General features: G+C 68.5%; 46 protein-coding genes. 25 read left to right on the top strand and 21 right to left on the bottom strand.

The window, feature by feature from the left end; translation table 11 throughout:
* Positions 1-153: 153 nt before the first annotated feature.
* The 3 genes from ACZ5ZX_RS40755 to ACZ5ZX_RS40745 form a co-directional block, all read right to left on the bottom strand.
* Positions 154-300, bottom strand: coding sequence for a hypothetical protein (locus tag ACZ5ZX_RS40755; protein ID WP_465507356.1), 147 nt, complete (start codon positions 298-300; stop codon positions 154-156).
* 366 nt (positions 301-666) lie between these two features.
* Positions 667-1,923 carry an HNH endonuclease signature motif containing protein gene (locus ACZ5ZX_RS40750; RefSeq protein WP_465507355.1) on the bottom strand — a complete coding sequence of 419 codons (1,257 nt, stop codon included), beginning with the start codon at positions 1,921-1,923 and terminating at the stop codon, positions 667-669.
* A gap of 229 nt (positions 1,924-2,152) precedes the next feature.
* Positions 2,153-2,617 (bottom strand): hypothetical protein, encoded by a 465-nt coding sequence (locus ACZ5ZX_RS40745; protein WP_465507354.1) that lies wholly within the window; start codon positions 2,615-2,617, stop codon positions 2,153-2,155.
* Positions 2,618-2,818: 201 nt separating this feature from the next.
* Between ACZ5ZX_RS40745 and ACZ5ZX_RS40740 the strand changes: the two genes are divergently transcribed.
* The 4 genes from ACZ5ZX_RS40740 to ACZ5ZX_RS40725 all read left to right on the top strand — a co-directional run bounded on the left by ACZ5ZX_RS40740 (position 2,819) and on the right by ACZ5ZX_RS40725 (position 6,279).
* Positions 2,819-3,790 (top strand): tetratricopeptide repeat protein, encoded by a 972-nt coding sequence (locus ACZ5ZX_RS40740; RefSeq protein ID WP_465507353.1) that lies wholly within the window; start codon positions 2,819-2,821, stop codon positions 3,788-3,790.
* A gap of 80 nt (positions 3,791-3,870) precedes the next feature.
* Positions 3,871-4,701 carry a peptidoglycan-binding domain-containing protein gene (locus tag ACZ5ZX_RS40735; protein ID WP_465507352.1) on the top strand — a complete coding sequence of 277 codons (831 nt, stop codon included), beginning with the start codon at positions 3,871-3,873 and terminating at the stop codon, positions 4,699-4,701.
* Positions 4,702-4,825: 124 nt separating this feature from the next.
* Entirely contained in the window at positions 4,826-5,449 is a 624-nt protein-coding gene (locus tag ACZ5ZX_RS40730) for a cyclodeaminase/cyclohydrolase family protein (protein ID WP_465507351.1), read from the top strand.
* Positions 5,446-6,279 carry a bifunctional 5,10-methylenetetrahydrofolate dehydrogenase/5,10-methenyltetrahydrofolate cyclohydrolase gene (locus ACZ5ZX_RS40725; RefSeq protein WP_465507350.1) on the top strand — a complete coding sequence of 278 codons (834 nt, stop codon included), beginning with the start codon at positions 5,446-5,448 and terminating at the stop codon, positions 6,277-6,279. The genes ACZ5ZX_RS40730 and ACZ5ZX_RS40725 overlap by 4 nt, the downstream gene beginning before the upstream one ends.
* A gap of 45 nt (positions 6,280-6,324) precedes the next feature.
* On the opposite strand, the gene ACZ5ZX_RS40720 is transcribed toward ACZ5ZX_RS40725, so the two are convergent.
* Positions 6,325-6,909, bottom strand: coding sequence for a TetR/AcrR family transcriptional regulator (locus ACZ5ZX_RS40720; RefSeq protein WP_465507349.1), 585 nt, complete (start codon positions 6,907-6,909; stop codon positions 6,325-6,327).
* A gap of 50 nt (positions 6,910-6,959) precedes the next feature.
* Here ACZ5ZX_RS40720 and ACZ5ZX_RS40715 point away from each other — a divergent pair, with 50 nt between their 5' ends.
* Positions 6,960-7,763, top strand: coding sequence for a class I SAM-dependent methyltransferase (locus tag ACZ5ZX_RS40715; protein ID WP_465507348.1), 804 nt, complete (start codon positions 6,960-6,962; stop codon positions 7,761-7,763).
* Positions 7,764-7,806: 43 nt separating this feature from the next.
* On the opposite strand, the gene ACZ5ZX_RS40710 is transcribed toward ACZ5ZX_RS40715, so the two are convergent.
* The 3 genes from ACZ5ZX_RS40710 to ACZ5ZX_RS40700 form a co-directional block, all read right to left on the bottom strand.
* Positions 7,807-9,249 carry a cellulose binding domain-containing protein gene (locus ACZ5ZX_RS40710; protein WP_465507347.1) on the bottom strand — a complete coding sequence of 481 codons (1,443 nt, stop codon included), beginning with the start codon at positions 9,247-9,249 and terminating at the stop codon, positions 7,807-7,809.
* The gene (locus ACZ5ZX_RS40705) at positions 9,246-11,573 is read right to left on the bottom strand and encodes a cellulose binding domain-containing protein (protein ID WP_465507346.1); all 2,328 of its coding nucleotides are present in this window, start codon (positions 11,571-11,573) and stop codon (positions 9,246-9,248) included. The genes ACZ5ZX_RS40710 and ACZ5ZX_RS40705 overlap by 4 nt, the downstream gene beginning before the upstream one ends.
* A gap of 215 nt (positions 11,574-11,788) precedes the next feature.
* On the bottom strand, positions 11,789-12,154 hold the full coding sequence (locus ACZ5ZX_RS40700; protein WP_465507345.1) for an RNA-binding S4 domain-containing protein: 366 nt from the start codon (positions 12,152-12,154) through the stop codon (positions 11,789-11,791).
* A gap of 277 nt (positions 12,155-12,431) precedes the next feature.
* On the opposite strand from ACZ5ZX_RS40700, the gene ACZ5ZX_RS40695 reads away from it, so the two are divergent.
* The gene (locus ACZ5ZX_RS40695; RefSeq protein WP_465507344.1) at positions 12,432-13,940 is read left to right on the top strand and encodes a GMC oxidoreductase; all 1,509 of its coding nucleotides are present in this window, start codon (positions 12,432-12,434) and stop codon (positions 13,938-13,940) included.
* A 56-nt stretch (positions 13,941-13,996) separates the two neighbouring features.
* Here ACZ5ZX_RS40695 and ACZ5ZX_RS40690 read toward each other — a convergent pair whose 3' ends face one another.
* Complete coding sequence (locus ACZ5ZX_RS40690; RefSeq protein ID WP_465507343.1) at positions 13,997-14,476, bottom strand: carboxymuconolactone decarboxylase family protein; 480 nt, start codon at positions 14,474-14,476, stop codon at positions 13,997-13,999.
* Positions 14,473-15,552, bottom strand: a complete 1,080-nt coding sequence (locus ACZ5ZX_RS40685) for an NAD(P)H-dependent amine dehydrogenase family protein (protein WP_465507342.1) — start codon at positions 15,550-15,552, stop codon at positions 14,473-14,475. The genes ACZ5ZX_RS40690 and ACZ5ZX_RS40685 overlap by 4 nt, the downstream gene beginning before the upstream one ends.
* Before the next feature lie 351 nt (positions 15,553-15,903).
* Between ACZ5ZX_RS40685 and ACZ5ZX_RS40680 the strand changes: the two genes are divergently transcribed.
* On the top strand, positions 15,904-17,052 hold the full coding sequence (locus ACZ5ZX_RS40680) for a Cmx/CmrA family chloramphenicol efflux MFS transporter (RefSeq protein ID WP_465507341.1): 1,149 nt from the start codon (positions 15,904-15,906) through the stop codon (positions 17,050-17,052).
* Positions 17,053-17,096: 44 nt separating this feature from the next.
* Here the strand turns inward: ACZ5ZX_RS40680 and ACZ5ZX_RS40675 are convergent, their stop codons facing one another.
* Positions 17,097-17,645: a DUF1062 domain-containing protein gene (locus ACZ5ZX_RS40675; protein ID WP_465507340.1), complete on the bottom strand. Its 549-nt coding sequence runs from the start codon at positions 17,643-17,645 to the stop codon at positions 17,097-17,099.
* Between the two features lie 189 nt (positions 17,646-17,834).
* Positions 17,835-18,416 carry a GNAT family N-acetyltransferase gene (locus ACZ5ZX_RS40670; RefSeq protein ID WP_465507339.1) on the bottom strand — a complete coding sequence of 194 codons (582 nt, stop codon included), beginning with the start codon at positions 18,414-18,416 and terminating at the stop codon, positions 17,835-17,837.
* Between the two features lie 53 nt (positions 18,417-18,469).
* On the opposite strand from ACZ5ZX_RS40670, the gene ACZ5ZX_RS40665 reads away from it, so the two are divergent.
* Positions 18,470-19,081, top strand: coding sequence for a formylglycine-generating enzyme family protein (locus ACZ5ZX_RS40665; protein WP_465507358.1), 612 nt, complete (start codon positions 18,470-18,472; stop codon positions 19,079-19,081).
* A gap of 82 nt (positions 19,082-19,163) precedes the next feature.
* On the top strand, positions 19,164-19,421 hold the full coding sequence (locus ACZ5ZX_RS40660; protein ID WP_465507338.1) for an amphi-Trp domain-containing protein: 258 nt from the start codon (positions 19,164-19,166) through the stop codon (positions 19,419-19,421).
* Between the two features lie 510 nt (positions 19,422-19,931).
* Here ACZ5ZX_RS40660 and ACZ5ZX_RS40655 read toward each other — a convergent pair.
* A complete protein-coding gene (locus tag ACZ5ZX_RS40655; RefSeq protein WP_465507337.1) occupies positions 19,932-20,714 on the bottom strand; it encodes a helix-turn-helix domain-containing protein in 783 nt (260 codons plus the stop codon).
* A 195-nt stretch (positions 20,715-20,909) separates the two neighbouring features.
* Here ACZ5ZX_RS40655 and ACZ5ZX_RS40650 point away from each other — a divergent pair, with 195 nt between their 5' ends.
* The gene (locus ACZ5ZX_RS40650) at positions 20,910-21,128 is read left to right on the top strand and encodes a DUF397 domain-containing protein (RefSeq protein WP_465507336.1); all 219 of its coding nucleotides are present in this window, start codon (positions 20,910-20,912) and stop codon (positions 21,126-21,128) included.
* On the opposite strand, the gene ACZ5ZX_RS40645 is transcribed toward ACZ5ZX_RS40650, so the two are convergent.
* The gene (locus tag ACZ5ZX_RS40645) at positions 21,101-21,943 is read right to left on the bottom strand and encodes a helix-turn-helix domain-containing protein (RefSeq protein ID WP_465507335.1); all 843 of its coding nucleotides are present in this window, start codon (positions 21,941-21,943) and stop codon (positions 21,101-21,103) included. The two genes, ACZ5ZX_RS40650 and ACZ5ZX_RS40645, sit on opposite strands and share 28 nt — an antisense overlap.
* 106 nt (positions 21,944-22,049) lie before the next feature.
* On the opposite strand from ACZ5ZX_RS40645, the gene ACZ5ZX_RS40640 reads away from it, so the two are divergent.
* Together ACZ5ZX_RS40640 and ACZ5ZX_RS40635 are read left to right on the top strand one after the other, a co-directional pair.
* Positions 22,050-22,802: a hypothetical protein gene (locus ACZ5ZX_RS40640; RefSeq protein WP_465507334.1), complete on the top strand. Its 753-nt coding sequence runs from the start codon at positions 22,050-22,052 to the stop codon at positions 22,800-22,802.
* A complete protein-coding gene (locus ACZ5ZX_RS40635; RefSeq protein WP_465507333.1) occupies positions 22,796-23,632 on the top strand; it encodes an RDD family protein in 837 nt (278 codons plus the stop codon). The genes ACZ5ZX_RS40640 and ACZ5ZX_RS40635 overlap by 7 nt, the downstream gene beginning before the upstream one ends.
* 2 nt (positions 23,633-23,634) lie before the next feature.
* On the opposite strand, the gene ACZ5ZX_RS40630 is transcribed toward ACZ5ZX_RS40635, so the two are convergent.
* Positions 23,635-24,360: an SDR family oxidoreductase gene (locus ACZ5ZX_RS40630; RefSeq protein ID WP_465507332.1), complete on the bottom strand. Its 726-nt coding sequence runs from the start codon at positions 24,358-24,360 to the stop codon at positions 23,635-23,637.
* 92 nt (positions 24,361-24,452) lie between these two features.
* Between ACZ5ZX_RS40630 and ACZ5ZX_RS40625 the strand changes: the two genes are divergently transcribed.
* Positions 24,453-25,133, top strand: a complete 681-nt coding sequence (locus tag ACZ5ZX_RS40625; protein WP_465507331.1) for a TetR/AcrR family transcriptional regulator — start codon at positions 24,453-24,455, stop codon at positions 25,131-25,133.
* Between the two features lies 1 nt (position 25,134).
* Here ACZ5ZX_RS40625 and ACZ5ZX_RS40620 read toward each other — a convergent pair whose 3' ends face one another.
* Both ACZ5ZX_RS40620 and ACZ5ZX_RS40615 read right to left on the bottom strand, forming a co-directional pair.
* Positions 25,135-25,992 carry a fructosamine kinase family protein gene (locus ACZ5ZX_RS40620; RefSeq protein WP_465507330.1) on the bottom strand — a complete coding sequence of 286 codons (858 nt, stop codon included), beginning with the start codon at positions 25,990-25,992 and terminating at the stop codon, positions 25,135-25,137.
* Positions 25,993-26,042: 50 nt separating this feature from the next.
* On the bottom strand, positions 26,043-26,876 hold the full coding sequence (locus ACZ5ZX_RS40615) for a helix-turn-helix domain-containing protein (RefSeq protein WP_465507329.1): 834 nt from the start codon (positions 26,874-26,876) through the stop codon (positions 26,043-26,045).
* A gap of 58 nt (positions 26,877-26,934) precedes the next feature.
* Between ACZ5ZX_RS40615 and ACZ5ZX_RS40610 the strand changes: the two genes are divergently transcribed.
* The gene (locus ACZ5ZX_RS40610; RefSeq protein WP_465507328.1) at positions 26,935-27,801 is read left to right on the top strand and encodes an alpha/beta fold hydrolase; all 867 of its coding nucleotides are present in this window, start codon (positions 26,935-26,937) and stop codon (positions 27,799-27,801) included.
* Positions 27,802-27,937: 136 nt separating this feature from the next.
* Positions 27,938-28,693 (top strand): thioesterase II family protein, encoded by a 756-nt coding sequence (locus tag ACZ5ZX_RS40605; RefSeq protein ID WP_465507327.1) that lies wholly within the window; start codon positions 27,938-27,940, stop codon positions 28,691-28,693.
* A gap of 84 nt (positions 28,694-28,777) precedes the next feature.
* Here the strand turns inward: ACZ5ZX_RS40605 and xylA are convergent, their stop codons facing one another.
* Complete coding sequence (gene xylA, locus ACZ5ZX_RS40600; RefSeq protein WP_465507357.1) at positions 28,778-29,947, bottom strand: xylose isomerase; 1,170 nt, start codon at positions 29,945-29,947, stop codon at positions 28,778-28,780.
* A gap of 95 nt (positions 29,948-30,042) precedes the next feature.
* Between xylA and ACZ5ZX_RS40595 the strand changes: the two genes are divergently transcribed.
* Complete coding sequence (locus ACZ5ZX_RS40595; protein ID WP_465507326.1) at positions 30,043-31,224, top strand: ROK family transcriptional regulator; 1,182 nt, start codon at positions 30,043-30,045, stop codon at positions 31,222-31,224.
* On the opposite strand, the gene ACZ5ZX_RS40590 is transcribed toward ACZ5ZX_RS40595, so the two are convergent.
* The 3 genes from ACZ5ZX_RS40590 to ACZ5ZX_RS40580 form a co-directional block, all read right to left on the bottom strand.
* Complete coding sequence (locus ACZ5ZX_RS40590) at positions 31,181-31,642, bottom strand: hypothetical protein (RefSeq protein WP_465507325.1); 462 nt, start codon at positions 31,640-31,642, stop codon at positions 31,181-31,183. The two genes, ACZ5ZX_RS40595 and ACZ5ZX_RS40590, sit on opposite strands and share 44 nt — an antisense overlap.
* A 127-nt stretch (positions 31,643-31,769) precedes the next feature.
* Entirely contained in the window at positions 31,770-32,201 is a 432-nt protein-coding gene (locus tag ACZ5ZX_RS40585) for a hypothetical protein (protein WP_465507324.1), read from the bottom strand.
* Between the two features lie 801 nt (positions 32,202-33,002).
* Positions 33,003-33,482 carry an Lrp/AsnC family transcriptional regulator gene (locus tag ACZ5ZX_RS40580; RefSeq protein WP_465507323.1) on the bottom strand — a complete coding sequence of 160 codons (480 nt, stop codon included), beginning with the start codon at positions 33,480-33,482 and terminating at the stop codon, positions 33,003-33,005.
* A 134-nt stretch (positions 33,483-33,616) separates the two neighbouring features.
* On the opposite strand from ACZ5ZX_RS40580, the gene pdhA reads away from it, so the two are divergent.
* The 6 genes from pdhA (at position 33,617) to ACZ5ZX_RS40550 (ending at position 39,390) form a co-directional block, all read left to right on the top strand.
* Positions 33,617-34,714: a pyruvate dehydrogenase (acetyl-transferring) E1 component subunit alpha gene (gene pdhA / locus ACZ5ZX_RS40575; protein ID WP_465507322.1), complete on the top strand. Its 1,098-nt coding sequence runs from the start codon at positions 33,617-33,619 to the stop codon at positions 34,712-34,714.
* Positions 34,714-35,712: an alpha-ketoacid dehydrogenase subunit beta gene (locus ACZ5ZX_RS40570; protein ID WP_465507321.1), complete on the top strand. Its 999-nt coding sequence runs from the start codon at positions 34,714-34,716 to the stop codon at positions 35,710-35,712. The genes pdhA and ACZ5ZX_RS40570 overlap by 1 nt, the downstream gene beginning before the upstream one ends.
* Positions 35,705-36,892: a dihydrolipoamide acetyltransferase family protein gene (locus ACZ5ZX_RS40565; RefSeq protein ID WP_465507320.1), complete on the top strand. Its 1,188-nt coding sequence runs from the start codon at positions 35,705-35,707 to the stop codon at positions 36,890-36,892. Before ACZ5ZX_RS40570 ends, ACZ5ZX_RS40565 begins: the two co-directional genes overlap by 8 nt.
* Positions 36,893-36,973: 81 nt before the next feature.
* A complete protein-coding gene (locus ACZ5ZX_RS40560; RefSeq protein ID WP_465507319.1) occupies positions 36,974-38,362 on the top strand; it encodes an MFS transporter in 1,389 nt (462 codons plus the stop codon).
* On the top strand, positions 38,289-38,546 hold the full coding sequence (locus ACZ5ZX_RS40555) for a VOC family protein (protein WP_465507318.1): 258 nt from the start codon (positions 38,289-38,291) through the stop codon (positions 38,544-38,546). The genes ACZ5ZX_RS40560 and ACZ5ZX_RS40555 overlap by 74 nt, the downstream gene beginning before the upstream one ends.
* A gap of 76 nt (positions 38,547-38,622) precedes the next feature.
* Positions 38,623-39,390, top strand: coding sequence for a PE-PPE domain-containing protein (locus tag ACZ5ZX_RS40550; protein WP_465507317.1), 768 nt, complete (start codon positions 38,623-38,625; stop codon positions 39,388-39,390).
* Between the two features lie 96 nt (positions 39,391-39,486).
* Here the strand turns inward: ACZ5ZX_RS40550 and fusA are convergent, their stop codons facing one another.
* Positions 39,487-41,538: an elongation factor G gene (fusA, locus tag ACZ5ZX_RS40545; protein ID WP_465507316.1), complete on the bottom strand. Its 2,052-nt coding sequence runs from the start codon at positions 41,536-41,538 to the stop codon at positions 39,487-39,489.
* A gap of 394 nt (positions 41,539-41,932) precedes the next feature.
* Here fusA and ACZ5ZX_RS40540 point away from each other — a divergent pair, with 394 nt between their 5' ends.
* From ACZ5ZX_RS40540 to ACZ5ZX_RS40530, 3 genes are all read left to right on the top strand, one after another.
* Complete coding sequence (locus ACZ5ZX_RS40540) at positions 41,933-42,952, top strand: sigma-70 family RNA polymerase sigma factor (protein WP_465507315.1); 1,020 nt, start codon at positions 41,933-41,935, stop codon at positions 42,950-42,952.
* Between the two features lie 69 nt (positions 42,953-43,021).
* Entirely contained in the window at positions 43,022-44,437 is a 1,416-nt protein-coding gene (locus ACZ5ZX_RS40535) for an MFS transporter (RefSeq protein ID WP_465507314.1), read from the top strand.
* Positions 44,434-45,183: an isocitrate lyase/PEP mutase family protein gene (locus ACZ5ZX_RS40530; RefSeq protein ID WP_465507313.1), complete on the top strand. Its 750-nt coding sequence runs from the start codon at positions 44,434-44,436 to the stop codon at positions 45,181-45,183. The genes ACZ5ZX_RS40535 and ACZ5ZX_RS40530 overlap by 4 nt, the downstream gene beginning before the upstream one ends.
* Positions 45,184-45,312 lie beyond the last annotated feature (129 nt).

The following is a 45,312-nucleotide window of genomic DNA, read 5'->3' as shown; positions in this document are numbered from 1 at the left end:
ATCACCGCCCACGCCCGATCCGTCAGCTCACCACGACCCACCACACAGTCATTGTCTGCACACGATCATGAACAAGATCCGCAGGACACGCCCTACGTCAAGTCTGCTTTGAGTGCTTGGTAGATGGTGTTGGTAAGGTGGCGCCCTGCCCGATCAGGGTGCGGACCAGGCCCGCAGCCGGAGCAGTCCCTTGTCGTCGGAGCGGACGGTCTTGCAGGCCAGTTTCCGTCCGGCCTGATCGACAGCGACCGCGGTATGACTGGACTTGTGCGGACCTATCCCGATGACCACCATGGACACGCGCGTGTTCCTTCCCTAGCCGGAGAACAGGTGCACCTTTCCGGGCCGGGCTGGTCAGACACACCTCAGTCGAGGTCGATGGCGTCTAGTCCACGCTTCTATCAAGTCAGGCCAGCCAGGCCCGGACCTCGATCACGCTGGACAGTTGTTTCACAAGCCAGCAAGGCAGTGGCTTTCGCGACATAACAGGGGCACTGCTGCTACAGCGTCGAAGGACATGCCACTTTTGCCCTACCCCTCAAAATTCGAATCGCCACTCACGACACCTGGGCACCCGCGAGCGGGCGCGATGCCTCAGTCCGGTCTGTGGGCATGACGAGGGGCCCGTCGCCGGTGCGGCTGGCGGGCTCCTCAGGTCATGCAGGGTTAAGCGGCGCGATGAAGCGTGTTGCGCCTGGGTCTTCGTAACGGATCCAAATACTGCGGCGGCCTGAACTCCGGTAGCCCATCGGCCGCCATCCGGACTTCCCAATCCCCGTGGTGAATCAGCCGGTGATGAAAACCGCACAACAAGGTCAGATTCCGCAGGTCGGTGGGGCCGCCATCGGCCCAGTGATCGATGTGGTGGGCGTGGCAGTGCTTCGGCTGCCGATGACAGCCCGGGAACGCACAACCCCGGTCCCGGATGTTCAACGCCCGTCGTTGCCCCGGGGTGACGAACCGTCGCAGCCGCCCCATATCCAACGGTTCCCCGGAAGCGCTCAACACCACCGGCAACATCAGGCAATCACACGCGGCCAGTCGGGCTTCCCGGGCGGTCATCTCCCCGACGAAATCCAGACACGCGGTCCCGATCCCGGACTTCAGCTCCTCAAGCCCGATGGTGACGTGCACCAACGTCCGGTAACCAGAGGTACCGGGCTGGTCCGGGCAGGCGATCGCCAGATCCAAGACCTCGGCAAAGGCGTCACCCTGGCGTTCCGCCTTCGTGCGGGGATCCGCTTGGCCGAACTCGTCGACTGGGCGTGGTTTGGCGTAGGCGTCGAGTACGGCGGCGGTGCGGGCGCCGAGTTCATCGTCGAGGAGGCCGGTGAGTTTCCAGAAGCCGTCCTTGCGGCGCTCCAGGCTGACTTCCCGCGAGGGCTGGGCCGGTTCGGGGTCCTTGGGTTCCTTACCGTCGGGGTCGAGCCAGCCCAGCAGGTTCTCCTCCGCCTTCCCGAGCTGCCTCGGCCCCGCCTCCCGGGCAAGATCAGCCAGGACCTTCTCCGCATACTCCCGATCCTCTACGGCCGTATCCGCCGGGATCTTCTTCAGAATCTCCAGGATCTGATCGATCCGATGCTCCCCGATCACACCCTCAGCAGCCGCCGCCGCGGTCGCCGGAGCGAACGCAGGGATCTCCGTGCCATCAAGTGCGCGGGTCGGGTTCAACGCGATCGCCCGCCGCACGATCGCACCCGCCTCACCCCGGGTCAACCCCGCCACATCAGCAAGCCACGACGCCGTCGAACCATAGCCATACAAGTCTTTCGGGCCACGAGACTCGACCTCCGCCAGAAACCGCCCCAGGGCGGCGGAGGCAATCCGGATCACCTGCAGGGACTGCTGCACGCCATGGGCAAGCTCCAGCCTGCCGGCACGCCACAACTCCTGCGGCAACTCAGGAAGAAAGGTCTCGGACACCCCTCAATAATACCAAACAATGCTCGAACAGGTGTTCGTAATTTTACGTAACAATGAACCGGCCGCATTGACCACTGAAGGGTGATAACGCCAAGCTAGCCTGCCGCTTTCCGAGGCCGCATTCACTTGATCTAGAGCGTGTGTCGCGTGGCGGCTGGCGCGCTCAAAACACCGCGCGAGAATCACCGCAATCAGCCGACTGAACGCGCAGCTCGAAATCCACCGGCTTTCAGCTGTCCGGCACCACGTACAACGTCGACGCGTCGCCTCCGTGCATGGCGACGAGGCTGGTCCGGCAGGCGAAGAGCACTTCGCGGTTCGCGACCGTGTCCGGCGGGACACCACAACCGTCGCAATAGAGTTCGACCGATCCCGGGAAGCTCTCGTCGACCTCGACGTCGATCGTGCGGTCGCAGCGACGGCACCATCGGTGCCCGGTGACCACGAGTACGTGCAACGGATCGGAGATGCACTGGTGCACCCAGCACCGGTGTACGTAACAGGTGGTGCGCACGTGCGCGCTCAGCCCGTGTTCCTCCGCCACGTCCTCGGCGGCGAGGATGGCCGCCAGCCGCCGGTCGGCGAGTTCACCGTACCGATCCAGACGGCCGCCCACCCGAGGAGCCCCACGCGCGTCCTCGCGGGAGACCAGCCGGAGACGGGCTCGCGAACGCGGTGAAGCACGTAGCACCATGTGGGTCTCGACCTTTCGGCATCCACTGGAAGTCATATCAGGTTGCGCCAGTTCCCGCCTGGATGACACCCGTACAACTACCTGTCTTCATACCTCAGCGCACGTTGACAGAGAGGGCGCGAAGCTCGCGGCGACACTCGGCCCGGGTTACGCTTTGAGACCACGAATATCGCGCTGGGGTTACGTCAGGGGTAAATGACCATGACAGATCCTGAAGCCACCGTTCACCGGTACTTCGCGCCGGACCGGGTGGGAAAACGTGATGTCGAAGCGCTGGAAACGCAGACGAAGGCGCTCCGTGCCGTCGACTACCAATGCGGGGGCGGGATGTGCCGCGACGCCGTCGTGGTGCGGATCCATCGCGGACACCGGATGCTCGCGATGTCGATCTCCGAACCGGTGCGGACCAGGCTTTCCTCGGCCGTCGCGGATCTGCACAACCTCGCCGGATGGACCTGTTTCGACAGTGGTCACGTCGGCGCCGCACAGCACCATCTCGACGTCGCACTGGAGCTCGCCGCCGATGCCGAAGACGCCGAATTGACCGCGAACATCCATTATCGGCGAGGCCGGATCCATCTCCATTACGGGGCGACGGACGAAGCCCTCACCCAGTTCGAGCTGGGCAGGCTCGCCGCGCGGCGTGCCGGTTCGAAGCTCGCCGCGAGCATCCTGAGCGCGAACCAAGGCTGGGCATACGCCAAGAAGGGCGACGCGAATCTCGCCGTCGGGCTGATGGAACGAGCGGGTGAGGAATTCGCCGAAAAGGATGACAGCGAGCCACCCGACTGGGCGAGGTTCTTCACCGAAATCGATGTTTCCGCGATGGCGGGTTCGGTCCATACCGATCTGGCCTTGCGCAAGGGTGGCCGTCATATCGGAATGGCCATCTCCGCACTCGCCGACGCCGTCCGCGGATACGGTCCGGAAATGAGACGCAGCCGTTCGCTGTGCCTGAGCATGCTGGCCACGGGCCACGTTCTCGGCGGGGACGGCGACGAGGCGCTGTCCGTCGGCATCCAGGCGATCGAAAGCGCCGAAACGCTCAAATCGGTGCGCACCAGGGACCGGCTGCGCCCGCTCGAACAGGAAGCGGCCAAACACCCCGACGACGCCGATTGCCGGGCCTTGGCCGAAGCGGTGACCCTCTTCGTCAGCGGCCGGGAGACCTGAGAACTGTTCGTTTGTACGGACCTTGTATTCGCGCTGATCATGCTGCCCGGACAAACTTCGGTGAGTTCAGGAGGCAGGAATTGTTGACCAAGGTAGCCGTGTTCGCGACAGCGACCGCGCTCTCGTTCGGTGTGGCCGCACCGGCCAGTGCCGAAATGACCGCGGCCGTGTTGCCCACGGCCAACATGGAAGCGGTGCTCAAGGCCGCCCAGATCGACCCGCGCCGGGCCGACAGCGCCTTGACGCCGGGTGCCAAGGATAGCGTGCTGCTCGTCGAGCAGGCGCTGTCGGCCAAGGGACTGCTCGACCAGCAGTACGTCGACGGTCACTTCGGCACGTCGACGATCACCGCGTACTCCAGCTACCAGAAGTCGCTGGGATACACCGGGCTCGACGCTTCCGGCCTGCCGGGCAAGACCTCGCTCGAGAAGCTGGGCGAAGGCCGGTACACCGTCACCGCGGTGGTTTCGGCGGGTAGCCGCCTGACCTACCACGGCGAGACGATGAACACCCGGACCAAGGCGATGCTGGTGAAGGCCGAGGGTCTGCTCGGCAGGCAGCTCACCATCACGCAGGGCTCGTACAACCCGGGCGGTGTCGGCGCTTCGGCCGGTACGCACGACGGCGGCGGTGCGCTCGACATCGGCGTCGAGGGGATGTCCTCGACCACGCGGACCGACGTCGCGCGGAAGCTGCGTCAGGTCGGCTTCGCGGCGTGGGTCCGGACGCCGGACCAGGGTTTCGCCTACCACATCCACGCCATCGCGCTGTCCGATCCGGACCTGTCGTCCGCCGCGCAGCACCAGGCCGGTGACTACTACCTCGGCTACAACGGCCTCGCCGGGCGCGGCGCCGACGACGGCCCCGCCGTCACGCCGAAGCTCACCTGGGAGGAGTACCAGCGCGCGTGAGCCGGTTTCCCGGAGGCCGTCTTTCGCCGAAGTCGATCAACGGTGAAAGGTGGCCTTCGGGCCGTCCGAGAACCCCCGGGTAGGCTTCGGCGCGACGGCAAAACCAGCGGGAAGGGAACATCGCGTGGAGGCTCAACCGGTCGGTCAGTGGCTCGACGAGCTGGCTTCGAAGGCCTCGACACCCGGCGGTGGCGCGGGGGCCGCGATGAACGCCGCGGTGGGTGCGGCCCTGGTCTCCATGGTGTGCAACCTGACCATCGGCAAGCCGAAGTACGCCCAGTTCGAGGAGAGCATGACCGAGGCTCTCGGCAAGGCCGAGGACCTCCGCGGTCGCGCGCTCGGCCTCGCCGCCGACGACGCCGCCGCGTTCGACGCGGTGGTCTCCGCATACAAGCTCCCGAAGGCCACCGACGAGGAGAAGCAGGCCCGCAGCGCCGCGATCCAGGCCGCGCTGGTCGGCGCCGCCGACGTCCCCCTGCGCACGGCCGCCCTCGCCGCCGAGGTCATCGATCTGGCCGCCTCGATCCTCGAAGGCGCCAACACCAACGTCATCTCCGACATCGCGGTCGCGGCCTCCTCCGCCAAGTCCGCGCTCGAGTCGGCCGTGGTCAACGTCGAGGTCAACCTCGCGTCGATGTCGGACGAGCAGCTGCGCAAGGAGACCGAGGCCCGCCTCGGCGAGTACACCTCCGCCGCCGGGCGCGCCGACGCCCTCGTCGCCGAGGTCCGCGAGAGGATCGCCCGATGACGCTGATCGACGGGCGCGCCATCGCCGCCGCCATCACCGCCGAGGTCACCGAGACCGCCGCCAAGCTGCGCGAGTCGGGCACCGCGCCGACGCTGGCCGTGCTCGTGCCGACCGACGACGACGCCACCGCCTGGTACGTGCGCTCGATCGAGCGTGCCGCGAAGAAGGTCGGCGTCGACTGCCGCGTGGTCCAGCTGGAGAAGCCGACCGGCGAGGACGTCACCCGCGAGCTCGACAAACTGTCCGCCGACCCGTCGGTGCACGGCATCATCTGCCAGACCCCGCTGCCCGAGGGGGTCACGCTGGACGACGTCGGCGCGCATATCGACCCGCGCAAGGACGTCGACGGCGCCAACCCGGTCAGTCTCGGCCGCCTCACCGCCGGCCTGCCGACCTACGCCCCCGCCACCGCCGCCGCGGTGCTGGAGATCCTGAAGCGCGAGCAGGTCGCCCTGTCCGGCGCCCAGGTCGCCGTGGTCGGCCGCTCGACCGTGGTCGGCAAGCCGGCCGCGCTGCTGCTGCTCGGCGAGAACGCGACGGTGACCGTCTGCCACTCGCGCACCAAGGACCTCGCCGCGGTCACCAAGTCCGCGGACGTCCTGGTCGTCGCCGTCGGCCGCGCGCATTTCATCGGCGCGGACCACGTCAAGCCCGGCGCCGTGGTGATCGACGTCGGCACCAACCCGACGCCCGAAGGCGGACTCGTCGGCGATGTCGACCAGGCCGCGGTCGAGGACCTCGCCGGCTCGATCACGCCGGTCCCCGGTGGCGTCGGACCGGTCACGACCTCGCTGCTACTGCGGCACACCGTCACCGCCGCGCAGTCCTGATCCACCGAGAAGGCGGCGAGTCCCGACGCGGGGCTCGCCGCTTTTTCATGTCGCGGAGCCGACGACGGCCATCACCGTCTTCCGCACCGCCTCAGGCTCGGGCGCGGCACCCGTGCGGTCGGCGAACAGCAGGTGGGTGGCGCCGATGAGGGTGGCCGCGAGGGTGTCGACGTCGGCGTCCGCGGCCAGCCTGCCCAGCCCGCGTTCCGTTTCGAGGTAGGCGGCGATCATCACCGCCGCCTGCGTCAGCACCGGGACCCCTGCTGGCCATTCGCGGCGCAACCGCGCGCGCAGCTCGTCCCTGAAGATCACCAGCGGGACGATCGCCACCGCGACCGATTCGAACACCGCTGTCAGCGCTTCGGAGAGATTATCGACGACAGTCCCGGTCCCGGCGATGCTCTTCAGCGCGATCGTCTTCTCGTCGAGTTTTTCGACCCTGTCCAGCACGAACTCGGCGAGGAACGCGTCGAAGTCGTCGAAATGCCGGTGCAGCACGCCTTTGGCGCAATCCGCCTCCGTGGTCACCGCGCGGCTGGTGAGCCCGCTCGGCCCGTCACGGAGGAGGACCCGCTCGGCGGCGTCGAACAGCTGCGCGCGCACGGCGCGCAGGGCTATCCCGGTCGGCATACGGCTCCCTTGCGTTGACGAGTGGGCAAGTGCCCACTTATGGTGGGCGCATGCCCACTCTACCGTCGGGGCGCGAGCCCCACCGTCATCGACAGGCCGCCGAATCCTTCGGCGTCGACGTCGAACGCTACGACCGGACCCGGCCCGCCTATCCCCCGGAACTCATCGACCACCTCGTCGCGGCCGCCCCCGGCCGTGAAACCCTCGACATCGGTATCGGCACCGGGATCGACGCACGCCAGTTCCAGGCGGCAGGCTGCCGGGTACTGGGCGTCGAACCGGATCCGCGCATGGCCGACTTCGCGCGCCTGAGCGGGATCGACGTCGAAGTGGGCACCTTCGAGGCTTGGGAGCCCGCCGGACGCCGCTTCGATCTGCTTGTCTCGGGCCAGGCCTGGCATTGGGTGGATCCGGTCGCGGGCGCGGTCAAGGCCGCGGAAGTCCTGCGGCCCGGCGGGCTTTGGGCCGTGTTCTGGCATGTTCCCGAACCGCCGTCGCAGGTCGGGGACGCCTTGATGGACGCGTACCGGCGGCACGTCCCCGACGCTCCCGACGCGCTCAAGAACGTGCCGAAGCAGTCCTCCGACGCGTACGGGCAGCTCATCACCAAGATCACCGACGGCCTGCGCGAGGCGGGCGGCTTCGGCGAGCCGGAGCAACGGCGGTACGACTGGGAAAAGGAGTACACCCGGGACGAATGGCTGGACCAGCTCCCCACCTTCGGCTCACTCACCTGGGTCGAACCCGGCCCGCGGAAAGAGATCCTCGCCGAGGTCGGTGCGATGATCGACCGAATGGGCGGCCGGTTCACCACCCGCTACACCACGATGGCGATCACCGCCGTACGGACGTGACCGCCGGTGGCGGGGGCCGCGCCGCCCCCGCCACCGGCGTCGATCAGGGAGTGACCGGGACGTTGGTCAGGCCGTTCACCGCCCTCGACACGGTATTGGACGCGTAAACGGTGTTGGGCCGTTCCGAGCACTTCGACGTCGACGTGATCTTGATGGCGTACTGGCCGACGTCGCCGAGATCGGACTTGTTGCCCCGCCAGACGTTCCCGCAGCCGTTCGGGAACGACGGAGTGGTCTCGGGGTTGTGCGTCTCGTAGCCGTTCGCGAAGGTCCCCGGCGAGGCGAACGTGCCGGTGTTGTCCTCGATCACGTAACCGGTTCCCTTGACGTCGACCCACGAATCGGCCGAATTCTGCCCGGAGATCCCTTGCCCGTCGAAGGTGTTGCCCCGGATGACGCCGTCGGCGGTACCTTCCTTGACGTCGATGGACTCCGCGGCGACGTACGGCCCGATGTGGTTGTTCAGCACCTGGATCCGGTCGCCGCGATCGACACCACCGGAGTTCCCGTGACACGCCCAGTTCGAGTTCGCCGAACCGAGGTAGACGCCCTCACCGTAACCGGGCTGCACGAGACCGGTGTGGCTGATCGTCGAGTCGCGGATGACGCTGTCGGCCGAGGAGCGGCGGAAGTGGACCCCTTCCTCGTCGATCCGGTGCACCCGGACACCGTCGATCACCGTGTGGTGGGAGTCGTCCGCGACGATCCCCTTCTTCGAGTCCTGCACGGTGAAACCCTTGAGCTGCCAATAAGGCGCACCGTACAGCCAGAACCCGTATCCGGAGTCCCAGCCCGCCGTCGGCACCGGGCACGAAGGCGCCTCTCCCGACGGGTCGTCGTTGATCAGGACGGCCGTGGCGGGTCCGGTCACCGTGATGGGCGCGCCCGCCGTGCCGGGCTTCGTGGCCACGAAGGAACCCCGGTAGGTTCCGGCGGCCAGCCGGATGGTCTGCCCAGGACTCGCGGCCGCCAGCGCGGCCTGGAGTTCCGCCGCCGTCCCGACGTCGACCACGTCACCCGCCGGGACACTGGTCGTCGTCGTGGGCGGGTTGCTCGTCGTGGTCGTCCTGGGGGTCGAGGTCGGCGCGCCTCCCCCGCACGGGCTGCCGTTGACCGTGCAGCCGGTCGGCAGGCCAAGGCCGCTGGTGTTGAAGCCGAAGTTCGCCGTGCCGCCCGGTTTGATCGTGGCGTTGAAGCCGGCGTTGGTGACCTTGTAGTGCCGGCCGCTCCTGGTCAGCACCGAACTCCACGACGTGGTGACGGTCGTCCCGGCAGGCAGGTCGAATTCGACCGTCCACTGTGCACTGGGCGCGTCACCGGTGTTGGTCAGCGTGTACTTGCCGCCGTAGCCACTGTCCCAGGCCGAGGCCTGAACGAACGTGGCGGACAGGCGGGGCGCGGCCGCCTCCGCGGTGACGACGGCGCCGAACAGGCCCGCCGCCGACACCGTGGCCGCGAGCGCGGCGAGCAGTCGTTTCCTCGTCATTCGGTGCCTCCGCAGTTCGTTCCGGCGATCGTGCACGCGACCGGGAGTCCCTGACCGGCGGCGTTGAACCCGAACGTCGCCGTGCCGCCGGGTTTGACGTTGCCGTTGTGCGCCGCGTTCCCGAACCGGTAGTGCTGACCGGACCTGGTCAGCACCGAACTCCACGACGTGCTGACGGTCGTCCCGGCAGGCAGGTCGAACTCGACCGTCCAGGAGCCCACCGCCGCCGGACAGCTGTTGGTGATGGTGAAGCCGCCGCCGTAACCGCTGTCCCACACCGATTTACGGGCGAACGCCGCCGTCAGGCAAGCGCCGGGACCGGGAGTCGTGCTCGTCGTGGGAGTGGCGGACGTCGGCGTGGCGGTCTGGCCCGTCGACGACGACGGCGGAGTCCCGTCGACGGACCTCAGGAACAGCGACGTCGCGGCGTCGGTCTTGGTCGCGTCGACCCCGTGCCCGCCGGTGTAGTCGCGCTGCTCGTTCTTCGCCCAGTCCGCGATCGGAGTGCCACCGACGTCGAGATGCTTGTACGCGGTGCCGTCCCAGCCGAAAACGTAGACGCGATGCCGGTCGCCGTAGAAGTCGTTATACGGGCCGCCGTCCGCGAGCTGTTTAGTCATGGCGTTGTTGAAGAAGACGTTGCGGTAGCCGGAGCCGCCCGACCATTTGACGGCCTTCTTGCCGGCACCCCACCAGATCGGGAACCAGTTCGAGTCGTCGGGACCGCCGCCGCCCTCCTCACCGCAGTTGGCCCGGCAGTTGCCGGAGCGGTGCGCGTAGGGGACCTTGACCGTGTTGAGTTCGAAGAGGTTGTTGCGTTCCCACCCGCCGTGCAGGTTCAGGTCCGAGTCGAACGAGTTGCCGATCACGACGTTGCCCGAGGCGGACCACTGGAAGGTGAAGTGCCGCAACAGGGTCGAGGTGTTCCCGGCGTAGAGCGAGTCCCACACCCGGGAACCGCGGAAGTACCCGTTTCCGCCCTTGCCCTTGTTCCAGGAGCCGTTGAGTTCGTTGTCGACGATCTGGAGGTTCTTGGCCTCCTCGGTGACGATCGGATGCGAACCGGTCAGGTCGGCGCGGATTCCCCGCACCCAGGAGTTCGCCGCCCATTTGAACACGATGCCGTGCATTTCCGCGGCGGGCGCCATGTTCCCGTAGTTGTTGTTCGCCTCCGCGGGGTTCAGGCCCGGCATGTCCTGCGTGAAGCCGAGGTTTTCGAACCCGACGCCGAGCACCGGGTCGACCAGCGGAGCCGCCTTCGAGTCGTAGGTGGCGCCGTCGATCGGGGCCGAACCGTCCGAAGTGGAGTTCACCGGCACGTCGTACTCGAGCGGTTTGTCGAGGGTGATGGTGCGCGCGGAGGTGTCGAGCGCCGTGATCGTGAAGATCTGCTGGCGCATGTGCATGTTCAGCAGCGGGAACGTGGTCGGCGTCGCCTGTTGCTGTTCGTAGAACTTCAGTGAGTTGGCCGCCCGGATGTTGACCAGGTTCCCGGCGGTGAGCGAGGTCAAGGCGCCACTGCTCGCCAGGTGGACGACCCGGTCCCCCATCCGCGCGGCGAACGCGGTGTCGCCGGCCTTGCCGCGCAGCTTCACCCCGGCCTTCCAATGGACGTTGACCGTGCCTTCGAAGATGTCCTTGCGGTTCGCGGGTGCCGAGGCATAGTCACTCGCGTAGGCCGTGTTCACTCCCCTCGACTGGACACGGAACAGCCCACGGCCTGGCCACAGCCAGCCGCCCTTGCCCGCGCCCGAGGTCATTCCGTCCTCGTCCCAGTCGGAACCGTCCGGGGTGAGGGTGTCGTAGAGCGTGTTCGCGTCGGGCCGGTACACGAATTTCGTCGCGTCCTTACCCGCCCCGCGCAGGATCAGGTAGTCGGCGTCGACGTGGATCTCGTGCGTGACGTCGAACCGCCCGGCGGGGAAGGTGATCGTGCTCAGCTTGGTGTAGCTCCCGGACGGCGAGCACGCGCTCTTGATCCCGTCGATCGCCGCCTGGATCCCGTTCGTGTCGTCGGCGCCGTCGTCGGGTTTGACGTTGTACCGGCTCGCCAGTTCCGCCGCGGTGACCTGACAGGTGGCGTCCGGATTCACCTCTGCGGAACCGGGCAGCGCGGCGCCGCCCCGGTATCCCGCCTTGGACCAGTCGTAGAGCCCCACGACCGGCGCCCGGCGATTGGCCGCGCCGACATCGAGGCCGGTCAGCGCACCCGGACCCGGGCTGGCGTCCGCGGCACCGGGCGGTAGTTGCAGAAGCGCGGCGGTGGCGACCACGGCGGCGACCGCCGGTAGGACGGCACGACGAAGAGGACTTTTTCGGGACACCCGAAACCTCCGTGACGGACTGACGGAAGGTGTTGCGGCGTGTACACCCGGACCTCGCCTTTATAGTTCACGTCCCTGTCACGCGTCAACGGATGTGAATATCGTCCACGTATGTGAATACGACAATCGTCGACCCGTGGCGCGTGAAGGCCCCCTTCCCTCGGCTGAGCCGAGGGAAGGGGGCCTTCACGCGCATTCCCAGTCCGACGACCGGCTCAGCCCTCGCCCGACCGGAAACGGTCGAGCACCCGTCGCTCCCGCTTCGTCGGGCGGCCCGCTCCTCGTTCCCGTCGCGCGACCGGCATGGCGGACTCGGGCGGCGGCGGAGGCGTCCGGTCGATGAAACAAGTCGCCGCGTCGGCGGCCCCCACGCGTTTCTGGATCACCCGCGTCACCTCCAAGATCCGCGTGGTGTCGTTGACCCGGGCACGCACCTCGTCGCCCGCCACGACCGTGGTCGCGGGCTTGGCGGGTTTGCCGTTCACGCGAACATGGCCGCCACGGCAAGCGGCGGCGGCGTCCGGGCGCGTCTTGGTCAGCCGGACGGCCCACAGCCAGCGATCAACTCGAGTGGACTCCACAGCCGTACATAGTGGCCCATCCGCCGCCGCGATGCCCGCTTGCCTGGCCGTAGCACACGGAAAAGAACTCGCGCCTTTATTGCCACCCGACTGAGCCAGAGGTATAACTTGTTCTAAATACCTCAACGGTGAGGAAGATCACATGAGCGCTGAAGCCGTGTGGAGTAGTGCTTCTGGACAGTTATCCCGCCGCGTATTCATCACAGGAACTGGTTCTATCTTAGGGGCCGCGGCCCTGAGCGGGACCGCCTTCGCCTCTTCCGGGAACAGACCGGCGGTGAAAAGCTCGATCACCGACGCCGCGCAAATCCCGGCACTCGTCATCGGTTCCGGATACGGCGGTTGTGTCGCCGCGCTCCGGCTCGCCGAGGCGGGCGTCGACGTCCACCTCGTCGAACTCGGCAAGGCGTGGGACACCCCGGGCACGGACGGCAAGATCTTCGCCAACACCACTTCCCCGGACTACCGCTCCTTCTGGCTGCGGACGAGGACCAAACAGCCGTTGAGCAACTTCCTCGGTTTCCCGCTGGACAAGGACGTCCCGCGCCACACCGGGATCCTCGACGCCGAGGAGTTCAGCGGTATCACCGTCTATCAGGGCCGGGGCGTCGGCGGCGGCTCGCTGGTCAACGGCGGGATGGCCGTCACGCCGAAACGGGAGAACTTCGGCTCGGTACTGCCGACGGTGAACGCCGACGAGATGTACGGCGTCTACTACCCGCGCGCCAACGCGGGCCTCGGCGTCGCCACGATCGACCCGAACTGGTTCGAGACCGCCGAGTGCTACCAGTACGCGCGAGTCGGCCGGAAGCACGCCCAGCGCTCGGGTTTCCCCTTCCTGTTCGTCCCGGACGTGTACGACTGGGACTACATGAAGAAGGAGCAGGCGGGCACGGTGCCGAGATCCGCGCTGGCCGGGGAGATCCTCTACGGCAACAACGCGGGCAAGAAGTCGTTGCAGCAGACCTATCTTCCGCGGATCAAGGCGACAGGACGGGTGACGATCTCCTCGCTGCACCGCGTCACCTCGGTCACCCCGGCGTCCGGCGGCGGATACATCGTGGTGATGGAGCAACTCGACACCGGCGGCACGGTGACCGCGACGAAATCCGTGACAGCGGGCAAGGTGTTCTTCGCCGCGGGCAGTGTCGGCACGAGCAAGCTACTGGTCAAACTCAAGGCGACCGGGGCACTGCCCAACCTCAGCCCCGAGGTCGGGAAGGGCTGGGGCGACAACGGGAACGTCATGTGCGGCCGGGCCAACCACCTGTGGGACCCCACGGGCTCGCTGCAGTCGTCGATCCCGACCGGAGGCATCGACAACTGGGCGGCGGGCGGAGCGTTCGCCGAGGTCGCACCACTGCCGACCGGTATCGAGACCTACGCGTCGTTCTACCTGTCCATCACGAAGAATCCTCACCGGGCGACGTTCTCCTGGAACCCGAGCGCGAACAAGGTCGACCTCGACTGGCAGACCGCTTGGAAACAGCCGTCGATCGACATGGCCAAGTCCATCTTCGACAAGATCAATTCCAAGGAGGGGACGATCTACCGGACCGATCTGTTCGGCACGTACAAGATCTGGGGCGATCATCTCACCTACCACCCGCTCGGCGGCGCGGTGCTCGGCAAGGCGACCGACAATTACGGCAGACTGCACGGCTACCCAGGGCTTTACGTGATCGACGGCGCGCTGATTCCCGGTAATACGACCGTCAACCCGTTCGTCACCATTACCGCGCTGGCCGAACGGAACATCGAAAAGATCGTCGCCACCGATTTGTGACGACGATCGGACGCTTTTCGCGAGAATGAGCCGGGGCCGCCACCCCGGCCCGTTCTTCAGATCTTCGGCAGAACGCAGACGGTGTCGATCCCCAGCACGTGGTTCAGCCGCCCGAACGCCAGCCAGGAACCGATGCTCATGCTCAATTCCACGATTTCCCGCTGGCTGTAGTGCTCCCCCATGCGCTTCCAGAATTCGTCGTCGATACCGTGATGGTCGAGCGCGTACCGTTCGGCGTACTCGGCGGCCAGCCTGGTCCGCTCGTCGAACGCCTCGGTGGTACGCCATTCGGTGACCGCGTCGGCGAACTCCTCCTCGACCTTCACCCCGTCGCGTTCGGTCCGCCAGTCCAGGCAGAAGACACAGCCGTTGATCTGCGCGATCCGCAGCCGCGCCGCCTCGAACTCCCGCAGCCCCAGCGTGGTGTGCGAATAGACCGCGAGCGAGAAGTTCGACGCCGCGGCGCCGATACCGGGCACCATCTCGCCCCAGACGTAGCCGATCGGGTCCTTGCCCTCGGGAATGTCGATGTTCAACGCGTGCTCCTTCCGAGCTTGCCGGTGGCCGGTCGCAACGGGACGTCGAGGGCGTCGTAGAGCCCCGGTTCGGCGTCGACGAGCCAGTCGATGGCACCGACCAGCCTGCCGACCGCGGTCGCGTTGCCGCCGGCGGACCGGTTCTCCCCCTCGTCGGTGGCCTCGACCGAGACCTCGATCCTCGGGCGGCCTTCGATGATCACCCGGTGCGCGCCGTCGCCGCTGGGCGGCGACGGCCAGTCCGGCGCGCACGACGCGTGGATCCGGGTGACATGCTCGATGACTATGCGGGGCTCACCGGCCACGATGCCCTGTACCTCGAACCGGACCGCGCCTTGGGTGCCTGCCTCGAACTCGCCCATCGCCCGCGTGGTCACGGTCTCCTCGAGCGGGCGGCGATCCAGCGTCTCGCGGATCTCGTCGAGCTCGACGCCGAGCCCGCGGGCGATCAGCCGCACCTGCCCGCCCCACACCATCGTCGGAACCGACGGCGCCAGCATCGGCGGCTGATAGTCCATCGGCTGCCCCATGCCGACCAGGTAGCGGACCGAATCCGGCTGGTCGTAGGTGGAGTAGTCGAAGATCTCCTGGCAGCGGACGGCGTCGACGGTGGTGCCGAGCCCGCTGATCAGCAGCGGCAGGATGTCGTTGCCCCAGCCGGGATCGACGCCGGAGACGAACAGCGAACCACCACCGTCGGCGATCGCCGCGAGCACGGGTTCACGCAGTTCTCCTGGCGCGTTGCGCTGGTCGTACAACGCGTAGAGCGCGGGCGTCACCACCACCGCGCCCGCGCGGATCGCGCGGGCGATGTCGGCGAGCGCGTCAGCGGGCCGGATGTCGCCGGACGCCGCGTACACCACCGCTCGCGGTCCCGCCGCCAGAATCGCTTCGACGTCATCGGTCGCCGCCACACCCAGTTCACCGTCGACACCGGCGAGCGCGGCCGCGTCGCGGCCGACCTTCGCGGGATCGTGCACGAGCACCGCCGCGAGTTCCAACGCCGGATGCGCGTCGACGGCCCGGATGGAGGCGCGGCCGATGTTGCCTGTACCCCAGACAACCGTGGGAATCATGGAGCCGAGGCTAACCTCGGCTCCATGCCCAAGGGCAACGAAAGCGTTCCGGTACCCGGAACGGAGGTCGTTTTCCTCACTCACCGGGACAGGCGTTCGGCCATTCGCCCGCTCGCCGGACGGCAATCGGGTTGAGTGCCGTCGACAGGGATGTGTAATGTGCGCTCTCGTGACGAGCCCCGAGTCGGACAGAACCCCGCCGCCGGTCATCCGGCGGCGAGTCGTCGTGTCCGGCCGTTAGACGCCGTCACTCTCGCTTCCCGGTGACCGGAGCGCTGTTCCGTGCGCCCGGCCGGGTTCCCTGTCCCGCGCACGGCTTCTCCTGTTCACCCTCTTCGTGGGAGTCGTCCGTTGCCCCTGTTCGTCTATGTCCTCGGCCTTGCCGTCTTCGCGCAAGGCACCTCCGAATTCATGGCCGCCGGTCTCGTGCCGGGGATCGCCGCCGACCTGTCGGTCCCGGTGGGCGCGGCCGCCGCGCTGACGTCGGCTTACGCCGTCGGAATGATCGTCGGCGCGCCCGCCATGGCCGTGCTCAGCGCACGCTGGCCCCGACGGCGGGCGCTGGCCGGATTCTTGACCGCCTTCGTCGTGGTGCACGTCGTCGGCGCGCTCACGACGAGCTTTCCGGTGCTGTTCGGCACCAGGATCGTCGCGGCCGTCGTCAACGCCGGATTTCTCGCCGTCGCCATGCCCGTCGCGGCCACCCTGGCACCGCGGGGAAGGCAAGCGCGGGCGACCGCGGTCCTGCTCGCGGGCGTCACGCTGTCGTGTGTCGTCGGCGTGCCTGCCGGCTCCGTGCTGGGTGAGCTCGCGGGCTGGCGCTCGGCGTTCTGGGCGGTCGCCGCACTCTGCCTGCCCGCACTGGTGCTGGTGTTCCGTTCCGCGCCCGCCGACGCGGCGAATCCGCCGGAAGTCTCGATCAGGAGCGAAGCTCGCGAGCTGAAAGCACGTCCGGTGCGGCAGGCGATGATCCTCGCGGCCTTGGTCAACGGCGCGACCTTCGCGACGTTCGCGTTCCTCGCGGTGATCGCGACGGACGTCGCTCATCTGCCGGCCGGAGCGGTTTCCGGGTTGCTGGCCGCGTTCGGCGTCGGCGCGTTCATCGGGGTCACCGTGGCGGGCCGCCTGGGTGACGGTGAGCTGCGGCGCGGTCTGCTGTGGGCGTTGTGCACGGTGCCGGTGGGCTGGGCGGTGCTGGCGATGACCAGCCCCCACCCGGTCGTCCTGTTCGCGGTGACGACCGTCCAAGGTGGACTGTCGTTCGGCTGCGGATCGGCGCTCGTGGCCAGGGTCATGCGCGTGGCATCCGGCGCGCCGACCCTCGGCGGCTCGTTCGCCACGGTCGCGCTCAACGTGGGCGCGTTCCTGGGGCCGGTGCTCGCCGGTTTCGTCACGGAAGCGACCGACGACTACCGCCACGCCAGCTGGATCAGCGCGGCGATCGCCGCCGTGGCGATCGTTCCGGCTCTGTCGGTTCGACGGGTGAAGGTGCCCGGCTAGAGCCAAGGGCCTGTCCGGCGGATCTCGCCGGACAGGCCCCTCGTTCAGCGCTTGAGTGTGAAGGTGAAGTCGCCGGAGAGCTTCCCGCTCAACCGGACTGACGAAACAAGGTTCCCTTCGGCGATCAGCCTCTCGACCTCCGCCCTCGAACGCGCGCACCCCTCGGCGATCAAGCGCACCGGCCGGACCGGGATCCGCGCCGCGAACCGGACCGACACATCGATCACCTCGCGGTCCAGGTGGTCGGATCCGCCGGTGTCGAGACGCCAGGCGTTGTCCCAGTCGAGTGCGACACGATTACGCCGCTGCACGACCGGATCCTGAAGCAGTTCCGCTGTCAGGCCAGGATCGTTGTCGTGCAGACGGTCCAACAGCTCAGGTCGTACGGTGCGTACGTTCGTCCGCTCCAGGACGGTGAGTTTCGCGGTGTCCCCGCAAACGGTACAGAGCACCAGGAGCCAGACGTCGATCAGCTTGTGGTTCGCGTTGACACGGAATTTGCCGCTCGCCCGGAAACGCTCGGACGCGCATACGTGGCAACGACGTTGGACTAGTGGAAGGCAGGTGGGCACGACGGCCCAGTTTTCGGACACGGCAAGTACACCCGGTTTCAGTGAGAAGTCCGCAGCAAAAAGGTGCGCGGCGCGAAAGCGCGACGCGCGACGAATCAGCGCTCGGGAGGTCTCACAGGGTGTACAACGGCACGTCCTTTGCCTGGACGACTTGGTTCCGCGGCACAGTAGCGGCGCACAGCGTCACCGCTCCACCGGTTTTTCGGGGGCTTAGTCGCTTCGGAGCCGTGCGTGCAGGTGGACGTCATGCCAGCCGTCGGCGTGCAACATCGAAGAGCGCAGGGTCCCTTCGAGGCCGTACCCGGCCTTCTCCGCGACGCGGCACGAGGCGGGGTTCTCGGTGGAATGCAGGAGGGACAACCGGTTCAGACGAACGGTTTCGAACGCCCACCGCGTCAACGCCGCCACCGCGCCGCCCGCGATCCCGGCGCCGCGCGCGGACGGGAGAACCCAGTAGGACAACTGCGCGGAGGCCTCGAAGAGCGAGACGGTGCGGAGGCCGACTTGCCCGACTGCCCGATCATCGCGGGCGTCGACCACCGCCCAGCTCGCGTCCGTCTCGTCCGCCCAGCGCTGTTCCCAGGCCGCGATCCAGGTGCGGGCCTCGTCCGCGCCATCGACGCGGCGGACATGCCAGCGCTGGATGGCGGGGCAGGCGAAGGCGGCTTCGACGGCCTCCGTGTCGTCAGCGCACCAGGGCCGCAACACGAGCCTGTCGTCGACGATCAGACACGGCTGCTTGGCGGCCCGGAAGGTGCCGGCCGGCAGGGCGGGCTCGATGAGCAGAGGCACGCGACCATCATCGCGCACCGGTGTCGGTCCGTCTGGGTAACATCGGCCGGATCATGGAGATGATCACCGTCCCGCCCGGCGAAGTGACCCTTTCGGACCGGCGGACGCAGCGAAAGTGGACGGTCGACGTCGCTTCCTTCCGGCTCGCGCCGGTGCCGGTCACCCAGGAGTTGTACACGGGCGAGGCGGGCGAGCTCCCCGCCACCGGAATCTCGTGGCTGGACGCCGTCCGGTTCTGCAACACCCTGTCCGAACGCGATGGCCTGGCCCCCGCGTACGACTGGGATTCCCTGTCGTGGGACAAGTCCGCGGACGGCTATCGCCTGCCGTCGGAGGCGGAATGGGAGCACGCCTGCCGCGCCGGCACCACCGGACCCCGCTACGGCCCGCTCGACGAAATCGCCTGGTATCGGGAGAACTCGGCGGAGTCGATGCACGACGTCGGCGGGAAGGCACCCAACGCGTGGGGCCTGTACGACATGCTCGGCAACGTCTGGGAATGGTGCTGGGACATCTACGACGCCGAGGTGTACGGCGAGTACCGGGTTCTCCGGGGCGGCGGCTGGTTCGACGAACAGTGGAGCTGCCGGGCGTCGGTGCGGCGCCGCAGCCACCCGACTTTCCGCGTCGACGACGTCGGTTTCCGCCTCGCCCGCACACGGTGACCCCTTTCGGGGGCACCTGACGATCACACGATTGAATGACGCCACGGACACCCGGCCGGGGTGTCGGACCCTGGAGGCAACCGTGACCGCACCCCGAGATGTCGAACGCGTCTATTCCACCGCCGACGTCGTCGCCAAACTGCGCCGTCTCGCCGACGCGCTGGAGTCCGAGACCTCGTTCCGCATCCAGATCGCCGGCGAACGGTTCCGCGTCCCCGCCCGCGCCCAGTTCTCCATCGAGCACGAGCGCGGCGACGGCGAGGAAGAGGTCGAGTTTCAGCTGAAGTGGAAGATCGAAGACGACGAAGGTGACGAAGACGCTGAAGGTACCGTCGTCTGAGCGACCCGAGGCGTCCAGTCCGGAGCCTTGATCCACGGAAGATCCGGGACGGTGAGTGTCCCAAATCCTCCGTTGATCAAGGTCGTGCCCATACCGCTCCGATCTATTGGCGGGTAAGCCAAATATGGCGTGATCGGCTCATTGCCGTGAAGGTCCCCTTGCTTACCCTGAAGGTAGCGAAGGGGGCCTTCACGGACTTTGGCCGCAGTCAAGTACTCCCCTGAGACACGGCGCGCCCTTTACTGTCCAACAGGGACACTGTCCCGAAACTGTTTTTCCTTTTTTGGTCTTGGTGTGGTTTTTTGTTGGGGGTGGTGTGTGAAAAATTGTTTTATAACATTTTTTTCCACCCACGACCCCCTCGGAAAACCACGCATACTGCTCAAGTCGGACGCTTGCCTGCCAAAGGTGTCCTCCGTGGACACCCTGGCCTCGTTTCTGCTTCCGATAGCCAGTCCGGACCCTAGCCAGGGCACGCCATATTCGGCATACCCACCAGTAACCCTCCGGCTAGTCGGTGTTAGCGGCGACGAGTTCCAGCCAGAAGTCGGGCGCGTACTTGGCGATCTTCGAGAACTCCATCTTGCCGGCGGGGCAGGCCCGTTTCGACGTGTCGACGACGCCGTTGCTCCAGTGCACGATCGCCCATACGCACCGGCCGTCCTTCATATGGTCGGTGACCCAGATCTCCAGGTAGTCGCCGCATTCGCGGTACCAGATCGACCCGGCGGTGTCGTCGCGGTGGTCGCGCACGTCGGTGCTGCGCTGCGGGCAGGGGCCGACCGCGTCGGCGAGGTTCGGCCGTCCGACGTTGACTCGCAGGTCCGGCTGGTAGGTGAGGATCGTCCACGGCCACACCCCGGCCACGGCGGTGGCGATCAGCACACCCGTGACCGCGCCGGCCAGGAGCAGGAGAAGCCGGTGCCCGAAGACCGACCGACGCGACACCTGGGGTGGCTGCCGGACGGGGTCACCGAAAGCGAGTTCGACGACGTCGCCGTTGTCCGCCGTCTGGGTGGTCGCCCTGGCGAGGACACCTTGTAAACCCTTCACCATTTCCTCGGTTTGCCCCAGGCCGAGAAGAATGGCGCGCAACTCGCCTTGTGTCGGCGGTTCACGTCTGCCGTTCTCGATTTCCGAAATTCGTTCACGCCTGATCCTGAGCCCGTGTTTCGCCGCGCGACCCGCCACGTTGTCCTGGGTGAGGCGCCGTTCGTCCCGGAGCCGTTTGATCAGTGTGCCGAGCTCTTCGACACCGGCGATGCCACCGGAATCGCCGCTCCGGACTTCCATAGCGCTCCCCTGTCCCTCAGCGCTGTGCGATCGTGCAGACGTAGGTTAGCGACACCTGGACAGACCGGCGCTTCCGGCCATGTTCACGCAGGTCGGCACGGTGTGCGCTGTCGCGACAAAATTTCCCGACGTCGCGACGGCAGGAGATTCCACTCTCTTTCCTCATCCGGCGAAACAAATGAGGAAGGAACTACTGTGACCCACGATCTCACCGGCGCGGCATGGTTCAAGAGCAGTCGCTGCGGAGGCGGCCCGACCTGTGTGGAAGTCGCCTTCCTGGAAACGGGGGTCGGCGTCCGGGACGCCAAGGACCCCGGCCCGGCGTTCGTCGTCGCTCCTGGGAACTGGTCGGCTTTCGTCCGCCATTGTTCCGAGCCGCGGGACGGTCAGGAATGCGACCCCGCCACCTCGTGAATCAATTCCACCGATTCCGAGGGCGTCAGGGCCAGCGCCTGGACCCGCTCGAACGCCGAGACGTACTGCGCCACGCGATCGGGTTCCTGGGTGAGCCGGCCTTCAGTGAGGTCGTCGGTGTAGACGATCTTCGGGTCTTCGGGACGGGGGAAGCCGAGGATGATGAACCCGCCGGCCTGTGCGGGATGCATCCCGGCGGACGACGGCAGGACCCGCACGGTGACGTGCGGGTCCTCCGCGGCCTCGGCCAGGTACCGCAGCTGCGCGGCCATCAAGCCCGGCTCGGCCACCGGACGGCGGAGCACGCTCTCGTCGACCACGACCGACAGCTGCGGCGGATTTTCCCGGCGGAGGAGCGATTGGCGGTCCATCCGCAGCCCGACGCGACGCTCGGCGATCTCGGGCGTGGAGCCGGCGGCGAGGGACAGCGCGTGCGCGTATTCGCGGGTCTGGAGCAGGCCAGGTATCCATTGTGGCTGGTACTCGCCGATTTCGGCGGCCTCGTCCTCATAACCGAGGTAGAGGTTGTAGCCGTCGTAGATGACGCCCTCGAGCTCCTGCCGCTTGCCGCGCTGCCGCGAAACCGCGAGCAACGCCGCCCGCCGAGCGCCGGTCACCTCGTAGAAGTCCAGCAGCTCGCGCAGGTCCAGTGGCCGGACGGCGACCTGACCGGTCTCGATGCGGCTGATCTTCGCGGCCGAGCACTCCAGGCGCACTGCGGCCTCGTCGAGCGTCCTGCCCGCCTGCTCGCGGAGATGCCGGAGTTCGCCACCGAACCGGCGGCGGTCTTCCACCGCCTCAGACGTCGCTGCCACCCGAACCAACCTCCAAGCAAAAACTACACACTGCAACTCTTGCACTACGTGACGCCAGTCACTACCGTCTCTTTGCGGACTGCAATTCTTGCACGAGGGGTTGATCATGGCCGAATGGCTGGACAAAACGATCGAGGAAGGCGTCCCGGAGGTGGTCGAGAACCGCCTGGGCAGACGTCTCCTCTACGCCGTCTTCTGGCTGACCACGGCGATCCTCGCCTTCTGGTTCCTCAGTACCGGGGTCGTCTATGGGGCCTTCGTGATCGGCGCTCCGCTGGCACTGCTGCTGACGACCCGGCTCCGCGGACTGGGCACGGTCTCCCGCGCCATGCTGGTGATCGCCGGGACCGCGGCCCTGGTGCCCACCTTCTTCCTCGGCAAGTACAAGGGCGCCGAAGACGGCCACACCGGGTTGATCCTCGTCGGCTTCCTCGTCTTCCTCATCTGGGGAGCCGCCTACCCGGCGATGCTCGACAAATTCGACGAGCGCTTCCAGCTTTCCCAGTACCCGAAGGAATCCCGGCCGCGCAAGCTACGGAAAGAACACCGGGACGAGCTCGCGATGCTTCGCGTGCTCCTGGTCAGACTCGCCATGGCGACCCTCGCCATGCTCGTCGCCGACGCCACCATCGTCGCGGTGCTCTGCCTGCTCGCCCTCCTCCTCCGCAGCCACTGGTCAGCGACGATCGCCGGCCTGGCCTGTCTGCTCGAGACCGTCGTCGAGATCGATGGACTCGGCCTGGTCTTCAAATTCGATCTCGTGGAGATCGGGGCGGGCCTGCTCGCGGCGTCACTGTGGTGGGACGCGGTCCGCGATCCGTTGTGGGACAGGCGAGTCCAGGTGGAGGGAGGATGGTGATCCAGCGACCAGGGAACCCGCTCCCGCCTCCTCGCCCGCTACCGTCGTCGACGTCGGCCCGCCGCTGGGGCGCGCGCTGGATCGACTGGCTGGTGCCGTGGCTGGTCACCTCACCACTGTGGTTCCTGACCGCCGAGAAGATCCAGACCGAGGCGGCCGAGCACGGCTTGTCTTTGGCCGGCAGGGGAATCTTCAAGACCGTGTTCGGCGAATGGGGCGCTCTCGGGGACGCCGCCGGTGACGAGGTGGCAGGCCTTTGGGGTGACATCGTCCTGGCGATCGTCATGACCTTGACCGTGCAGGTCCTGCTGATCATGGTGTACGAAGTGGTCCTCGTGCGGTCCTGGGGCCGCACACTGGGCAAGGCCGCCTTCACCCTCTCGGTGCGCCGCGCCGACGGCGGCCGCCTGACCTTCGGCCAGATCTGCGCCCGCTCCGCGCTCACCGTGCTCGTCCCGGGAATCGGCTGGGTACTGCTGATCGCCGCGATCCTCCAGCTGAGCGTGCTGCTCGCGCTGGCCGGGATCGCGCTCCTGCTCTTCTCGGCCGTGGAATGCGGTCTCCTGCGGATGTCGCCGGACGGCAAGACCAGCTGGCACGACCGGAAGATCGGTTCGGTCGTGGTCTCCAAGACCTGGACGGAACAGCTACGACAGGCGCGGGAGTTCCAGCAGCGGGCCTTCGACGGTGGGATGACCTTCGCCCGGCAGGCCTGGGAAGCGCCGCAGGTCCAGCAGTTCTCCCAGCAGGCTCAGGCGAGCTTCCAGCAGATGCGCGAGCGCGGCCGTCAGGCGATAAGGCGCGACGACGAGCAGAACCGGGGGCGGTGAGGTCAGACGATGCCGCCGTTGGCCCGGATCACCTGGCCGTTGATCCAGCGCGCCGGACCGGCGAGGAACGAGACGACCTCGGCGATGTCGGACGGGGCGCCGAGGCGTTCGAGCGGCGGCTGGGCGGCCATACGCGCGATGGTCTCCTCGTCCTTGCCGTCGAGGAAGAGCGCCGTGGCCGTCGGGCCGGGGGCGACCGCGTTCACGGTGATGTCGCGGCCGCGAAGTTCACGGGCGAGGACCAGGGTGACCGCCTCGACCGCGCCCTTGGTGGCGGCGTAGGCGGCATATCCCGGCAGGGCGAGACCGAGCACCGAAGTGGAGAAATTGATGATCGCGCCACCGTCGCGGACGCGGCGGGCGGCTTGCTGGTCGACCACGAAGGTGCCGCGGATGTTGGTGCGGTGCAAGCGGTCCAGCCGGTCGAGGTCCAGTTCGGCCACCGGCGCGAGGTATGTGGCGCCTGCGGCGTGGACCACTACGTCGACGCCGCCGAAGGTCTTCTCCGCGGCGTCGAACATCGCCGCGACGGCCTCTTCGTCGGCGACGTCGGCCTGCGCCGCGATCGCCTGGCCACCCTTGGCGGTGATCGCGTCGACCGCCGCCCCGGCCTCGTCCTTGTTGCCGCCGTAACCGACGACGACCGCGAATCCGTCGGACGCGAGCCGCTCGGCGGCCGCCCGGCCGATGCCCCGCGACCCACCGGTGACGATCGCTACGCGTGCCATGTTGCGCTCCCATCAGGTGTTTCCTTCGATAACACTATGACCGTATCACTGATACCGAACCAGTGCTACCACAAAGGTGTTATCGTTGATTCGTGACGTTGACGACGAAAGACCGATTGGTCCGCGCGGCGGCCGAACTTCTACTGGAAGGCGGGCGCGACGCGCTGTCGACGCGCGCCGTCAGCGCCGCGGCCGGTGTGCAGGCCCCGACGCTCTACCGGCTCTTCGGCGACAAGGACGGGCTGCTCGACGCTGTCGCCACCTACGGCTTCGAGAGCTATCTGGCAGGCAAGCACGCTCTCGGCGAAACCGAGGACCCGGTCGGCGATCTGCGGCGCGGCTGGGATCTGCACGTCGAGTTCGGCCTTTCCCAGCCCGCGTTCTACCTGCTCATGTACGGCGAGACCAGGGTCCGCGAGGCACGCAAAGAGGCGGACGCGTTGCTTCGCCGCATCGTCGAACGGATCGCCGAATCCGGCCGTTTACGCGTCCCGGTCGAGCGGGCGGCGCAACTGGTGCACGCCACCGGGATGGGGGTGACCCTTTCGCTCATCGCGAGCCCTGCCGAGCGGCGCGACCTCGACCTGATCACCGCCGCCCGTGAACACGTCATCGGGACCATCACCACCGATACCGCCGACGCCGACGGCGATTCCGGTGTCGCCTGCCGCGCGATCGCGCTCAAGGCCGCGCTGGAAAAAGAGCCCAGTGAGGCGCTGACCCCGGCCGAGCGCGCGTTGCTCGGCGAATGGCTCGACCGCGTCGCGCGGTGAACTACCGGCCGACCACCCTCGCGGCCGCGACCGCCTGCCCGGCATAGGACCGTCCGAAGAGGACGGTGTGGACGAGCAACGGGAACAGCTGGTGTGCCCCGGTCCGCTCGGCCCAGCCGTCGGCCAGCGGCGCGACCTCCTGGTAGGCGGCCAGCACCCGGTCCAGCAGAGGGCAGCCGAACAGCTGCAGCATGGCCAGGTCGGTCTCGCGATGACCGCCGTGCGCGGCGGGGTCGATGAGGGAAGCCTCGACGGCGCCCCAGAGCACGTTTCCGTTCCACAGATCACCATGCAGGCGAGCGGGCGGTTCCGCCGGTCCCGCCAGTTCCGGAAGCCGCGCGCAAGCCCGTTCGATCACCGCGGCTTCGTCGCCGTCCAACGTGCCCTCGTCGACGGCGCGGCGGACGTACGGCAGGACCCGGTACTCGGCGTACCACCGCGGCCAGTCCTCACCCGGCGCGTTCACCATCGGGGCCGGTCCGATCCACGCGTCGGACGGCCCGCCGGGCGGCGGCGCGCCGAACCCGGGAGCTCCGGACGCGTGCAACGCCGCCAGTCCCCGCCCGAGCCGCTCCGCCGCGTGATGCGTCGGCCGTCCCCCGCCGACCAGTTCGGTGACCAGCCATTCGCCGTCGTGGCCGCGGACCTCGGGCACTCGGACCGCATCCGCCTCACCCAGCCACCGCAGTCCCGCGGCCTCCGCGAGCGCCGCGCCGGGGGCGTGACCGCGTTTGACGACGACGGTGTCGCCGCTGTCCAGCACGACTTCGGTCACCGCGCCCGCCAGCCCGCGCTGTTCGGCGACGGCTCGTCCGGTGATCCTCGTTGCCGCCTCGGCAGGCGTCGAAACCTGGGTCATGTCCGCAACCTACCGCCGCCGATCGGGTGAACGCTCGTTGCGCGGAGCGATCAGCGACCACCGGGGATGAACAATCCGGTCGGTTTCCCGATCTCGGTCGGCGTGCATCCGCTCAACGCCCGGAATTCGCGGGTGAGATGCGCTTGGTCGCTGTAGCCGCCCAGGTGGGCGATCTCCGCCCACGACAGGGACGACTCCCGGTTCAGAAGCGCCATCGTCCGGTTGAGCCGGGTGATCCGCCCGACCGTCTTGGGGCTCAGCCCGATCTGTTCGCGGAACCGGGCGTTGAGATGCTGGCGGCTCCAGCCGATCTCGTCGGCGAGCGCGTCGACGCGGACCGGTCCCGCCGACAGCCGCTCCCAGGCGTACCGGACGGGCGTGGACAACGCCCGGCCACGAACCAGCCTCGCCATCAGGTACTCGTCCAGCAGCCGGAACCGATCCGGCCAGTCCACCGCCTCCGCGAGCCGTTCGGTCAGCGATCCGGACGGCAGCACCTCGGCCGCGGCGATCGTCGAGTTCGCCAGCTCCCGCAAGGGAATCCCGAACAACGCGGACGCGCCGAGCGGACTCAGCGCGACGGCGATACCGCGCGCGGCCCCGGCCTGCTCCACGACCAGCGGCCGGTCTCGCAAGCCCAGCACGGGCGAATCCGGGATCTCGCCGTCCTCCTCCGAACGGCGGGCCGGGGCCTCGAAGTCGATCATCCAGGTGAGCACGGACAACGGGGTGACCCGCCAGGAATTCGGCCCGGTAGCGGGAAGGTCGTGCGCGACATAGCCGGCGACATGGGCGGCGATGGCGGGATGCGGCAGGCGGAGCACCCGCTCACCCGGCGCGCGGTGGATCTCCCGCCGCGGCACCACGAGACTCCATCCGCCCATCACGCCATCTTACTTTCGTTCAAGACCGGGAACGGGGCTCCCGCTTAGCGTTCTTCTCATGACGAAAATCGGGGGATTCAGGAGTCCGGCGGCCGAAAAACGCTATTTCGCCGCCTATGACCGGGCCATCACCGAATGCCCGGAACCGGACGCGGTATTCGACGTCGAGACACCGCACGGCACCACCCGCGTCTATCGCCACGGCGGCGACGACGGCTCGCCGATCGTCCTGTTGCCCGGGCTCATGGCGACGTCGGCCTGCTACGCGACCTTGATTCCCGCGCTGGCCGAGCGACGGCGGGTCTACGCGATCGACACGCTCGGCGAGGCGGGCCGAAGCATGCAGGCGTTGCCGTTCAAGGAGATCCGGGACCGCGCGGTCGCACTCGACGACGTCTTCGAAAGCCTGGGGCTGACCTCGGTGCATCTCGTCGGCGGTTCGACCGGCGGCTGGCACGCGGTGAACCAGGCGATTCACGCGCCCGGACGGCTCGCGTCCCTCGGACTGCTCGACGCGACCACCGTCTCGGCCCCGTTCACCCGGAAGGTCTTCTGGTACGGCGCGGCCGCCGCGATCCTCGACAACGATCGGCTGTGGCGCGGATTCCTGCGGTGGTCGGCGGGCGCGGACGTCCTCGATCAACCCGCGCCTCGGCTCGTCCTCGCCGGGATCAGGTCCTACCGCGCGCGAGTGCCCTTTCAAATCTGCCCATCTGAGGAAGCACTCCGGTCGATCGAGGTGCCGGTTCTCGCCTTGTTCGGCGCGCGCAGCGTCGTCCACGACTCCGTCGTGGCGGCCGAACGGCTCAAGGATCTGGTCCCCCACGCCGACGTCGAAGTCCTGCCCGAGGCCGGGCACTACCTCTATCGACGGCCGGAGGATCGAGCCCTGATCGTCGAACGGATCCTCCGGTTCGCCTCTTGAATGGGGGGCGCCGGATACGACATGGCCCGGCGACCATTCTTCGGAGAGATCCGTACCTCCCCCTGCCGGGTGAATTGATCTTGGTCGATTCCAAACCGTTACCCCATTCGGGTTAACGGCGCGTATCTTTCGGATCATGAAGGCCGCGCTCACTCAACTGTCCACATCAGACAGTCGCGGCCCGCGCTACCTGCTGCTTCCGCCCGCGGGCGGAACAATCCGCGCGTTCGGCCCGCTTGCCGGGACGGCCCGTGCGAACGTCTGGGGCGTCGAGTATCCGGGCCATGGGGATCGGCTCGCGGAGGCTCCCGCGACGTCCGTCGAAGACCTCGCCACGCGGTTGGCGGACGAGACGACGCGAGAATGGTTCTCCCGCACCGTGGTGATCGGTTTCGGAATGGGCGCGTTCGTCGCGCTGGAAACCGCTCAGCGGCTCGGCGCCGCTCCCAGCGCGTTGATCGTGGCCGACGCCTGTGCCCCGCAGCGCCGGTCGCCGGACAAGAACGCCAAGACGGCCGCTTCGGCCATGGGGCGGGTGTTCGGCCGCACCGGGCTCACCCCGGTCGCGGGCTACCGCGACTCGCCGGAAAGCTGGGAATACGCGCTGGACCTGCTGCTCGGCGATCTCCAGTTGCTGAACGCCTACCGCGGGCCGGCGAGGGCGCGGCTTTCGTGCCCGATCGCGGCGATGCGGGGCAGCGACGATCCCGCGTTCGCCTCGGGCGACGACGCCACGGGCGGCTGGCGGGTGTGGACGTCCGGCCCGTTCGTGGGCCGCGTCGTCCCCGGCGGCCATCTCGGTGTTCTCGAGCCCGGCAGGGAGGCCGAGTTCTGGGCCCGGATCCACCGGCTGGAAGCGGCTTTCCTCGACGTCGAACCGGAAGTCGCCTGACCTGCGTCCGCCGATCCGTGAAGGCCTCCTTCCCTACCTTGAGAGTAGGGAAGGAGGCCTTCACGGACTTGTCACCGACCTGCGTCAGCGCGCCCCGGTGAGGTGTTCGAGCGCCAGCTGGGACAGGCGGACGAAGCCATAGCCGCGCTCCGCCACCTTGTCCGCGTCGAAGTCCTCGAACGCCGAACGGTCGGCCAGCAGGTCCGCGGCCGTTTCGCCTTCGTTGAGCGTCGGCGTCGCCAGTTGCGGGACGAGGGCCGTCTCCAGCGCGGCCTGCACCTCGGGGTCGGCCCGGAAGGCGCGCGAACGCTCGGCGAACAGCAGATAACTGGCCATGTTCGCCTCGGCGCTGGCCCAGACGCCGTCCATGTTCTCCGTGCGCAGCGGCTTGTAGTCGAAGTGGCGAGGCCCGTCGTAGCCGCCGTTCTCCAGCAGGTCGACGAGGAAGAACGACGACAGGACGTCACCGTGGCCGAACACGAGGTCCTGGTCGAACCGCGGGCCGCGCTGGCCGTTGAGGTCGATGTGGAACAGCTTGCCCTGCCACAGCGCCTGCCCGATCCCGTGGACGATGTTGAGCCCGGCCATCTGCTCGTGCCCGACCTCGGGGTTCACACCGACGATCTCGTGGTTCTGCAGCGTGGAGATGAACGCGAGCGCGTGGCCGACGGTCGGCAGCAGGATGTCGCCGCGCGGCTCGTTCGGCTTCGGCTCCAGCGCGAGCCGAAGCCCGTAGCCCTGGTCGATGACGTACTGGGCGAGGAAGTCGATGCCCTCGCGGTAGCGGTCCATCGCCGCGCGGACGTCCTTCGCGGCATCGGTCTCGCTGCCTTCGCGGCCGCCCCAGAGCACGAACGTCGACGCGCCGAATTCGGCGGCGAGGTCGAGGTTCCGCAGCACCTTCCGCAGCGCGAACCGGCGGACGTCGCGGTCGTTGCTGGTCAGCCCGCCGTCCTTGAAGACGGGGTGGCGGAACAGGTCCGTGGTCACCATCGGGACGACGAGGCCGGTCTCGGCGAGCGCGGCCTGGAAGCGCTTCAGATGCCGCGCGCGCTCCGCGTCGGACGAGCCGAACGGGACGAGGTCGTCATCGTGGAAGGTGATGCCCCAGGCACCGAGGTCGGAAAGGCGGTGCACCGCGTCGACCGGATCGAGCGGGCCACGACTGGCCGGACCGAACATGTCGTTCGCCTGCCAGCCCACGGTCCACAGCCCGAAACTGAACTTGTCCTCACGCGTCGGTGCCTGAGCCATCATGCCTCCACGAATTAGTTTGATGCCTGAACTTATCGAGACACCTCCGGCGGGTCAAGGCTTTCGTTCAGGCATCGAACGAATACAATCGCGCGATGACCGGCACGCGTCCCGCGGGACAGCACACCGTGCGACAGCACAACGCCGCCCTCGTCCTCGGCGCGATCGCCGACGGCCCGGGAACCTCACGGGCGGGCCTCTCCGCCACCACCGGGCTCACGAAGGCGACGGTGTCGAGCGTGGTCGACCGCCTGATCGCCGCGGATCTCGTGGCCGAAGGCGAACCGGAACGACGCGTCGGCCCAGGACGGCGCGGCACCGTCGTCTCACTCTCCCCCACCGGGCCGCACGGACTGGGCATCGAGATCGGCGTCGACTACCTGGCGTCCTGCCTGGTCGATTTTACCGGCACCGTCCGGGCCGAGGAGGTCCGGTACGCGGACAACCGGACTCCGCGCGTTTTCCAGCGTGTGTCGGCGTTCCTGCGCAAGGCACGGCAGCAGGCGGAGGCGCTCGGGGTACCTGTCGGGGGTGTCGGCATCGCGGTGCCGGGAGTGGTCGAGTCCGCCCGCGGACTCGTGCGCCTCGCGCCCAACCTTGGCTGGCGCGACGTCGACCTCGCGGATCGGCTCGGCGAGAGCTTCACCGTCGCCAACGAAGCCAACTTCGCCGCACTCGCCGAACTTTGGCACGGCACGGCGTTGCCGGATTTCGTCCACGTGTCCGGTGAGATCGGCATCGGAGCGGGAATCGTGCTGGATCGCGCCCTGTTCGAGGGGGTACGCGGCGCGGGCGGCGAGATCGGCCACCTCCCCGTGGCACCCGACGGTCCGCCGTGCTCCTGCGGCGCGAACGGCTGCCTGGAACGGATGGCCGGACAAGAGGAGATCCTGCGGCTGGCCGGCGCGGAGACGGTGGACGAGCTGATCTCCGCGCTGGAGTCCGGAGACGCCGCGGCAAGCGCCGCCGTCACCACCACCGCGGGGCATCTCGGTATCGGACTGTCCACTGTGGTCAATCTGATGGACGTCCCGGCGGTGGTGCTAGGCGGAACCTACGCGCGGCTCGAGCCCTGGCTGCGTGAACCACTCCTGGCCGAGCTGGACCGCCGGGTGCCCAGCACCGCCTGGTCGCCGGTGCGCGTCGTCCGCTCGGCGCTCGGCACGGGAGCCGCCGTACGCGGCGCGGCCGGCTCGGTCATCCGCGGCATCCTCGCGGATCCCGAGCACTATCTCACGACTCACTGGCCATCCGGTCAGGACGCTCGGGCCCGGTGATCCCCGGCAGCAACGGCTCGATCGCCTGCGCTCGCCGTTCGATGTCGGGGCGCCTGGCCCGCCGGGCGTAGGCGATGAGGGCTTCACGATCCTCGCGCGGAAGCCACCCCTGCTCGCACCCCGTTTCCAGCCGCACGAGGTGCTGCACCAGCTCGGCCGACTCGGCGCCGAAATCCCGCATCCGGCGTGTCAGCAGCTCGGCCGCGGCGAGGTAGCCGTTGTTCCAAGCGTGGACCGCCAGCAGCTGCGCCGTCGCCGCGAGGATGTCGCCGAGGTGGAACCCGCCCTCCGCGGCGAGATGCCCGGCGAGCCGGAAACTGCGTCTGCCTTCGCCGACCGGCCCCTCCTCGCGAATCGCTTCGAGCAACGCCCCGACCTGCCGCGTCAGGTAGTCCTGACCCGCGCTCTCCACCGTCACCGCAATCCTCCGCCCAGTCGCCGCGATCGTAGGGAGGTGTCAATGGACAGTGCGCCGGATACATCGAATGCCGAACCGTTATCACCCGAATGGGTCTGCCGGTCGCCGCGCGGTGACGATGGGTGGGTCAACAGGGCGCCACGGCTCCGGTTTCGCCCGCGGGGCACCATCCGGGGTGCTCTCGCAGCCACTTGTCACGCTCCGTCTCGACGTCTCGCTGGGTCAACCCGCGCGCCCTGCTGACGCAGCCACCCGTGTGGCACCTGATGTTCGTCCCTGGTTCGAAACACTGGTTCTCATTCTGGCGGCAAGCCGCCCTGCGCTCGTCGGCCGAGGGTCGCTTGGTCTTGACGGTGGTGGGCGGTTTGGTCGTGGTGGGCGCGGCGGTGATCGAAGTGATGACGACCGGCGTGGTCGTTTCCGGGCTCGGCGAGAGGGTCGTCGGCTCGGCGCTCGTCGTGACCGTGACCGTCGGACGCGCAGGCGGATCCGGCGGCGCACAGGCGGCGGTCCCGAAGAAGAACACGGCAGCCGATATCAGGAGCAGCACACGTGCCACGATTCCTCCGCCTCCGCCGTCGAATCCGCCTGTAGTCGGCGAAAGGGCGGAGAGCGTTACCGGGGGCGCGGCGGTGCCTTGCGCCGAACCACGCGAGCCTGGACCGACTGCCGGAAGGCTCTGCGCCATGAGTGTCCATAAGAGACGCAAGGGGGCGTGAGTGTCATCGAGGCCTGAGGCGAAGGTGACGTGCGCCGGAGCGAGTCCGGACCAGCCGGCGTCCACTCGGAACACTTCCTCTCGACCCGATGTCCGATTGATGCCGGTATGCGCACTTAACGTCGGTGTCATGAGGGGCAAGTAGCGTTATTGAGAGCCAGGTCAAACGTGGCGCGCCTCGGGTGCGGGACCGGGCGGACTGACGGAAGCCGGGCCCGCACCCCCAGTGTCCACAAGGGACGCCTTTCTCAAGAAATCTGTCCGACTTGGGCGGTTTGCGCGGTTTTGGACGAGGGTCGTGAGTGACAATGAGGGTTCTAACCCTATTCGCCACTCACGACCCCCTCAAAGAACCGTGCATAGCACCCAAATCGGACGCTCGTCTCCGAAAGTGAGCCTTATGGACGATTGCGGGCGTCCTGGGTCGCCTTCGACGAGTCCGCGGCCACCTCAGCTTCGGCACGCCATATTGCCTGCCTTTCACTAACTCCACTTGACCCTCACGACCCGCAACCGAACATAAGAGCATCAATCGGCCAGTCGGCAGAATGCCCCCGGCGGACGTCGGCGCGCGCTAGCTCCCGCCCAGGCGAAAACCACGCTCCTTCCCGAGGCATCCGCGCCATAAGCGCATTCAGAGGACTAAATGCGGGGCGCCAGGCCCGGCTGCTCTTCGAAGATCAGCCAGGTCCGGGTGGACCGCACGCCGTCCAGCGCCTGCAGCCGTTCCAGGACGACGTCCCGCAGTGACGCGTTGTCCGGCGTCCGCACCAGCAGCAGGATGTCGAAGTCGCCGCCGACCAGCGACACGTGCTCGACGTACGGGATCTCCCGCAACTCCGCCGACATCGTGCGCCACGACGTCTGCTCGACGGTGATCAGGATGTACGCGCTCGTCCCGAGGCCGGCCCGCCGCGGATCGATCTTCGCGCCGAAACCGGTGATCACGCCTTCGGAGATCAGCCGGTCCAGCCTCGCGTAGGCGTTGGTGCGCGAGATGTGCAGCCGTTCCGCCAGTGCGCGGACGGCGAGCCTGCCGTCGGCGGAGAGTGCGGCGAGGATGGCGCGGTCGATGTCGTCGAGGGCAAGGACCGTTCGTCCCGGATCCGGGCCGTGAGCCACACCACTCGTGGACGTTTGGCTCGGCTGAACCGATCCTGCGGACTGTTTGTCGCTCATTCCGCCTGCCTCTTGAACACCGGGACGTCAGAAACCACCATCTCAGCATCATATGTCTGTGAAAGGTGGTGCTGCGCATGTCGCGGGAGACCCCTGCCGCCGCGTTGCTGCCGTCCGGAGTCCCGGTGCGGTTCCTCGCCGAGGACGGCACGCGCGTCGACGAGCACGACGGCTACTCCGAGCCGCCCGCCGATCGGCTGGTCGAGGCCTACCGGCTGATGGTGCTCGGCCGCCGGTTCGACGTACAGGCGACGGCGCTGACGAAGCAGGGCCGTCTCGCGGTCTACCCGTCCAGCGCCGGTCAGGAGGCCTGCCAGGTCGCGAGCGCGCTCGCCCTCTCCGACGCCGACTGGCTCTTCCCCACCTACCGCGATTCGGTCGCGTTGGTCGCCCGTGGGCTCGACCCGGGCGAGGTCCTCACCTTGCTTCGCGGTGACGCGCACTGCGGCTACGACCCCACCGTGACCCGGGTCGCGCCACAGTGCACGCCGCTGGCCACGCAGACACTGCACGCGGCCGGGCTCGCGCACGCGATGCGGCGCCGCGGTGAGGACGCCGTCGCGTTCGCGCTCATCGGCGACGGCGCCACGAGCGAGGGCGACTTCCACGAGGCGCTCAACTTCGCGGCCGTGTTCAAGGCACCGGTCGTCTTCTTCGTGCAGAACAACGGTTTCGCGATCTCGGTGCCGTTCGAGAAGCAGAGCGCCGCGCCCGCGCTGGCCTACAAGGGCGTCGGCTACGGCGTCCGGTCCGAACAGGTCGACGGCAACGACGCCCTCGCCGTGCTTTCGGTGCTGGACGACGCCGTCGCGCACGCGCGTTCCGGTCGCGGGCCGGTCCTGGTCGAGGCGCACACCTACCGGATCGACGCGCACACCAACGCCGACGACGCCACCCGCTACCGCGACGCGGCCGAGGTCGAGAAGTGGCGCGCCGCCGATCCGGTCCGCCGTCTGGAGACCTACCTGACGAACGAGAAGCTGCTGTCCGAAAAGGACATCGAACGGTTCCGCGCCGAAGCGGAGACCTTCGCGGCCGGAGTGCGCGACACGCTCAACGCCGACGTCGAGCCCGACCCGCTTTCGTTGTTCGAGCACGTTTACGCCGAGCCGACCCGCCACCTGATCGCCCAGCGCGCCCAGGTCGCCGCCGAACTCGAAGCAGTGGAGGCCTGATGAACGAGATCTCGATGGCCCAAGCGCTCAACGCCGCCCTGCGCGACGCCGTCAAAGACGACGACCGCGTGCTGATCTTCGGTGAGGACGTCGGCCCGCTCGGCGGCGTCTTCCGGGTGACCGACGGCATCACCGCCGACTTCGGTGAGGAACGCTGCTTCGACACGCCCTTGGCCGAATCCGGCATCGTCGGCTTCGCGGTCGGGATGGCGATGGGCGGCTTCCGTCCGGTCGTCGAAATGCAGTTCGACGCCTTCGCCTACCCCGCCTTCGAACAGATCACCTCGCATGTGGCGAAGCTGCGGAACCGCACCCGCGGCGCGCTTTCCCTGCCGATGGTCATCCGGATCCCCTACGCGGGCGGGATCGGCGGCGTCGAGCACCACTGCGATTCGAGCGAGGCCTACTACACCCACACGCCCGGCCTGCGCGTCGTCACGCCCGGCACACCGCAGGACGCCTACGACCTCCTGCGCGACGCGATCGACTCACCGGACCCGGTGATCTTCCTCGAACCCAAATGCCGCTACTGGGCGAAGGAATCCGTGTCGTTCACCCGCGGCAACGCCCCAATGGACCGCGCGGTCGTCCGCCGGGCGGGCAAGGACGTCACGGTGCTCGCCTACGGCCCGATGGTCGCCACCGCGATGGAGACCGCGGAGGCGGCGACGGCCGAAGGCTGGGACGTCGAGGTGGTCGATCTCCGATCGCTGAACCCGTTCGACGACGAGACCGTCACCGCTTCGGTGCGCCGCACCGGGCGCGCGGTCGTGGTCCACGAAGCCGCCGGGTTCGGCGGCTACGGCGCCGAGGTGGTCGCCCGCGTCACCGAACAGTGCTTCCACCAGTTGCACGCGCCCGTCCTGCGCGTCACCGGCCTCGACATCCCCTATCCGCCACCGAAACTGGAACGTCATCAGCTTCCGGACGTCGACCGGATCCTGGACACCATCGCCCGGCTGCAGTGGCACGACGAACCGGTGGTGGCCGGTGCCTGACTTCCTGCTTCCGGACCTCGGTGAAGGACTGACCGAGGCGTCGATCGTGAACTGGCTGGTCGCGGAGGGCGACACCGTCGGCGTCGACCAGCCCGTCGTCGAGGTCGAGACCGCGAAGGCCGCGGTCGAGGTGCCGGTGCCGTTCGCCGGCGTGGTCACCCGCCTCCACGGCGAACCAGGTCAATCGTTGCCGGTCGGCGCTCCCCTGCTCACCATCGGTCCCGGCTTCACCGAACCCGGCGTCACGACCGCGAGCGAGGGAAGCGGCAACGTCCTCATCGGCTACGGCACGACCACGACGACGAGGCGCCGCCGGGCGCGCACTGTCGTCTCCGCTCCCGCGAAGCCGTCGAAAGCGCCCGGTGTGATCTCGCCGTTCGTCCGCAAAATGGCCGCGGACAACAAGATCGACCTGACGAAGCTGACCGGCAGCGGTCCGGGCGGCATCATCCGGCGCGCCGACGTCGAGGCCGTGCTCACCGCCGTCCCCGAGCAGAGGGACGGGGAGAAACGGATCCCGCTGACCGGGGTCCGCAAAGCGGTCGCCGACAAGCTGACGACCTCGCGGCGCCAGATCCCCGAGGCGACGGTCTGGGTCGACGTCGACGCGACCGAGCTCGTCGCGGCACGGAAGTCGCTCAACGCCTCGGCGCCGGATCGTCCCGTGAGCCTCCTCGGCCTCATCGCCCGGTTCGCCGTCGCGGGGCTGCGGAAGTACCCCGAGCTGAACTCGCGCGTCGAGGGCGACGAGATCGTGCAGTTGCGGGACATCAACCTCGGTTTCGCCGCGCAGACCGAACGCGGGCTCGTCGTTCCGGTCGTCCGTGACGCCGGTTCACTGTCCACAAGGGACCTTTCGGCGGCGATCCGCGAACGGACCACCCAGGCACGGGAAGGCAAACCCGGCCCGGCGGGCGGCACGTTCACGGTCAACAACTACGGGGTGTTCGGGGTGGACGGCTCGGCCGCGATCATCAATCACCCGGAGGCGGCGATCCTCGGCATCGGCCGGATCATCGACCGCGCCTGGGTGGTCGACGGCACGCTGGTGGCGAGGAAGGTCTGCGAGCTGACACTGGCGTTCGATCATCGGGTGTGCGATGGCGGCACCGCCGGTGGCTTCCTGCGGTTCGTCGCCGACTGCGTCGAGTCGCCGGTCACCGCGCTAGGGGAGCTCTGAGCGCCCAGTACAACTCGTGGTTGTGAACCGCCAACGACCCGTTGTTCGACTTCGTGGTCCCGGCTTGCTTTGATCTCGCGGGTGAGTGGGAGATCGCTGGGGCGACGGTTCGGCTGGTTGTGGGCGGCGTACGCGGCGAGCGCGTTCGGCACCAGATTCGCGTTCGACGCGTTCAGCCTCATCGCCATCGTGGTGCTGGGCGCGGGCACCACCGAGGTCTCGCTGCTGGCGGCCGCCGGTCTCGTCGTGGGCGCCGTCGTCGCGCTGCCGCTCGGCCCGTGGGTCGAGTTCCGCCGCAAACGACCGGTGATGATCGCGATGGACCTGGTCCGCTGCGCGGCGCTGCTGACCGTCCCGCTGGCGTACGCGCTGGGGCTGCTCGGCTTCGGTCAGCTCCTCGTCGTTTCGGTCGTCGTCGCGGCGGCCGACATCACGTTCCTGGCCGCCAGCGGCGCTTTCCTGAAAACGCTGCTGCCCCGCGAAGACCTGCTCGTCGCGAACGCCCGGTTCGAGTCCACCACCTGGACCGCGACCGTACTCGGCCCGCCGCTCGGTGGCTTCGCCGTCGGCCTGTTCGGGCCGGTGATCACGATCGCCGCCGACGCGGTCACCTACCTGCTGTCGGCGCTCGGGATCCGCGCGGTCGGCGGTTCGGAACCGCCACCCGCGAGGCCGGAAGGTGCCCGGTTGACCGGTCGCGACCTGCGGGAAGGGTGGCGGTTCATCCTCACCCACCCGGTGCTGCGGCCCCTGTTCGCCAACACGATCGTGGTCAACGGCCTGATCATGGCGACCGCACCGCTGATGGCCGTCCTGATGCTCGGGCAGCTCGGCTTCGCGCCGTGGGAGTACGCGGTCGCCTTCGCCGTGCCTTGTCTCGGCGGGCTGCTCGGAGCGAGACTTTCCCGGAGCGTGGTCGCCCGGTACGGCCGGAGCCGGGTCCTCTTCGTCGCCGGTTGGCTGCGAATCTGCTGGCCCGTCGGACTGGTCTTCATCCAGCCCGGCGTTCCCGGACTGATCCTGGTCATCGTCGTCGAACTCTGCCTGATCACCTGTATCGGCGTGTTCAGCCCGGTGCTCGCCACCACCAGGCTCGAACAGGTGCCCCTCGACCGCGCGGCGCGCACGCTGTCGGCCTGGTCGATCGCAGGCAAGCTCACCACCGCCGCACTGACCGCGCTCTGGGGCCTGCTCGCCGCGTTCACCGGTCCGCGTGTCGCGGTCGGGATCGCCGGGGCGCTCATGCTCGCGACGCCACTCCTGCTCCCCCGAAACCGTCGGACCCCTGTGCCAGGATCGGCGCATGACGATCAAGAGGGTGGTTCCCAATCTGGAGAGCAAGTCGCTGGAGCAGGCGAAAGCCTTCTACGAGCGGGTGCTCGGCTTCGAGGTGGTGATGGATCACGGCTGGATCGTGACGCTGGCGGATCCGGCGCGTCCCGAGGTCCAGCTGAGCCTGATGACGCATGACGAGACGGCGCCGGTCGTGCCGGTCGCGTCGATCCAGGTCGACGACGTCGACGCGGCGTACGCGGAGGCGAAGGCGTCCGGCGCGGAGATCGTGCACGAGCTGACCGACGAGCCGTGGGGGGTGCGGCGGTTCTTCGTCCGCGCCCCCGATGGTCACGTGGTGAACGTCCTCGCCCACCGCTGAAGCCGTTTCATCAGAATTTCATGACGCTTCCCTAGCGTTCGAACACGCACCGTAGTCGAGCGAAAGGGAGTCGAATGTGAAGAAACTCAGGGGGGTCCTGGCGGCGGCCGCGCTGGCCGCCGGGCTGATCGGCGTCACCGCGCCGACGGCCCAGGCCGACCAGGCGCATTACTACATCCTCATCGGCGGCACCTGTGACGGCGCCGCGACCGTGTACAACGACGCCTGGTTGCGGGGCGGGATCCGGAAGGTCGTCCACTACCCGGCCGGGGCCGCCGGATTGCCCAACTGCGACCAGACGCCGATGGACCAGAGCGTCGCGCGCGGGCACGAAGAAGCCCGTCGCGTGGTCCAGAGTTCCTTCGACGAGAACCCGGGCGCGGAGTTCACCGTCGTCGGCTACTCGCAGGGCGCGCTGGTCGCGAACCTGGTGCTGAACGACATCGCCGACGGGAAACTGGGCGTGGACAAGTCGCGGTTCAGCGCGAAGATCTTCGCCGACCCGATGCAGCCGGTCGGTCCGCCGGGACGCGGGATCAGCGCGGTGCTCCCGCCGGGGGCAGGCGCGCCGTCGCCGTTCGGCGGCTACGTGTCGTTCGGGCCCGGCCGCACCGATTTCGGCGGAATCCCGTTCATCCGCTACTGCATCGAGACCGACGGTGTCTGCCACTTCGACACCATCGAAGCCCCAGGTGGGTATTTCGCCCAGCACCAGTGTTACCAGTGGGCCCGCCCCACCGATCACCGCTCGATCATGGAGGACACGATCGCGGACGGTGTGTACACCAACGGTTCGCACGCGTTGCCGCGGCAGAACTGCCGTCCGCCGTGGCCTTCGGCGTGACCGGGTGAAGACGGCTGTCACCCGGTGCCCGATCACCGGGTGACAGCGGTTCGAGCGATGGCCCGCCCACAACGTCGTGGGCGGGCCATCGTCGGCCTACCGGACCGGCTGTCCCTCCGGTGCCGGGGCGTGCCCGATCGGCCGGGCGGTGAACGTGCCCCGGCCCTGGGTCCGGCTGCGCAGCCGCGTCGCGTAACCGAACAGTTCGGCCAGCGGCACGGTCGCGGTGACCACGGTCGTGCCCGCGCGCGCCGTCGAACCCAGCACCCGGCCACGCCGGGCGGCCAGGTCGCCGAGCACCACGCCGACGGCGCTTTCGGGCACGGTGACGGTCACTTCGGCGATCGGCTCCAGCAGCGTCATCGCCCCGGCCCGCAACGCGTCGCGGAGCGCGAACCGACCGGCCGTCCGGAACGCCATCTCCGACGAGTCCTTCGAGTGGGTGGCCCCGTCGGTCAGCGTGACCCGGACACCGGTCACCGGATGCCCGCCGAGCGGGCCTTCCGCCAGCGCGTCACGGCAACCGGCTTCGACCGCGCGGACGTACTCGCGCGGCACCCGGCCACCGACCACAGTGGACCGGAATTCGAACTCCCCTTCCGCCAGCGGTTCCGTGTCGAGAACGACGTGGGCGAACTGCCCGGCGCCGCCGTCCTGTTTGACGTGCCGGTAGACGAAACCGGACACGCCGCGGGCGACCGTCTCGCGGTAGGCGACCCGAGGCCGTCCGACAGCGACGTCCAGCCCGTGGTCGCGCCGGATCTTCTCCACCGCCACCTCCAGGTGCAGTTCTCCCATGCCCGACAACAAGGTTTGGCCGGTCTCGCGATCGGTCCGGAGCACCAGCGACGGATCCTCCTCGACCAGCCGCGCCAACGCCGACATCAGCCGTTCCGTGTCGGTGCCCGTCCGTGCCTCGACGGCGACCGAGACGACCGGATCGGCGGCGACGGGCGGCTCGAGCAGGAGCGGATCCGACGGCGCGCACAGCGTCGCACCGGCACGGGCCGTCTTCAGCCCGACCACCGCGACGATGTCGCCCGCGACGGCACTGTCCACCCGGGTGTGCCGGTCCGCCTGTACCCGCAGGATGCGGCCGACGCGTTCGCCGCGCCCGCTGCCCACGTCCATCACCGCCTCCGAAGTCCGGATCGTGCCCGAATACACCCGCAGGTACGTCAACCGCCCGGTGGCGGTCGAGGTCACCTTGAAGACCAGCGCGGCGAACGGCGCCGACGGATCGGCAGGCCGTTCCTGGACCGTGCCTTCGTACTCACCGCGGACCGGCGGAACATCCGACGGCGCCGGCAGGTACGCCACCACGGCTTCCAGCAGCGGCTCCACACCGCGGTTGCGGTAGGCCGAACCGCACAGCACCACGAGCCCGACCCCGGTGCGGGTCAGCTCGCGCAGCGCCGAGACCAGCGTCTCCGTCGAAACCGTCGAAGACTCGCAGAACTCCTGCAGCGCGGCCGGATGCAGCTCCGCCACGCTCTCGTCGAGCAGGCGGCGACGCCGGTTCGCTTCGTCCACAAGGGACTCCGGAACCGGCCCTTCCTCGGCCTTCTCGGCACCGTCCGCCCAGACGAGCGACCGCATCCGCAGCAGGTCGACGACGCCCACGAAGCCGTCTTCGGCACCGATCGGCAACTGGGCCACCAGCGGACGCGGATGCAGCCGGTCCCGGATGGACTCGACGGCCGCGTCCAGATCGGCGCCCGCGCGGTCGAGTTTGTTGACGAACGCGATCCGCGGCACACCGTGCCGGTCTGCCTGGCGCCACACCGATTCGCTCTGCGGTTCGACCCCGGCGACGCCGTCGAACACCGCGATCGCGCCGTCGAGGACGCGGAGCGACCGTTCGACCTCGTCGGAGAAGTCGACGTGGCCGGGGGTGTCGATCAGGTTGACGCGATGGCCGTCCCACGAACAGCTGACGGCGGCGGCGAAGATGGTGATACCACGGTCTCGCTCCTGGGAATCGAAGTCGGTCACGGTCGTGCCGTCGTGGACCTCACCCCGTTTGTAGGTGGTGCCGGTGACGTACAGGATCCGTTCGGTGAGAGTGGTCTTGCCCGCGTCGACATGGGCGAGGATGCCCAGGTTCCGGACGGCGGACAGGGGGACACGGTGCGGGTCGGTGCGCATGGCGCAGGGCCTTTCGAGATGAACTCCGGAAACTCCGACGGCGCGATTCCGGCGAACGCGGACAGGCGCCCTCGCCGTCGCGGGGCGACGGGAAGCGGGCGCGAAAAAGTCAGGCGTTCACCAAAAGGGCCGGTGCTAGCCGCGCGGCAGGCACCGGACGCGCGGAGACACGAGGATCACCTCGTACCGAGCCGAGGGGACGACGACGGCGTTGTGATGACGCACGGTCCTGTCCTTCCTCGCCGGGATGATTCGTGGCGAGTCTAGCCACCGCGCAGTGGATCGCATACGGGTTTTCGGCGGATTCGGAGGAAACTGGGCGAGGACCGACCAGTTTCCGGCGGCGGCGGTGTCCACCTTTTCGAGAGACACCATCAGGAGGAAGGAGCCGGGCATGCGGGCGGACGAACTGCTGACCCTGGCGAAGACCGGCGACGGCGCGGCGTTTCGCGACCTCGTCGCGCCGTACCGCCGTGAGCTGCAGGTGCACTGCTACCGCATCCTGGGATCCGTGCAGGATGCCGAGGACCTGCTGCAGGAGACGCTACTGGCCGCGTGGCGCGGGATCGACGCGTACGAGGAGCGCGCGTCCGTGCGGACCTGGCTGTACCGGATCGCGACCAACCGCTGCCTCAACGCGCTGCGGGCGGCCGACCGCCGCCCGCCCGACTACGCGGCCTACCGACCGGAGGTCCCGTTGCCAGAGCCGTCACGCCGCCGCCCGGAACCCAGCTGGCTGGAGCCCTACCCCGATCTCCTGCTCGACGAGATCGCCGATCAGGTGCCCGGCCCGGAGGCGCGCTACGAGGCCAGGGAATCGATCTCGCTCGCGTTCCTGGCGGCGCTCCAGCAGCTACCGCCCAAACAGCGGGCGGTCCTCGTGCTGCGGGACGTCCTCGGGTTCCGCGCCGCCGAGGTGGCGGGGATGCTCGACACCACCGAGAACGCCGTGACCAGCGCGCTGAACCGGGCGCGCACGGCGCTGGCCAAGGAGATGCCGGACGGCGGACGGGAAACCGCTCCCCTGCCGGATTCGCCGCGAGAACGCCGGATCGTCGACGAGTTCGCCCGCGCCTTCGAGACCGGCGACGTCGAGGCCATCGTGGCGCTGCTGACCGACGACGCCTGGCTGACCATGCCGCCACTCCCCCTGGAGTACCAAGGCCCGGACGCGGTCGGGCACTTCCTGGCGACCGTCGCGCTTCGCGACAACCGCCGGTACTCGCTGATCCCGACCCGCGCGAACGGCCAGCCCGCCTTCGGCTGCTACGTGCGCGATCCGAGGACGCCGATCTGCCACGCGCACGGCGTTCTCGTGCTGGAACTCGCGGGCGACCGGATCACCGCGGTGACCCGGTTCCTCGACAACTCACTGCTCGCGGTGTTCGGGCTTCCCCGCTCGCTGCGCGACTGACCTTCCCCGCCCCCTGGCCACGCCTCGACGGGCGTGTGCCCTGTCATGCCCGAAAACCAAGGAGAAATCTTGACCCCCAAACAGGCGTGGGTGCTGGCGCTCGCCTCGCTGGCGTCGTTCATGATGGCGCTGGACAGCCAGGTCGTGACGACGGCGCTGACCACGATCCGCCGGGATCTCTCGGCCTCGATCGAACAACTCGAATGGACCGTCAACGCCTACAACCTGAGTTTCGCGGTCCTGCTGCTGACCGGGGCGGCACTCGGTGACCGGTTCGGCCGCCGCCGCATGTTCGTCACCGGCCTCACGGTGTTCACGCTCGCCTCGGTGGGCTGCGCGATCTCGACGGACATCGGCACGCTGATCGTCGCGCGCACCGTGCAGGGCGCCGGCGCCGCGATGGTGCTGCCGCTGTCGCTCACCCTGATCAGCGCGATCTTCCCGCCCGAACAGCGCGGTAAGGCGATGGGGCTTTACCTGGGCCTCACCGGGCTGGCGACGTTCAGCGGCCCGTTCATCGGCGGTGTGATCGCCGAGGGACTGGCCTGGCAGTGGATCTTCTGGCTCAACCTGCCGATCGGCGTGGCCGCCGTCCTGCTGACACTTCGGCGCGTCGACGAGAGCGCCGGTCCGAACAACCGGTTGGACCAGGGCGGCGTCGTCCTGATGACGCTGGGATCGCTCGGCATCGTGTGGGGCCTGGTCCGCGGGAACCTCGCGGGCTGGGGCAGTGCCGAGGTCCTTGGGGCGCTGACGCTCGGCGTCGTACTGGTGATCGCCTTCGTGTTCTGGGAACGCCACAGCGACGCGCCGATGCTGCCGATGCGGTTCTTCCGGCTGAGGGCCTTCTCCACGGCCAACGCGGCGAACTTCTGCGTCTTCGCCTCGCTGTACGGCACGTTGTTCTTCCTGCCGCAGTATTTCCAGACCGCACAGGGTTTCGGGCCGTTCGAGGCGGGACTGCGGCTCATGCCGTGGACCGCGACCCTGATGATCTGCGCGCCCATCGCCGGCAAACTGGCCGACAAGTACAGCGCGCGTACCTTCGTGGCCGCCGGGCTGCTGCTCCAGACCATCGGCATGGGCTGGATCGCCCTGGTCGCCGTCCCAGGCACCAGCTACGCGACCCTGCTGCCAGGACTGATCGTCAGCGGTGTCGGCATCACCTCGGCCATGCCCGCCGCGCAGCGCTCGGTCGTCGGTGCCGTGCGGCCGCCCGAAATCGGGCAGGCGTCCGGCGCGTTCATGATGTTGCGGATCTTCGGTGGGGTGTTCGGCGTGGCGGTGGCGGTCGCCGTTTTCACCGGCGCCGGAAGTCACGTGTCACCAGAGGAATTCGGCGGCGGGTTCTCGGCGGCGATGGGCGCTGTCGTCGCCTTCGCCTTCACCGGCATGCTGGTCGCCTTGGGCATACCGGGCAGGCGACCGGCCGACGCACCGCGGGCACCCGCCCTGTCAGGTACCGATCGAGGAGGAAACCGATGACCGACCTGAACGTTCGCGCCGAAACGCTCCGCGGCCTGCACAGCGGGGAAATGCTCGTGCTGCCCAATGTCTGGGACGCCGCGAGCGCCGGAGTCGTGGCGGAGGCCGGCTTCCCCGCGATCGCCACCGCCAGTGCCGCCGTGTCGGCGATGCTCGGCTACCCCGACGGCGAAGGCGCGCCATGGCAGGAGATGTTCGCGGCGGCGGGCCGGGTCGCCCGCGCGGTCTCCGTGCCGGTGACCGTGGACGCGGAAGCGGGTTACGGCCTGGCGCCGCGGGAATTCGTGGAGCGGCTGCTGGAGACCGGCGCCGTCGGCTGCAACCTGGAGGACACCGATCACTCCTCTGGCGGGCTGGCCGACGCGGACGAGCACGCCCAGCGGCTCGCGGACATCCGTGCCGCGGCGACCGACGCGGGCGTCCCGATCGTCGTCAACGCCCGCGTCGACACGTTCCTGGGTGACCGCGGGATTCCGGAGCAGGACAGGCTCGCCGAGGCCGTCCGGCGAGGCAGGCTTTACCGGGAGGCCGGTGCCGACTGCGTGTACCCGATCGGCGTGCGACGGCGGGACGACCTCGCCGCACTGGTCACCGAACTCGGCTGCCCGGTGAACGGGAACGTCGGAGACGAACTGGACCTGGCCGCGCTCCGGGAACTCGGCGTGGCGCGGGTTTCGTACGGTCCCCGCTTCTATCGCGCGGCTTTGGCGGGGTTCAAGGAGGCCATCGAGAAGCTGGAGGGCTGAGCGCGCGTCGTGAGTGGCGATTCGGGTTAGAACCCGAATCGTAACTAGTCAGGTCCTGGTCATCCGGTGATCGTTGTTCTGCGATGATTGCCGGGTGTCCGGGAGTGAGCGTCCGTCGTATGACGAGCT

The sequence above is a fragment of the Amycolatopsis sp. NPDC033938 genome, from assembly GCF_055575975.1.
The sequence above is the reverse complement of the archived record's forward strand: the minus strand, read 5'-3'. Positions and strand labels throughout refer to the sequence as shown.

Coding starts and splice junctions, on each gene's coding strand:
- ACZ5ZX_RS40745 (WP_465507354.1), bottom strand. CDS start 2,617: ATGGTGCTACGTGCTTCACCGCGTTCGCGAGCCCGTCTCCGGCTGGTC.
- ACZ5ZX_RS40740 (WP_465507353.1), top strand. CDS start 2,819: ATGACAGATCCTGAAGCCACCGTTCACCGGTACTTCGCGCCGGACCGG.
- ACZ5ZX_RS40725 (WP_465507350.1), top strand. CDS start 5,446: ATGACGCTGATCGACGGGCGCGCCATCGCCGCCGCCATCACCGCCGAG.
- ACZ5ZX_RS40720 (WP_465507349.1), bottom strand. CDS start 6,909: ATGCCGACCGGGATAGCCCTGCGCGCCGTGCGCGCGCAGCTGTTCGAC.
- ACZ5ZX_RS40715 (WP_465507348.1), top strand. CDS start 6,960: ATGCCCACTCTACCGTCGGGGCGCGAGCCCCACCGTCATCGACAGGCC.
- ACZ5ZX_RS40710 (WP_465507347.1), bottom strand. CDS start 9,249: ATGACGAGGAAACGACTGCTCGCCGCGCTCGCGGCCACGGTGTCGGCG.
- ACZ5ZX_RS40685 (WP_465507342.1), bottom strand. CDS start 15,552: ATGATTCCCACGGTTGTCTGGGGTACAGGCAACATCGGCCGCGCCTCC.
- ACZ5ZX_RS40665 (WP_465507358.1), top strand. CDS start 18,470: ATGGAGATGATCACCGTCCCGCCCGGCGAAGTGACCCTTTCGGACCGG.
- ACZ5ZX_RS40655 (WP_465507337.1), bottom strand. CDS start 20,714: ATGGAAGTCCGGAGCGGCGATTCCGGTGGCATCGCCGGTGTCGAAGAG.
- ACZ5ZX_RS40640 (WP_465507334.1), top strand. CDS start 22,050: ATGGCCGAATGGCTGGACAAAACGATCGAGGAAGGCGTCCCGGAGGTG.
- ACZ5ZX_RS40635 (WP_465507333.1), top strand. CDS start 22,796: ATGGTGATCCAGCGACCAGGGAACCCGCTCCCGCCTCCTCGCCCGCTA.
- ACZ5ZX_RS40630 (WP_465507332.1), bottom strand. CDS start 24,360: ATGGCACGCGTAGCGATCGTCACCGGTGGGTCGCGGGGCATCGGCCGG.
- ACZ5ZX_RS40620 (WP_465507330.1), bottom strand. CDS start 25,992: ATGACCCAGGTTTCGACGCCTGCCGAGGCGGCAACGAGGATCACCGGA.
- ACZ5ZX_RS40615 (WP_465507329.1), bottom strand. CDS start 26,876: ATGGGCGGATGGAGTCTCGTGGTGCCGCGGCGGGAGATCCACCGCGCG.
- ACZ5ZX_RS40610 (WP_465507328.1), top strand. CDS start 26,935: ATGACGAAAATCGGGGGATTCAGGAGTCCGGCGGCCGAAAAACGCTAT.
- ACZ5ZX_RS40605 (WP_465507327.1), top strand. CDS start 27,938: ATGAAGGCCGCGCTCACTCAACTGTCCACATCAGACAGTCGCGGCCCG.
- xylA (WP_465507357.1), bottom strand. CDS start 29,947: ATGGCTCAGGCACCGACGCGTGAGGACAAGTTCAGTTTCGGGCTGTGG.
- ACZ5ZX_RS40595 (WP_465507326.1), top strand. CDS start 30,043: ATGACCGGCACGCGTCCCGCGGGACAGCACACCGTGCGACAGCACAAC.
- pdhA (WP_465507322.1), top strand. CDS start 33,617: ATGTCGCGGGAGACCCCTGCCGCCGCGTTGCTGCCGTCCGGAGTCCCG.
- ACZ5ZX_RS40570 (WP_465507321.1), top strand. CDS start 34,714: ATGAACGAGATCTCGATGGCCCAAGCGCTCAACGCCGCCCTGCGCGAC.
- ACZ5ZX_RS40555 (WP_465507318.1), top strand. CDS start 38,289: ATGGATCACGGCTGGATCGTGACGCTGGCGGATCCGGCGCGTCCCGAG.
- fusA (WP_465507316.1), bottom strand. CDS start 41,538: ATGCGCACCGACCCGCACCGTGTCCCCCTGTCCGCCGTCCGGAACCTG.
- ACZ5ZX_RS40540 (WP_465507315.1), top strand. CDS start 41,933: ATGCGGGCGGACGAACTGCTGACCCTGGCGAAGACCGGCGACGGCGCG.
- ACZ5ZX_RS40530 (WP_465507313.1), top strand. CDS start 44,434: ATGACCGACCTGAACGTTCGCGCCGAAACGCTCCGCGGCCTGCACAGC.